This is a genomic window from Pantoea sp. RCC30.1, from assembly GCF_058148845.1.
Genome location: NZ_JBXUHX010000019.1, coordinates 1 through 56,277, shown reverse-complemented (window position 1 = coordinate 56,277; position 56,277 = coordinate 1). Strand labels below are relative to the sequence as shown.

Annotated in this window: 59 protein-coding genes and 2 tRNA genes (1 of these 61 only partly in view); 24 read left to right on the top strand and 37 right to left on the bottom strand. The window is 53.7% G+C overall.

Annotation, left to right across the window (positions count from 1 at the left end):
- The 9 genes from nusA to rlmE form a co-directional block, all read right to left on the bottom strand.
- On the bottom strand, positions 1-298 hold the start of the coding sequence (gene nusA, locus AC2LB6_RS16735) for a transcription termination factor NusA (RefSeq protein ID WP_090963915.1). Its footprint begins 1,190 nt before the window's first position; the window shows 298 of its 1,488 coding nt (coding positions 1-298); its start codon is at positions 296-298; its stop codon lies beyond the left edge, outside the window.
- A 24-nt stretch (positions 299-322) separates the two neighbouring features.
- The gene (gene rimP / locus AC2LB6_RS16730) at positions 323-775 is read right to left on the bottom strand and encodes a ribosome maturation factor RimP (protein WP_010251795.1); all 453 of its coding nucleotides are present in this window, start codon (positions 773-775) and stop codon (positions 323-325) included.
- 212 nt (positions 776-987) lie between these two features.
- A tRNA-Met gene (locus AC2LB6_RS16725) sits at positions 988-1,064 on the bottom strand.
- Positions 1,065-1,123: 59 nt separating this feature from the next.
- Positions 1,124-1,210: transfer RNA gene (locus AC2LB6_RS16720), tRNA-Leu, on the bottom strand.
- Between the two features lie 37 nt (positions 1,211-1,247).
- Positions 1,248-1,586 carry a preprotein translocase subunit SecG gene (gene secG, locus AC2LB6_RS16715; RefSeq protein ID WP_490094323.1) on the bottom strand — a complete coding sequence of 113 codons (339 nt, stop codon included), beginning with the start codon at positions 1,584-1,586 and terminating at the stop codon, positions 1,248-1,250.
- 217 nt (positions 1,587-1,803) lie between these two features.
- Entirely contained in the window at positions 1,804-3,138 is a 1,335-nt protein-coding gene (glmM, locus tag AC2LB6_RS16710; protein WP_033781660.1) for a phosphoglucosamine mutase, read from the bottom strand.
- Entirely contained in the window at positions 3,135-3,974 is an 840-nt protein-coding gene (folP, locus tag AC2LB6_RS16705; protein WP_090963908.1) for a dihydropteroate synthase, read from the bottom strand. The genes glmM and folP overlap by 4 nt, the downstream gene beginning before the upstream one ends.
- A 79-nt stretch (positions 3,975-4,053) precedes the next feature.
- Positions 4,054-5,979: an ATP-dependent zinc metalloprotease FtsH gene (ftsH, locus tag AC2LB6_RS16700; protein WP_033781657.1), complete on the bottom strand. Its 1,926-nt coding sequence runs from the start codon at positions 5,977-5,979 to the stop codon at positions 4,054-4,056.
- Positions 5,980-6,092: 113 nt separating this feature from the next.
- Positions 6,093-6,722 carry a 23S rRNA (uridine(2552)-2'-O)-methyltransferase RlmE gene (gene rlmE, locus AC2LB6_RS16695; RefSeq protein WP_090963906.1) on the bottom strand — a complete coding sequence of 210 codons (630 nt, stop codon included), beginning with the start codon at positions 6,720-6,722 and terminating at the stop codon, positions 6,093-6,095.
- A gap of 127 nt (positions 6,723-6,849) precedes the next feature.
- On the opposite strand from rlmE, the gene yhbY reads away from it, so the two are divergent.
- On the top strand, positions 6,850-7,143 hold the full coding sequence (gene yhbY, locus AC2LB6_RS16690; RefSeq protein ID WP_008925418.1) for a ribosome assembly RNA-binding protein YhbY: 294 nt from the start codon (positions 6,850-6,852) through the stop codon (positions 7,141-7,143).
- Positions 7,144-7,249: 106 nt separating this feature from the next.
- Here yhbY and greA read toward each other — a convergent pair whose 3' ends face one another.
- A complete protein-coding gene (greA, locus tag AC2LB6_RS16685) occupies positions 7,250-7,726 on the bottom strand; it encodes a transcription elongation factor GreA (RefSeq protein WP_003851087.1) in 477 nt (158 codons plus the stop codon).
- A gap of 248 nt (positions 7,727-7,974) precedes the next feature.
- On the opposite strand from greA, the gene dacB reads away from it, so the two are divergent.
- Positions 7,975-9,408, top strand: a complete 1,434-nt coding sequence (gene dacB, locus AC2LB6_RS16680) for a serine-type D-Ala-D-Ala carboxypeptidase (RefSeq protein ID WP_033743117.1) — start codon at positions 7,975-7,977, stop codon at positions 9,406-9,408.
- A 171-nt stretch (positions 9,409-9,579) separates the two neighbouring features.
- On the opposite strand, the gene cgtA is transcribed toward dacB, so the two are convergent.
- From cgtA to rplU, 3 genes are all read right to left on the bottom strand, one after another.
- The gene (gene cgtA / locus AC2LB6_RS16675; protein ID WP_191920111.1) at positions 9,580-10,752 is read right to left on the bottom strand and encodes an Obg family GTPase CgtA; all 1,173 of its coding nucleotides are present in this window, start codon (positions 10,750-10,752) and stop codon (positions 9,580-9,582) included.
- A gap of 242 nt (positions 10,753-10,994) precedes the next feature.
- The gene (gene rpmA / locus AC2LB6_RS16670) at positions 10,995-11,252 is read right to left on the bottom strand and encodes a 50S ribosomal protein L27 (RefSeq protein ID WP_003851093.1); all 258 of its coding nucleotides are present in this window, start codon (positions 11,250-11,252) and stop codon (positions 10,995-10,997) included.
- A 15-nt stretch (positions 11,253-11,267) separates the two neighbouring features.
- Complete coding sequence (rplU, locus tag AC2LB6_RS16665; protein ID WP_008925416.1) at positions 11,268-11,579, bottom strand: 50S ribosomal protein L21; 312 nt, start codon at positions 11,577-11,579, stop codon at positions 11,268-11,270.
- Positions 11,580-11,835: 256 nt separating this feature from the next.
- On the opposite strand from rplU, the gene ispB reads away from it, so the two are divergent.
- Positions 11,836-12,807, top strand: a complete 972-nt coding sequence (ispB, locus tag AC2LB6_RS16660; protein ID WP_033731290.1) for an octaprenyl diphosphate synthase — start codon at positions 11,836-11,838, stop codon at positions 12,805-12,807.
- Positions 12,808-13,045: 238 nt separating this feature from the next.
- The gene (locus tag AC2LB6_RS16655; protein WP_490094322.1) at positions 13,046-13,330 is read left to right on the top strand and encodes a helix-turn-helix domain-containing protein; all 285 of its coding nucleotides are present in this window, start codon (positions 13,046-13,048) and stop codon (positions 13,328-13,330) included.
- A 73-nt stretch (positions 13,331-13,403) separates the two neighbouring features.
- On the opposite strand, the gene murA is transcribed toward AC2LB6_RS16655, so the two are convergent.
- The 8 genes from murA to AC2LB6_RS16615 form a co-directional block, all read right to left on the bottom strand.
- Positions 13,404-14,663: a UDP-N-acetylglucosamine 1-carboxyvinyltransferase gene (gene murA, locus AC2LB6_RS16650; RefSeq protein WP_136196188.1), complete on the bottom strand. Its 1,260-nt coding sequence runs from the start codon at positions 14,661-14,663 to the stop codon at positions 13,404-13,406.
- 66 nt (positions 14,664-14,729) lie between these two features.
- Positions 14,730-14,987 carry a BolA family iron metabolism protein IbaG gene (gene ibaG / locus AC2LB6_RS16645; protein WP_003851098.1) on the bottom strand — a complete coding sequence of 86 codons (258 nt, stop codon included), beginning with the start codon at positions 14,985-14,987 and terminating at the stop codon, positions 14,730-14,732.
- Between the two features lie 113 nt (positions 14,988-15,100).
- The gene (gene mlaB / locus AC2LB6_RS16640; RefSeq protein WP_090963899.1) at positions 15,101-15,406 is read right to left on the bottom strand and encodes a lipid asymmetry maintenance protein MlaB; all 306 of its coding nucleotides are present in this window, start codon (positions 15,404-15,406) and stop codon (positions 15,101-15,103) included.
- A complete protein-coding gene (gene mlaC / locus AC2LB6_RS16635) occupies positions 15,406-16,041 on the bottom strand; it encodes a phospholipid-binding protein MlaC (RefSeq protein ID WP_490094321.1) in 636 nt (211 codons plus the stop codon). Before mlaC ends, mlaB begins: the two co-directional genes overlap by 1 nt.
- 15 nt (positions 16,042-16,056) lie before the next feature.
- Positions 16,057-16,602 (bottom strand): outer membrane lipid asymmetry maintenance protein MlaD, encoded by a 546-nt coding sequence (mlaD, locus tag AC2LB6_RS16630; RefSeq protein ID WP_490094320.1) that lies wholly within the window; start codon positions 16,600-16,602, stop codon positions 16,057-16,059.
- A gap of 4 nt (positions 16,603-16,606) precedes the next feature.
- Positions 16,607-17,389, bottom strand: a complete 783-nt coding sequence (gene mlaE, locus AC2LB6_RS16625; RefSeq protein WP_090963895.1) for a lipid asymmetry maintenance ABC transporter permease subunit MlaE — start codon at positions 17,387-17,389, stop codon at positions 16,607-16,609.
- Positions 17,390-17,393: 4 nt separating this feature from the next.
- Entirely contained in the window at positions 17,394-18,209 is an 816-nt protein-coding gene (gene mlaF / locus AC2LB6_RS16620) for a phospholipid ABC transporter ATP-binding protein MlaF (RefSeq protein ID WP_090963892.1), read from the bottom strand.
- Positions 18,181-18,438, bottom strand: coding sequence for a hypothetical protein (locus AC2LB6_RS16615; protein ID WP_490094319.1), 258 nt, complete (start codon positions 18,436-18,438; stop codon positions 18,181-18,183). The genes mlaF and AC2LB6_RS16615 overlap by 29 nt, the downstream gene beginning before the upstream one ends.
- Here AC2LB6_RS16615 and AC2LB6_RS16610 point away from each other — a divergent pair.
- The 11 genes from AC2LB6_RS16610 (at position 18,437) to npr (ending at position 26,416) form a co-directional block, all read left to right on the top strand.
- Positions 18,437-19,417, top strand: a complete 981-nt coding sequence (locus tag AC2LB6_RS16610; RefSeq protein WP_090963890.1) for a calcium/sodium antiporter — start codon at positions 18,437-18,439, stop codon at positions 19,415-19,417. The two genes, AC2LB6_RS16615 and AC2LB6_RS16610, sit on opposite strands and share 2 nt — an antisense overlap.
- 16 nt (positions 19,418-19,433) lie before the next feature.
- Positions 19,434-20,417 (top strand): arabinose-5-phosphate isomerase KdsD, encoded by a 984-nt coding sequence (gene kdsD, locus AC2LB6_RS16605; RefSeq protein WP_490094318.1) that lies wholly within the window; start codon positions 19,434-19,436, stop codon positions 20,415-20,417.
- Positions 20,418-20,430: 13 nt separating this feature from the next.
- Positions 20,431-20,997, top strand: a complete 567-nt coding sequence (gene kdsC / locus AC2LB6_RS16600) for a 3-deoxy-manno-octulosonate-8-phosphatase KdsC (RefSeq protein ID WP_090963887.1) — start codon at positions 20,431-20,433, stop codon at positions 20,995-20,997.
- Positions 20,994-21,566: an LPS export ABC transporter periplasmic protein LptC gene (gene lptC / locus AC2LB6_RS16595; RefSeq protein WP_490094317.1), complete on the top strand. Its 573-nt coding sequence runs from the start codon at positions 20,994-20,996 to the stop codon at positions 21,564-21,566. The genes kdsC and lptC overlap by 4 nt, the downstream gene beginning before the upstream one ends.
- Entirely contained in the window at positions 21,541-22,092 is a 552-nt protein-coding gene (lptA, locus tag AC2LB6_RS16590; protein ID WP_033762313.1) for a lipopolysaccharide ABC transporter substrate-binding protein LptA, read from the top strand. Before lptC ends, lptA begins: the two co-directional genes overlap by 26 nt.
- Positions 22,093-22,097: 5 nt before the next feature.
- The gene (lptB, locus tag AC2LB6_RS16585) at positions 22,098-22,823 is read left to right on the top strand and encodes an LPS export ABC transporter ATP-binding protein (protein ID WP_090963883.1); all 726 of its coding nucleotides are present in this window, start codon (positions 22,098-22,100) and stop codon (positions 22,821-22,823) included.
- 48 nt (positions 22,824-22,871) lie between these two features.
- Entirely contained in the window at positions 22,872-24,305 is a 1,434-nt protein-coding gene (gene rpoN / locus AC2LB6_RS16580; protein ID WP_090963881.1) for an RNA polymerase factor sigma-54, read from the top strand.
- A 21-nt stretch (positions 24,306-24,326) separates the two neighbouring features.
- The gene (gene hpf, locus AC2LB6_RS16575; protein WP_090963879.1) at positions 24,327-24,614 is read left to right on the top strand and encodes a ribosome hibernation promoting factor; all 288 of its coding nucleotides are present in this window, start codon (positions 24,327-24,329) and stop codon (positions 24,612-24,614) included.
- 151 nt (positions 24,615-24,765) lie between these two features.
- Positions 24,766-25,245, top strand: coding sequence for a PTS IIA-like nitrogen regulatory protein PtsN (ptsN, locus tag AC2LB6_RS16570; protein ID WP_013359876.1), 480 nt, complete (start codon positions 24,766-24,768; stop codon positions 25,243-25,245).
- A 47-nt stretch (positions 25,246-25,292) separates the two neighbouring features.
- Positions 25,293-26,147 (top strand): RNase adapter RapZ, encoded by an 855-nt coding sequence (rapZ, locus tag AC2LB6_RS16565; RefSeq protein WP_010251920.1) that lies wholly within the window; start codon positions 25,293-25,295, stop codon positions 26,145-26,147.
- Entirely contained in the window at positions 26,144-26,416 is a 273-nt protein-coding gene (gene npr / locus AC2LB6_RS16560; protein WP_003851116.1) for a PTS phosphocarrier protein NPr, read from the top strand. Before rapZ ends, npr begins: the two co-directional genes overlap by 4 nt.
- A 3-nt stretch (positions 26,417-26,419) precedes the next feature.
- Here the strand turns inward: npr and mtgA are convergent, their stop codons facing one another.
- Together mtgA and arcB are read right to left on the bottom strand one after the other, a co-directional pair.
- Entirely contained in the window at positions 26,420-27,139 is a 720-nt protein-coding gene (gene mtgA, locus AC2LB6_RS16555; RefSeq protein WP_490094316.1) for a monofunctional biosynthetic peptidoglycan transglycosylase, read from the bottom strand.
- 887 nt (positions 27,140-28,026) lie between these two features.
- Complete coding sequence (gene arcB, locus AC2LB6_RS16550; protein ID WP_490094315.1) at positions 28,027-30,360, bottom strand: aerobic respiration two-component sensor histidine kinase ArcB; 2,334 nt, start codon at positions 30,358-30,360, stop codon at positions 28,027-28,029.
- Positions 30,361-31,258: 898 nt separating this feature from the next.
- Here arcB and AC2LB6_RS16545 point away from each other — a divergent pair.
- Positions 31,259-36,790 carry a glutamate synthase-related protein gene (locus tag AC2LB6_RS16545; protein WP_490094314.1) on the top strand — a complete coding sequence of 1,844 codons (5,532 nt, stop codon included), beginning with the start codon at positions 31,259-31,261 and terminating at the stop codon, positions 36,788-36,790.
- A 185-nt stretch (positions 36,791-36,975) separates the two neighbouring features.
- Entirely contained in the window at positions 36,976-38,733 is a 1,758-nt protein-coding gene (locus tag AC2LB6_RS16540) for a sulfite reductase subunit alpha (RefSeq protein WP_150037900.1), read from the top strand.
- Between the two features lie 110 nt (positions 38,734-38,843).
- Here the strand turns inward: AC2LB6_RS16540 and sspB are convergent, their stop codons facing one another.
- The 5 genes from sspB to zapE form a co-directional block, all read right to left on the bottom strand.
- On the bottom strand, positions 38,844-39,329 hold the full coding sequence (gene sspB / locus AC2LB6_RS16535) for a ClpXP protease specificity-enhancing factor (RefSeq protein WP_013359871.1): 486 nt from the start codon (positions 39,327-39,329) through the stop codon (positions 38,844-38,846).
- 3 nt (positions 39,330-39,332) lie between these two features.
- Positions 39,333-39,974, bottom strand: coding sequence for a stringent starvation protein SspA (gene sspA, locus AC2LB6_RS16530; RefSeq protein WP_003851135.1), 642 nt, complete (start codon positions 39,972-39,974; stop codon positions 39,333-39,335).
- Between the two features lie 330 nt (positions 39,975-40,304).
- Positions 40,305-40,697 carry a 30S ribosomal protein S9 gene (gene rpsI, locus AC2LB6_RS16525; protein ID WP_090963862.1) on the bottom strand — a complete coding sequence of 131 codons (393 nt, stop codon included), beginning with the start codon at positions 40,695-40,697 and terminating at the stop codon, positions 40,305-40,307.
- 15 nt (positions 40,698-40,712) lie between these two features.
- Positions 40,713-41,141 carry a 50S ribosomal protein L13 gene (rplM, locus tag AC2LB6_RS16520; RefSeq protein WP_008925400.1) on the bottom strand — a complete coding sequence of 143 codons (429 nt, stop codon included), beginning with the start codon at positions 41,139-41,141 and terminating at the stop codon, positions 40,713-40,715.
- 227 nt (positions 41,142-41,368) lie between these two features.
- Positions 41,369-42,496, bottom strand: coding sequence for a cell division protein ZapE (gene zapE / locus AC2LB6_RS16515; protein ID WP_490094313.1), 1,128 nt, complete (start codon positions 42,494-42,496; stop codon positions 41,369-41,371).
- Positions 42,497-42,674: 178 nt separating this feature from the next.
- On the opposite strand from zapE, the gene zapG reads away from it, so the two are divergent.
- The 3 genes from zapG (at position 42,675) to degS (ending at position 45,711) form a co-directional block, all read left to right on the top strand.
- The gene (gene zapG / locus AC2LB6_RS16510) at positions 42,675-43,076 is read left to right on the top strand and encodes a Z-ring associated protein ZapG (protein ID WP_003848291.1); all 402 of its coding nucleotides are present in this window, start codon (positions 42,675-42,677) and stop codon (positions 43,074-43,076) included.
- A 110-nt stretch (positions 43,077-43,186) separates the two neighbouring features.
- Positions 43,187-44,560, top strand: a complete 1,374-nt coding sequence (gene degQ, locus AC2LB6_RS16505) for a serine endoprotease DegQ (RefSeq protein WP_490094312.1) — start codon at positions 43,187-43,189, stop codon at positions 44,558-44,560.
- Between the two features lie 89 nt (positions 44,561-44,649).
- Positions 44,650-45,711 carry an outer membrane-stress sensor serine endopeptidase DegS gene (gene degS, locus AC2LB6_RS16500; RefSeq protein ID WP_090963856.1) on the top strand — a complete coding sequence of 354 codons (1,062 nt, stop codon included), beginning with the start codon at positions 44,650-44,652 and terminating at the stop codon, positions 45,709-45,711.
- Positions 45,712-45,862: 151 nt separating this feature from the next.
- On the opposite strand, the gene epmA is transcribed toward degS, so the two are convergent.
- Positions 45,863-46,840 carry an elongation factor P--(R)-beta-lysine ligase gene (gene epmA, locus AC2LB6_RS16495; protein WP_161731772.1) on the bottom strand — a complete coding sequence of 326 codons (978 nt, stop codon included), beginning with the start codon at positions 46,838-46,840 and terminating at the stop codon, positions 45,863-45,865.
- Positions 46,841-46,975: 135 nt separating this feature from the next.
- Between epmA and AC2LB6_RS16490 the strand changes: the two genes are divergently transcribed.
- The gene (locus tag AC2LB6_RS16490; protein WP_490094311.1) at positions 46,976-47,500 is read left to right on the top strand and encodes a lipocalin family protein; all 525 of its coding nucleotides are present in this window, start codon (positions 46,976-46,978) and stop codon (positions 47,498-47,500) included.
- Between the two features lie 55 nt (positions 47,501-47,555).
- On the opposite strand, the gene AC2LB6_RS16485 is transcribed toward AC2LB6_RS16490, so the two are convergent.
- From AC2LB6_RS16485 to efp, 3 genes are all read right to left on the bottom strand, one after another.
- Positions 47,556-47,690 (bottom strand): entericidin A/B family lipoprotein, encoded by a 135-nt coding sequence (locus AC2LB6_RS16485; RefSeq protein WP_003848302.1) that lies wholly within the window; start codon positions 47,688-47,690, stop codon positions 47,556-47,558.
- A gap of 102 nt (positions 47,691-47,792) precedes the next feature.
- A complete protein-coding gene (locus AC2LB6_RS16480; protein ID WP_490094310.1) occupies positions 47,793-47,924 on the bottom strand; it encodes an entericidin A/B family lipoprotein in 132 nt (43 codons plus the stop codon).
- Between the two features lie 51 nt (positions 47,925-47,975).
- A complete protein-coding gene (gene efp / locus AC2LB6_RS16475) occupies positions 47,976-48,542 on the bottom strand; it encodes an elongation factor P (protein ID WP_010251979.1) in 567 nt (188 codons plus the stop codon).
- A gap of 43 nt (positions 48,543-48,585) precedes the next feature.
- On the opposite strand from efp, the gene epmB reads away from it, so the two are divergent.
- Positions 48,586-49,614 (top strand): EF-P beta-lysylation protein EpmB, encoded by a 1,029-nt coding sequence (gene epmB / locus AC2LB6_RS16470; protein ID WP_490094309.1) that lies wholly within the window; start codon positions 48,586-48,588, stop codon positions 49,612-49,614.
- 53 nt (positions 49,615-49,667) lie between these two features.
- On the opposite strand, the gene AC2LB6_RS16465 is transcribed toward epmB, so the two are convergent.
- From AC2LB6_RS16465 to AC2LB6_RS16445, 5 genes are all read right to left on the bottom strand, one after another.
- A complete protein-coding gene (locus tag AC2LB6_RS16465) occupies positions 49,668-50,015 on the bottom strand; it encodes a DUF4156 domain-containing protein (RefSeq protein WP_010251983.1) in 348 nt (115 codons plus the stop codon).
- Positions 50,016-50,319: 304 nt separating this feature from the next.
- Complete coding sequence (locus tag AC2LB6_RS16460; RefSeq protein ID WP_065106154.1) at positions 50,320-50,475, bottom strand: YegP family protein; 156 nt, start codon at positions 50,473-50,475, stop codon at positions 50,320-50,322.
- Positions 50,476-50,692: 217 nt separating this feature from the next.
- Entirely contained in the window at positions 50,693-52,342 is a 1,650-nt protein-coding gene (gene groL, locus AC2LB6_RS16455; RefSeq protein WP_090963845.1) for a chaperonin GroEL, read from the bottom strand.
- A 49-nt stretch (positions 52,343-52,391) separates the two neighbouring features.
- Entirely contained in the window at positions 52,392-52,685 is a 294-nt protein-coding gene (locus AC2LB6_RS16450) for a co-chaperone GroES (protein ID WP_003848316.1), read from the bottom strand.
- Between the two features lie 228 nt (positions 52,686-52,913).
- A complete protein-coding gene (locus AC2LB6_RS16445) occupies positions 52,914-53,375 on the bottom strand; it encodes an FxsA family protein (protein WP_490094336.1) in 462 nt (153 codons plus the stop codon).
- Between the two features lie 328 nt (positions 53,376-53,703).
- Between AC2LB6_RS16445 and aspA the strand changes: the two genes are divergently transcribed.
- A complete protein-coding gene (aspA, locus tag AC2LB6_RS16440) occupies positions 53,704-55,140 on the top strand; it encodes an aspartate ammonia-lyase (protein WP_419139110.1) in 1,437 nt (478 codons plus the stop codon).
- 110 nt (positions 55,141-55,250) lie between these two features.
- On the top strand, positions 55,251-56,277 hold a 1,027-nt coding region (locus AC2LB6_RS16435; RefSeq protein WP_490094308.1), incomplete at its 3' end, for an anaerobic C4-dicarboxylate transporter.

The following is a 56,277-nucleotide window of genomic DNA, read 5'->3' as shown; positions in this document are numbered from 1 at the left end:
CCGATTCAATCTGATCTTCAACATATTCGCCCAGATTGAATGCTTCATCTTCGAAGCGGGCCGCATCCAGCGTGATCTCGCGCGTCGGCTGTGTCACCTCATCTACGATTTCCCAGCGGCGGAAAGTATCGAAATCGCCACTGCGGCGATCAATGCTGACGCGTACCTCGATTTCCTGCTCGTACTTTTTCTTGGTCGCAGTCGCCAGCGCGCTCTCCAGCGCTTCGAAGATTTTCTCACGCGGCAGGGCTTTTTCGTTAGAAACGGCTTCTACAACAGCTAAGATCTCTTTGTTCATCCTGGTTAGCCTCAATCCGGACTTTTAAAAGTGGGGGACCAGGTTCGCTTTCTGAATATTACTCAGCGCGAACACTTCATCGCTACCCTCAACGTGCACCGTGATCATCTCGCCATCAACTGACTTGATGGTTCCCTGCCATTTACGGCGGTTCTGAACGGCCATACGCAACACCAGACTCACTTCTTCACCCATAAAGCGGGTGTAGTGTTCTGCGGTGAACAGAGGACGATCGAGTCCCGGTGAAGAGACTTCAAGGTTGTAAGGTACCGTAATTGGATCTTCAACATCCATTACCGCACTTACCTGGTGGCTGACATCGGCGCAATCATCGACATTGATGCCATCTTCACTATCAATATAGATGCGCAGGATAGATGTGCGACTACGAACGAATTCAATTCCAACCAGTTCGTAACCCAGCGCTTCTACGGGAGCCGATACCAACTCTGTCAATTTTTGCTCTAATGTGGACAAGCCCACCCCCAAGACATAAAAAAAGGGCCTATAGCCCAGTATTACGATTCGCTAATAACAAAAAACCCCGAATATTCGGGGCTTTTAGTCACTGGACCCTGTATGCCGCAATGCGGCCCGGACTCCATCCAAAGAATTTTCTTTCAAAAAATAGCCGTGAATGCGTCCGTCGATGCATACAGTATATTTGAAAAAGAACTCAAAGGGAAAATTGGTTGCGGGGGCCGGATTTGAACCGACGACCTTCGGGTTATGAGCCCGACGAGCTACCAGGCTGCTCCACCCCGCGTCCGAAAACGTGGCGAATAATACGCCAGACCTGCATAAAATGCAAGTGATACTGCTATTTGGTACCGAGGACGGGACTTGAACCCGTAAGCCCAATCGGGCACTACCACCTCAAGGTAGCGTGTCTACCAATTCCACCACCACGGCACTGCACTGACCACAACGATTCGTTGTGCTGACGACCTTACTGAGGAATATCGCTGCCCGGAGTTACCGGTTGAGCTGGCTTTTCAGTCTTTTGAGAAGACTGCGCCGGCGCAGAAAGATTTTCCCACTCGCTTCCTTTCGAAGCTTTATTGCTGTTCAGATTACCGAGAACCAGGCTGATGATGAAGAACAGTGCCGCTAAGATGCCAGTAGTACGTGTCAGGAAATTACCTGAACCCGAAGAACCAAACACCGTACCGGATGCGCCTGCACCGAATGAGGCTCCCATATCAGCGCCTTTGCCTTGCTGCAGCATGATCATACCCACAAGGGCGATAGCTACAATAAGGAAAACAACTAAAAGAGCTTCGTACATATTCAACCTGTTCCTTGCACGATAATCGTACAGTTAAAGCTTCAACCAGTATTGATGGGGAGTCTCGTCATCACCCATCAGAAGCGGGTGTGAATACTAACTAAAGGCGCATATCTCTGCAAGTGCAATTTTTACCAGCCAGACTGATTGCAGAAAAAAGCGCCATCCCGGTGATTTTACAGGCAGTTGCACATCCTGAGAACCGCCTGTAATGAGTTTAAACGGCCTTGACCTGATCGGCGATACGATTCGCCAGTTCCGTTACCTGCGCCTCATTTTCGCCTTCCACCATCACGCGAATGAGTGGCTCGGTGCCCGATTTACGCAGCAGAACACGTCCACGACCCGCCAGCGCTTTTTCCACTTCGGCAGTGACGGTTTTTACTGCGTCACTTTGCAGTGGATCATGCTCACCCGCAAAGCGAACGTTGACCAGAACCTGCGGCAGCATTTTCATGCCACTGCAGAGATCGTGCAGACTCATATGGTTGCGCACCATTGCAGTGAGCACTTGCAAACTTGCAACAATACCGTCGCCAGTGGTGGTTTTATCCAGCAGGATCACATGACCAGAGTTCTCTGCGCCGAGACGCCATCCTTTCTCCTGCATCTTCTCCAGCACATAGCGGTCACCCACTTTGGCACGGGTAAACGGAATACCAAGCTGTTTCAGCGCTAATTCCAGTCCCATGTTACTCATTAGCGTGCCCACTACGCCGCCGCGTAACTGTCCCTGACGCAGGGCTTCACGCGCAATAATGTAAAGGATCTGGTCGCCATCAACTTTGTCACCCAGATGGTCAATCATCATGATGCGGTCGCCGTCGCCATCGTAGGCCAGACCAATATCGGCCTTCTCCGCGAGTACGCGCTGCTGCAACAGTTTGAGATCGGTGGCACCACACTCTTTATTGATGTTCATTCCGTCTGGCTGGACACCGATAGCAATAACGGTTGCGCCCAGTTCACGCAGAACATTCGGCGCAATGTGGTAGGTGGCGCCATTGGCGCAGTCGACCACAATTTTCAGGCCGTTAAGATTTAGTTCGCTGGGGAAGGTCCCTTTGCAAAACTCAATGTAACGCCCTGCTGCATCGACGATGCGGCTGGCGCGGCCTAACTGCGCGGACTCAACGCAGGTAATCGGCTTTTCCATCTCCAGCTCAATCGCTTCTTCGACGTCATCAGGCAGTTTGGTGCCCTCGGAAGAGAAGAATTTAATGCCGTTATCGTCAAACGGATTGTGCGACGCGGAAATCACTATGCCCGCCTCAGCGCGGAAGGTGCGGGTCAGATAGGCGATGGCGGGCGTCGGCATCGGGCCGGTAAACGCTGCTGTCAGGCCTGCCGCAGCGAGGCCTGCTTCCAGTGCAGACTCCAGCATATAGCCAGATATACGCGTATCTTTACCGATAATGATCTTCTTTGAACCATGGCGCGCCAGCACTTTACCTGCGGCCCAGCCCAGCTTCAGGACGAAATCGGGGGTGATAGGTGTTTCACCGACTTTGCCGCGAATGCCGTCTGTACCGAAATATTTACGATTACTCATGATACTCCTTTTGCTCTTCGGGTCGCTTCGACCACGCGCATCGCTTCGGCCGTCTCTTTAACGTCATGCGCGCGAATAATCTGCGCGCCCTGCATGGCAGCAATCACCGCGCAGCTCAGGCTGCCGGTTAAACGCTGTGACGGGCCGACATTTAACAGCTGGCCAATCATTGACTTACGCGACATCCCTACCAACAGCGGCAGACCGAAGTGGTGAAAATCGCCCAGATGAGCCAGCAGTTCATAATTGTGGCTGAGATTTTTACCGAAACCGAAGCCCGGGTCGAGTATCAGCCGCTCTTTTTTAATTCCCGCCGCTTCGCAGCGCGCAATCTGCTGAGCGAAGTAAGTGTCCACTTCGCTTAAGATGTTTTCGTATACCGGTGCCTGCTGCATGGTGCGCGGTTCGCCCTGCATATGCATTAAACAGACAGGAAGCCCGGTAGCGGCGGCAGCTTCCAGCGCGCCTGGTTCAGAGAGTGAGCGAACGTCATTAATGATGTGAGCACCCACTCGCGCGGCTTCCCGGATGACTTCGGCTTTAGAGGTGTCCACTGAAATCCAGACTTCGAAACGCTGGGCGATGGCATCGATCACCGGTATTACGCGCTCCAGCTCCTCCTCCACACTGACCTCATCAGCGCCAGGACGGGTTGATTCGCCGCCCACATCGATGATAGTTGCGCCTGCATTGACCATCTCATTGGTATGCGTCAGCGCATCGACCAGCGCGTTATGTTTACCACCATCTGAAAAAGAGTCCGGCGTGACATTCAGAATGCCCATCACATGAGGAAAAGATAAATCGAGATGGGAATCACGGGCGAACAACTTCATAGCGGAAACTCCTTACTGATCAATATCTGGATGTAAAAAACCCCGGACCAGCCGGGGTTTTGTCTGACGATGTTGCGTCTTATTTATTGTACTGCTCTGACATGGTATTGCCTGGGTTCGGCGTACGCGGTTCATCAACCGGACGTGGCGCCTTTGGCGTACCGTTACTGTCTGAGTTGCTGCCTGGATCTTCCCAGCCGGCTGGCGGACGCACTTCGCGGCGTGCCATCAGGTCGTCGATCTGCGGTGCATCAATGGTTTCATACTTCATTAGCGCGTCTTTCATCGCGTGAAGGATGTCCATGTTCTCACCCAGAATGCGACGAGCACGCTGGTAGTTGCTGTCGATCAGGTGTTTAACTTCCTGGTCGATGATGCGGGCAGTTTCATCAGACATGTGTTTCGCTTTCGCGACAGAACGTCCAAGGAAGACTTCACCCTCTTCTTCTGCATACAGCAACGGACCCAGTTTTTCAGAGAAGCCCCACTGCGTCACCATGTTACGTGCCAGATTTGTCGCGACTTTAATGTCGTTAGACGCACCGGTAGAAACACGTTCCACACCGTAGATGATCTCTTCTGCCAGACGACCGCCGTAAAGCGTTGAGATCTGGCTTTCCAGTTTCTGACGGCTGGCGCTGATCGCGTCGCCTTCAGGCAGGAAGAAGGTCACACCCAGCGCACGGCCGCGCGGGATAATCGTGACTTTATGAACCGGGTCATGCTCTGGCACCAGGCGGCCAATAATGGCGTGGCCCGCTTCGTGGTAGGCGGTTGACTCTTTCTGCGATTCTGTCATCACCATAGAGCGACGTTCCGCACCCATCATGATTTTGTCTTTCGCTTTCTCGAATTCAACCATCGACACCACACGCTTGTTTGAACGGGCGGCGAACAGCGCTGCTTCGTTCACAAGGTTGGCCAGATCGGCACCTGAGAAGCCTGGGGTACCACGTGCAATGATCGCTGCATCAATATCGGTAGCCAGTGGCACACGACGCATATGCACTTTCAGGATCTGCTCACGACCGCGTACATCTGGCAGGCCTACAACAACCTGACGGTCAAAGCGGCCTGGACGCAGCAGCGCAGGGTCCAGTACGTCAGGACGGTTAGTCGCGGCGATAACGATAATACCTTCGTTACCTTCGAAACCATCCATCTCAACCAGCATCTGGTTCAGCGTCTGCTCACGTTCATCATGACCACCGCCTAAACCGGCGCCACGCTGACGACCGACGGCATCGATCTCATCGATGAAGATGATGCACGGTGCTGCTTTCTTGGCTTGTTCGAACATGTCACGCACACGGGATGCACCGACACCAACAAACATTTCCACGAAGTCAGAACCGGAGATGGTAAAGAATGGCACCTTCGCTTCACCGGCAATCGCTTTAGCCAGCAGGGTTTTACCGGTACCCGGTGGCCCCACCATCAGAACGCCTTTTGGAATTTTACCGCCCAGCTTCTGGAAACGGCTCGGCTCACGCAGATATTCCACCAGCTCAGCCACTTCATCTTTCGCTTCGTCACAACCGGCTACATCGGCGAAAGTGGTTTTAATCTGGTCTTCCGTCAACATGCGGGCTTTGCTTTTGCCGAAGGACATCGCGCCCTTACCGCCGCCGCCCTGCATCTGACGCATAAAGAAGATCCACACACCGATCAGCAGCAGCATCGGGAACCACGAAATGAAGATTGAAGCCAGCAGGCTTGGTTCTTCCGGCGGTTCGCCAACCACTTTGACGTTTTTGGTCAAGAGGTTATCGAGCAACTTAGGATCATTGACAGGAATGTAGGTGGTATATTTATTGCTGTCTTTTTTGACAACGTTAATTTCACGCCCGTTAATACGTGCCTCGCGGACCTGATCCTGGTTCACTTCCGACAGGAAGGTTGAATAATCAACCCGACGGCCATTCGACTCGCTGGGCCCAAAGCTCTGGAATACTGACATCAGCACGACCGCGATGACTAACCAGAGAATCAGGTTTTTCGCCATGTCACTCAAGGGATTAACCTCATATTACATCGGTGTTAACAGATAGCGTAGGGTACTATAGTTCCTGCATACATGGAATCGCAGCAAAGCTGCGGACTTCTCCAGCAATTTGGTTATAGTTTGAGCCCAGTCGCCACAATGTACACTTCACGTGAACGAGAACGTGAAGCGTCCGGCTTACGAATTTTTACTTTCGTAAACAGGGAGCGAATTTCCCGCAGGTATTCATCGAAGCCATCTCCCTGAAACACTTTCACTACAAAACTTCCGCCGGGTGCCAGAATATCCCGACACATCTCCAGCGCCAGCTCCACTAAATACATCGACCGGGGAATATCTACGGCAGGTGTACCACTCATATTCGGCGCCATATCGGACATGACAACCTGAACTTTCTGATCGCCAACGCGCTCAAGCAGCGCATTGATCACCGATTCTTCACGAAAATCGCCCTGAAGGAAATCGACACCGACTATTGGATCCATTGGCAGGATATCACAGGCAATGACGCGCCCTTTGTTCCCGATTTGCTGTACCACATATTGCGACCAGCCACCGGGTGCGGCACCCAGATCTACCACGGTCATACCGGGTTTGAACAGCTTGTCACCCTGTTGTATTTCATCAAGTTTAAACCAGGCGCGCGAGCGCAACCCTTTTTTATGCGCCTGGAGCACATATTTATCGCTAAAGTGTTCCTGAAGCCAGCGGCCGGAGCTGGCTGAACGCTTTTTACCCGTCATATTATTTCCAACTAAATCGTCATCGTAGCGATAAACCTGCACGCAATGGGTTGCGTCGATTTGGTGATATACCCGAGATGGCGGTAGAATGAACCGTTTTCAATCCCTGAGTAAGTAAAAAACTACGATGAATCTAAGTACCAAACAAAAACAGCACCTCAAGGGCCTCGCCCATCCACTCAAGCCAGTGGTTATGCTGGGTGGCAACGGCCTGACTGAAGGCGTGCTGGCCGAAATCGAGCAGGCTCTGGCGCATCACGAACTGATCAAGGTAAAAATCGCCTCGGAAGATCGTGAAACGAAACAGCTGATCGTTGAGGCTATCGTGCGTGAGACCGGTGCCAGCAACGTACAGGTGATCGGCAAAACGCTGGTGCTGTATCGCCCCTCTAAAGAGAGCAAAATTTCTCTGCCACGTTAAGTGGGCAAAGAAAGTGACATGCTCTTACCTCAGATAAAAGGCCGCGATGCGGCCTTTTTCTTTTCTTTACATTGTGCTTTAACGCTTTTTCAGGCGTTGCACCATCTTAAAGGTATTCTACCTTCAGGATCTCATACTCAACATCGCCACCCGGGGTTTTCACGATAGCCACATCATCGGCTTCTTTACCCACCAGGCCACGCGCCATTGGCGAATTGACCGAAATCAGATTTTGCTTAAAGTCCGCTTCGTCATCGCCCACGATACGATAAGTCGACTCTTCGTCGGTCTCGACATTCAGTACGGTCACCGTTGCGCCGAAAATCACGCGGCCAGTTTTAGGCATCTGGGTGACGTCGATCACCTGCGCATTGGAGAGTTTGGCTTCAATCTCCTGAATACGCCCTTCACAAAAACCCTGCTCTTCACGCGCAGCATGATATTCAGCGTTCTCTTTTAAATCGCCGTGTTCGCGTGCGTCAGCGATAGAGGCAATAATGCGCGGGCGCTTCACGGTTTTCAGCTCGTTCAGCTCTTCGCGCAGTCTTTCAGCGCCTCTTAACGTCATCGGAATCTGATTCATTTAAGCTCCTCGCCCTCTTTCCTGTTAACGATGTCATCCTGACCGGTGACTGCAGAAAAAAGCGTTCTGCGGCACATTAGCCCGTTTTTGCAAATAAAAGAATCCTGACCCGGAAATGCTTCCAGGCCAGAAAAGAGTTTTGCAATTTGATACGTATTTTACCCCAGAGTTCACTGCGGGTCATCGTTTACTTTGCACCGTCCGGCAACGTAGTATTGACGCCCTCACCTGCCAGTTACCGCGAGATTATGCGATTTTCACGACTTGTTACCGGATTAAGCTGTGCATTTATGCTGCAGGCACACGCAGCGCCAGTTGATGAATACATGCAGTATCTGCCAGACGGTGCCAATCTGGCACTGATGGTCCAGAAAGTGGGTGCATCAACACCGATCATTGATTACCACGGAAAACAGATGGCCCTGCCCGCCAGTACCATGAAAGTGGTGACGGCGCTGGCGGCATTACTGGAACTGGGTGGCGACTTCCGTTTTCAGACCACTTTTGAGACTCGCGGCGCCATTATAGATGGCACCCTGAACGGCGATTTAGTCGCACGTTTCGGCGGTGATCCGACCTTAACCCGTCAGGATCTGCGCAACATGGTCGCGGCGATTAAGAAACAGGGTATTAACCATATCAAAGGCAATCTGGTTATCGACACTTCCGTGTTTGCCAGTCACGACATGGCGCCGGGCTGGCCGTGGAACGATATGACTCAGTGCTTCAGCGCCCCGCCGGGTGCTGCGATTGTTGATAAGAACTGTTTCTCGGTGTCGCTCTACAGCGCTAATACGCCGGGTGAAAATGCCTTTGTTCGCATCGCCTCCTATTATCCGGCGCATATGTACAGCCAGGTCCGCACCATCGGCCGCAACAGCGGCGAAGGGCAATATTGTGAACTGGATGTGGTGCCGGGCGAGCTGAACCGTTACACGCTGACTGGCTGTATGCGGCAGCGTGCCGAACCGCTTCCGCTGGCCTTTGCAGTGCAGGATGGCGCGGCCTGGGCAGGCGAGATTCTCAAGGCGGAACTGCGGTCGTCAGAGATTGATTACAGCGGGCATCTGGTGCGTCAGACGCAGGTCACGGAGCCAGGCACTGTACTGGCATCGACCCAGTCCGCGCCGCTGCATACGCTGCTACACACTATGCTGAAGAAGTCAGACAACATGATTGCCGACACGGTGTTCCGCACTATTGGTCATCACTACTTCAACGTGCCAGGTACCTTCCGTGCCGGACAGGATGCGGTTCGTCGTATCCTGAAAGCGAAAGCCAATGTCGACATGGGCAATAGCATTCAGGTCGATGGTTCCGGCCTGTCGCGCCATGACCTGATTTCGCCGCAAACCATGATGCAGGTGTTGCAGTTCATTGCGAAGAATGACAACACGCTGGATTATATTTCGATGCTGCCGCTGGCTGGCTATGATGGCACGCTGCAATATCGTGGCGGACTGCATGAAGCAGGACTGGATGGCAAAGTCTCGGCGAAAACCGGTTCATTGCAGGGCGTCTATAACCTGGCGGGCTTTATCACTACCTCAAGTGGCGCGAGGGTGGCGTTCGTTCAGTTCCTTTCCGGTTATGCGGTACCGCCGGAAGATCAACGTACTCGTCGTATTCCACTGGTGCGTTTCGAGAGCCGACTCTACCGCGATATCAACCAGAACAACTGATTACGCAGTAATAAAAAACGCAGCAGGCGATCAACCTGCTGCGTTTTTTTATGGCTGAACACATCAGAAGCGGATATCAGTGTCGCGTTGAAAAGCAGGCTCCAGAAAGAACAATGCCCCCTTTCATTCCTGAAAGGGGGCATCATATATTACGCTGTAGCAGACGCGCGGTTAACGCTGATAGATGATTTCAACGCCTTCGTCGTCTTCATCATCCCAGTCGTCATCCCATTCTTCATCTTCCACTTCAACCGTGTTTTCAATGGTTTCTTTGTGGTAATCATCCCACATGAACTCCACTTTCTCCGGCTGTTTCTCTTCGAGTTCGGCTTCTTTCGGGTTGGCGTTGATGAAGCTCATCACGTCCCAGCAGAGTTCGTTGACACCGGTACGGCTTGCGGCAGAAATCAGGTAGTACTTATCTTCCCAGCCCAGTGCTTCAGCAACCGCTTTGGCACGTAACTGCGCTTCTTCTTCACTGATCAGATCAATTTTGTTGAAGACCAGCCAGCGTGGCTTGTTGAACAGCTTCTCGCTGTACTTTTCGAGCTCGCCGAGAATGATCCGGGCATTTTCAACCGGATCGCTTTCATCAATGGGATCGATGTCGATTAGGTGCAGCAACACGCGGCAGCGCTCAAGGTGCTTCAGGAAGCGAATGCCCAGACCTGCGCCATCTGCTGCGCCTTCAATCAGGCCAGGGATATCAGCCACGACGAAGCTCTGCTCGCTGTCCATACGGACGACACCCAGGCTTGGCACCAGCGTGGTAAACGGGTAGTCCGCCACTTTTGGTTTGGCAGCCGACACAGCACGGATAAAGGTCGATTTGCCGGCATTCGGTAAGCCCAGCATCCCGACGTCTGCCAGCAGCATCAGCTCCAGCTGCAGATCGCGCTTTTCGCCTGGGGTACCCATGGTTTTCTGGCGCGGACTGCGGTTCACTGATGATTTGAAGCGGGTGTTGCCCAGGCCATGCCAGCCACCTTTGCCGACCATCAGCTTCTGGCCGTGGCGCGTCATGTCGCCCAGTGTTTCGCCGGTACCCTGATCGATAACCCGGGTGCCGACTGGCACTTTAACTTCGATATCTTTACCGCGTTTGCCGGTACAGTCGCGGCTCTGGCCGTTCTGGCCACGCTCGGCGCGGAAAGATTTTTCGAAACGATAATCGATAAGGGTGTTCAGGTTTTCATCAGCGATCAGATAAACGTCACCGCCGTCACCGCCATCACCCCCATCAGGGCCGCCTCTCGGGATATATTTTTCGCGGCGGAAGCTTACGCAACCATTACCGCCATCACCGGCGACGACCAGGATTGTCGCTTCATCTACAAACTTCATTTTCTATCTCCGTCACACAATCGCCTGCAGCACTCTGCAGACGGGTCCGCCAGGGTCTTCTGCGCTGACCAGCGGCGGATAAATCAGGATTGGCTTTCGCCAGTGCGTACATAAAGTGTACAGCAAACTTTTGTGATGCGTCGCTTTTACCGCAACAGACCGCAGAATGTAAAAAGCCCCGCAGGAGCTGCGGGGCCTTCAATTCGTGCGTTCAGACGTTAAACGTCTGCGTCACGACAACCTTACTCAGCAACGATGCTGATGTATTTACGGTTGTTCGGACCTTTAACTTCGAACTGTACTTTACCGTCTGCAGTAGCAAACAGGGTGTGGTCACGACCACAACCTACATTGGTACCGGCGTGGAATTTGGTGCCACGCTGACGAACGATGATGCTACCTGCCAGAACAGATTCGCCACCGAAACGTTTTACACCCAGACGTTTTGCATTGGAGTCACGACCATTTCGAGTCGAACCACCAGCCTTTTTATGTGCCATTTGTCAGATCTCCTCTTACGCCGTGATACCAGTGATTTTCACATCAGTGAACCACTGGCGATGGCCTGCTTGCTTACGGTAGTGCTTACGACGACGAAACTTAACAATCTTAATTTTCTCGCCACGACCGTGAGCAACAACTTCTGCCTTGATCATTCCGCCTGAAACCAGTGGCGCGCCGATTTTCACGTCTTCGCCATTAGCAATCATCAGAACCTGGTCAAACTCAATCGTTTCACCGGTTGCGATGTCCAGCTTTTCCAGGCGAACGGTCTGACCTTCGCTTACTCGGTGTTGTTTACCACCACTTTGGAAAACCGCGTACATATAAAACTCCGCTTCTGCGCTTGCCTTTTAGTTCATCAGGCGGCGCGCTAAATATTCACAATAGGGCGCGAATTCTACGCAAAACTCCAGAAGAAGACAAGAGCACTTTGCACACTCTTGCAGAAAAAAAACACAGGCTGAATGCAACCGTTTCTCAGGCACAAAATTCAAGTACAATCAGTAACAGATTACCTGAACGCTGGCTGGGTAAACCACTTACCATGGCAGAGATAACGAGTCATAGCTGAAAAGACGAATGAACTTAGAACAGATTAATGAATTAACCGCACAGGATATGGCTGCCGTTAACCAGACCATCCTCGACCAGCTGAATTCAGATGTCTCGCTCATCAACCAGTTGGGCTACTACATCATCAGTGGTGGGGGCAAGCGTATCCGTCCCATGATTGCCGTGCTATCTGCACGTGCCATGGGCTACAAGGGCGACCTGCACGTGACCAATGCGGCGCTGATCGAATTTATCCACACCGCCACGTTGCTGCATGACGATGTCGTGGATGAATCCGATATGCGTCGTGGCAAAGCGACCGCGAACGCGGCGTTTGGCAATGCGGCAAGCGTGCTCGTCGGTGATTTTATTTACACCCGCGCCTTCCAGATGATGACCAGCATGGGTTCGCTGCGTATCCTGGCGCTGATGTCAGAAGCGGTAAACGTGATTGCTGAGGGCGAAGTTCTGCAGCTGATGAACGTCAACGATCCCGACATCACCGAAGAGAGCTACATGCGTGTGATTTACAGCAAGACTGCGCGCCTGTTTGAAGCGGCCTCGCAGGCCTCTGCGATTCTGGCTGAAGCCACTCCAGAAGAGGAAAAAGCGCTGCAGGATTATGGGCGCTATCTGGGTACGGCTTTCCAGTTAATTGACGATTTACTGGATTACAGTGCTGACGGTGAGACGCTGGGTAAAAATACCGGCGATGACCTGAGTGAAGGCAAACCGACGCTGCCACTGCTGCATGCGATGCAGCATGGCTCGCCTGAACAAGCGAAGATGATCCGTGAAGCCATTGAACAGGGAAATGGCCGCCATCTGCTGGAACCGGTACTGGAAGCGATGAATCAGTGTGGTTCGCTGGAATGGACGCGTAACCGCGCCGAACAGGAAGCGGACAAAGCGATTGAAGCCTTGCGGATTCTGCCCGAATCACCGTGGCGCAGCGCCCTGGAATCACTGGCGCACATGTCCGTTCAGCGCGATTTCTGATCCTATACGGAGCCTCCCCGGCTCCGTTTTTACGTTCCTGCTCTCACTTCTCTTTACTCCCTCTTAGCTGTTGCACTCCTTTTGTGTGGCATCACACAGACCAGACGCTGAATCCAAATATAACTGGAAACTAATAGAGTTTATTTGCTATAAAAGCCCTATTCTTTCCAGATAAAGGTAAAAAGGAAAGCCAACGTCTCGCGGGACGACGCAATGACAAGGAAAAGGAGAACAGGTTATGGAAAAAAGGATGGAAGACTGGCATCCGGCTGACATCATCGCTGCGCTGCATAAGCGTGGTATGACTCTGGCAGCGCTATCACGCGCAGCGGGTCTGAGTTCATCAACGCTGGCTAATGCGCTGACACGTCCCTGGCCCAAAGGCGAATGGCTAATCGCCGACGCGATCAAGATTCACCCGTGTGAAATCTGGCCCAGCCGCTATTACGATCCCGATACGCACTGCCTGCTGGATCGCAAGAGCCGTATCCGGACACAGGTGGATCATTCTGGCCGCACCTGAGATCCCATGCGATCTTGCAGGCTAAAAAAAACCAGCCCCAAAAGGGGCTGGCTCTTTCAGCGTATCAGAGGGGTTACTCTTCGCTGACGCGCTCGATGTTCGCGCCCATCGCTTTCAGTTTATCTTCGATGTGCTCATAGCCACGATCGATGTGATAAATGCGATCAACAAACGTCGTTCCTTCCGCAATACAACCCGCCAGAACCAGACTGGCTGAAGCACGCAGATCGGTCGCCATCACCTGCGCACCTGACAAGGTTTCAACCCCATGACAGATCGCCGTATTGCTCTCAATCTCAGCATGTCCGCCCATACGGATCAGTTCCGGGATATGCATGAAACGGTTTTCGAAAATGGTTTCGGTAATCAGGCCCGTGCCTTCCGCGACCATGTTTAACAGGGTGAACTGCGCCTGCATATCGGTCGGGAAACCCGGATGCGGTGCAGTACGCACGTTGACCGCTTTTGGTCGCTTGCCGTGCATATCCAGACTTATCCAGTCTTCACCCGTTTCGATGTCGGCACCTGCATCACGCAGCTTAGCCAGCACAGCGTCCAGCGTATCAGGCTGGGTTTTGTGACACATCACTTTGCCGCCTGAAATCGCAGCTGCTACCAGGAAGGTACCGGTTTCGATACGGTCCGGCAGGACGCGGTAGACACCGCCACCCAGACGCTCTACGCCTTCGATGGTGATTTTATCGCTGCCTGCGCCACTGATTTTGGCACCCAGGGTGTTCAGGAAGTTGGCGGTATCCACAATTTCCGGCTCACGGGCCGCATTCTCAATCACGGTAGTACCGGTCGCCAGCGTCGCAGCACTCATGATGGTGACGGTTGCACCGACGCTGATTTTGTCCATGACAATCAGCGCGCCCTTCAGGCGGCCATTGACTGACGCTTTAACGTAACCCTCTTCCAGCTTGATCTCGGCACCCAGCTGTTCCAGACCGGTAATGTGCAGGTCAACCGGACGCGCGCCGATAGCGCAGCCACCCGGCAGGGAAACCTGACCCTGACCAAAACGGGCCACCAGCGGGCCCAGCGCCCAGATTGAGGCACGCATGGTTTTTACCAGATCGTAAGGCGCACAAAATACATCTACCGCGCTGGCATCGACATGCACAGAACCGTTGCGTTCCACCTTCGCACCCAGCTGAGTCAGCAGCTTCATGGTGGTATCAATGTCACGCAGCTTTGGCACATTCTGGATCTCTACCGGCTCTTCAGCCAGCAGTGCAGCAAACAGAATAGGAAGTGCGGCGTTCTTCGCCCCGGAAATGGTTACTTCACCACTTAAACGGGTGGGGCCTTGCACACGAAATTTTTCCATTAACACGGCTCTCAATTAACTCGCTAAAAATTGGACTCGCCCACGGCGAGTTCACCACACTGGGGATCAGAAACCGTTGAGTTTACGGTCACGCGCCCATTCAGCGGGAGTGTAGGTTTTGATAGAGACAGCATGCATGCGGTTATCCGCGATGAATTCCATCAGCGGCGCGTAAACAGCCTGCTGCTTTTTGACGCGGCTCAGTTCGCCAAACAGTTCGCCTACGGCGATTACCTGAAAATGGCTGCCATCGTTGCTCATCACATGGACTTCGTCTAAAGGCAATGCGGCCATCAGCACGGCCTGAATTTCACTGTTTTCCATTGGGCTTAACTTCACTTAATAATAATAAGGCTGACATAGTAGAGGAAAGCGGCTGACTCTTAAATACGCAAAAGCCCCTATCGAAAACAGGGGCTTAGCATAACAACTGGAAATCAGGCGCTTTTATCCGCAGAAACAATAATCTGTTGCAGATTGTAAAGCGTAATCAGCGAGTGCAGTTTATCGCTGATGCCCGTAAAGCGTGGGGTAATACCCTGTGCCCGTGCGATTTCCCGCAGGTGTACCAGCAGGGCGAGACCGGAAGAGTCAACACGCTCCAGCGCCGCGACGTCGATGGTATCGACATCTTTAATCAGCGACTCGCGTTGCTGCCACAGGCTCATCAACGTGTCGCGATCCAGTTCGCCTTTCAGTAACAGCGTGCTGGCTTCCCGCTCCCAGCGTAACGATTCGTGCATTATTTTTGTTTATCCAGCGTGATCGGCTGTGCCGCAGAAGACTTCAGTTGTGCCGTCAGACCATCGATACCTTTGGTACGTAAAAGGTCGCTCCACTCATTTTGTTTGGTGGTGATCATGCTGACGCCTTCGGCGATCATGTCATAAGCCTGCCAGTTACCGGTCTGGCTGTTTTTACGCCACTGGAAGTCGAGACGAACCGGTGGACGGCCATTTGGGTCGATAATTGAGACACGAATGGCGACAATCTGGGCATCGCCCAACGGCTGCTCAGGCTGAATCTGGTAGCTCTGGCTGTTATAGAGTGCCAGTGCCTGACCATAAGCCTGTGCCAGGTAGTCACCAAAGGCGCTGAAGTAGGCTTCGCGCTGAGCAGGCGTAGAATCACGATAGTAGCGGCCCAGCACTAACGCGCCTGCATATTTTATCTGCACATAAGGCAGTAGCTCCTGACGCACAATTTCACGCAGGTAGTTCGGATCCTGCTTGATTTTCGGCTGCTCATTTTTAAGACGGGTGAACGTCTTTTTCGCCGCTTCGTTCATCAGTTTGTAGGGATTGCTCTGATCGGCTGCGGTCGCCGTCAGCGGTACTGCAACTATCAGCATTGCAATCATCAGTAAACGTTTAAACATGTTTTACCCTCTTCTTTAAGGTTGAGCCGGTGCCGCAGGCGCAGCACTGTCGCCTTCCTGCGCATCCTTGTTGTCACTTTTTTGTTTGCTATCGCCGCTCTTATAAAGGAACTGGCCGATTAAATCTTCAAGCACCATGGCTGACTTCGTGTCGCGCAGCGTATCGCCATCTTTCAGCATTGCCGAACCGAGCTCAGGATCGTCAAAGCCCAGGTTCAGCGCCAGGAACTGCTCGCCCAGGAGGCCCTGAGTCCGGACAGCCAGCGAGCTGGTATCTGAAATTTTATTCGCATACTGATCGCTGATCTCCATGGTGACACGCGGCAGCAGCGTTTTCGGCTCAAGTGCAATTTCTGTTACCCGGCCAATGACCACACCGCCGATTTTAACCGGTGAACTGGCTTTCAGGCCGCCGATATTGTCAAAGGTGGCGTAGAGTTTCCACGTCGGCTCCGTGCCCATCGACTTTAAATCGGCGACGCGCAGACAGAGAAACAATGCGGCGATCAACGCCATAATCATAAAAATGCCAACCCAGATTTCGCTTTTTTTGCTTTGCATTGCATCAATTCCCAAACATCAGTGCTGTCAGCACAAAATCCAACCCGAGCACCGCCAGTGAAGCATGTACTACGGTACGCGTTGTCGCGCGACTGATCCCTTCAGAAGTGGGAATCGCGTCATAGCCATTAAAGAGAGCAATCCAGGTGACCGTCACTGCAAATACGGCGCTTTTGATGATGCAGTTAACGACGTCGGTTCGGAAATCGACCGCGTTCTGCATGGCTGACCAGAAGAAGCCGGGATCGATTCCCTTCCAGCTCACGCCAACCAGTGCACCGCCAGCGATACCGACCGCGGTGAAGATCATTGTCAGTAGCGGCATACTGATAAAACCGGCCCAGAAGCGCGGCGAGACGACGCGGCGCAACGGATCCACCGCCATCATCTCCATACTGGAGAGCTGTTCAGTGGCTTTCATCAGACCAATTTCAGCCGTCAGTGCCGACCCTGCCCGTCCGGCAAACAGCAGCGCGGTAACAACCGGCCCCAGCTCACGCAGCAGCGACAGCGCCACCAGCATACCCAGACTGGTTTCGGCACCATAGGTGTTCAGCACCAGATAGCCCTGCAGTCCGAGTACCATGCCGATAAACAGACCTGAAACCACAATAATCAGTAACGACAGTACGCCAACACTATAGAGCTGTTTGATCAGTAGCGGCGAGTGCCTGCGGAACGCGGGTTTTCCCACCAGCGCGTGAAACAGCATTAATCCTGCGCGTCCAAAACTGGCGCAAGTTTCAATTCCCTGACGACCGAATGACGCCAGCGCCTTCAAGACCATCTGTTTAGTTACTCCCTGAGCCGGTTAAATCAGCGAGATAGTCGCCGGCAGGAAAACGGAATGGAACCGGACCATCCGCATGGCCATCAATAAACTGGCGCACGCGCGGGTCATTATTCTCTCGCAGTTCCGGCGTGGTGCCATGTGCGATAATTTTTTGTCCGGCCACGATATAGGCATAGTCCGCAATACTCAGTACTTCCGGTACGTCGTGCGAGACCACAATACAGGTCAGGCCCAGAGCATGGTTAAGTTCGTCGATCAATTTTACCAGCACGCCCATGGTAATGGGATCCTGTCCGACAAAGGGTTCGTCGAACATGATCAGCTCCGGCTCAAGCGCGATCGCGCGTGCCAGAGCCACACGGCGTGCCATCCCGCCCGATAGCTCAGCCGGTTTCAGCTGGGCCGCGCCGCGCAGGCCCACCGCTTCCAGCTTCATTAATACGGTGCTGTGCAGAATCGGTGCGGGCAGACGAGTGTGTTCACGCAGCGGCCAGGCGACATTTTCATAGACCGTTAAGTCAGTAAACAGGGCGCCAGACTGGAACAGCATGCTCATTTTCTTGCGCGCTTCGTACAATTTAGCGCGAGACAATGACGGAATGTTTTCGCCACGGAAAAAGATTTCACCGCTGGTTGGCTGGAGTTGCCCCCCAATCAAGCGTAGCAGAGTGGTTTTTCCTATCCCCGACGGTCCCATTATCGCCGTCACTTTGCCTTTCGGCACGGTCAGCGAAATGTCGTCGAAGATGGTGCGATCTCCGCGCGAAAAACTCACGCCACGAACCTCAACCAGATTCGTATGCTGCTGGATCATTATTACCTCTTATAAGGATCGGGCGTAAACATGGGGTACGATGGTAGCCTGTTCGGTTCTGATTCACGATAGCTTTACAGAAACTTACCGCTAAGATTTGGCGAAAATGGTCATTAAATTTACTTTTGCCGTTCAGGCGGTCAAAATCAGCGCCTGTCTCGCCAAACAGAACCTTAAACCGGTCGGAAATGGCATTGCCGGCCTGGGTTTTTACGCAAGGATTTTTCATGTTCGTAGCTTCTGCACTGCTGATCATCGGTTTGCTTTTACTGGCATATGGTGCCGATCGTCTGGTGTTTAGCGCCTCTATATTGTGCCGATCGTTTGGCATCCCGCCACTGATTATTGGCATGACCGTTGTCAGCATCGGCACCTCGCTGCCAGAGATGATCCTCTCCTTTTCCGCGGCGCAGCATGGCCAGATGGATCTTGCTGTTGGCACCGCGCTCGGCTCGAATATTACCAACATATTACTGATTCTGGGCGCCGCTGCACTCATGCATCCGCTCAGCGTCCATTCTAATCTGATACGCCGTGAATTACCGTTGATGTTGCTGGTTACCCTGCTCAGCGGATTCATGCTGTTTGACAATCAGCTTAGTCGACTGGATGGAATTGGCCTGATCGCCATTGCCGCTATTTATCTGATGGTGGTGATTCGCATTGCGCGTAAAGCCGAACAGGACAATAACGACACCCTGACCCGCGAGCAGCTGGCCGAACTGCCTCGTGAAGAGAGCGGAAATACCGTGGCCTTTCTCTGGCTGGCCGTCGCGCTGATTATTCTGCCGATGTCGACCCGGATGGTGATCGACAATGCCACCGCCTTTGCCGACTACTTTGGCGTCAGTGAACTGGTGATGGGCCTGACGCTGATCGCCGTGGGCACCAGCCTGCCCGAGCTGGCAACGGTGATTGCCGGCGCGCTGAAAGGTGAAGATGATATCGCGATCGGCAATCTGATCGGCGCCAACATTTATAATATTGCCATCGTGCTGGGCCTGCCAGCGCTGATTCACCCCGGCAGCGTCGACTATCACGCTTTCGCCCGCGATTACTGGGTGATGCTGGGTGTCAGCGTGCTGTTTGCCTTGCTCTGCCTGCTCCGTCGCCGACGTGTTGGCCGTACGGCAGGCTTATTTTTACTCTGTGGTTTCTTCGTCTGGGTGACGCTGCTCTGGATGCAGCCGGCATTCATGGACGGCTAACAAGGACAGACTCACTATGTCATATCAGCAACCAACAGCATTTGATTTCCAGCAGGCGGGAAAAACCGTCCTGCGCATCGAGCGTGAAGGACTGGAACAACTCGATCAATACATCAACGATGATTTCGCCCGCGCCTGTGCCCTGATCTACACCTGCCAGGGGAAAGTGGTGGTGATGGGCATGGGCAAGTCTGGCCATATCGGCAAAAAAATGGCGGCGACCTTTGCCAGTACCGGTACACCCGCCTTTTTTGTGCATCCGGCTGAAGCCAGCCACGGCGATCTCGGCATGGTCAGCAAAAATGATGTGGTTATTGCCATCTCCAACAGCGGTGAGTCGAACGAAATCCTCGCGTTGATTCCGGTATTGAAACGTCAGCACATTGCGTTGATCTGCATGACCGGCCGACCTGATAGTGCGATGGCCCGGGTTGCCGATGTACATCTGTGTGTCCATGTTCCGCAGGAAGCCTGCCCGCTGGGTCTGGCACCCACCACCAGCACCACAGCCACGCTGGTAATGGGCGACGCGCTGGCGGTTTCGCTGCTGGAAGCGCGCGGGTTCACGGCGGAAGACTTTGCCCTCTCCCACCCTGGCGGTGCGCTGGGCCGCAAACTACTGCTGCATGTGGCTGATATCATGCACAGCGGTGATGAGCTGCCGCACGTCACGCGTGATGCCTCACTGCGCGATGCGCTGCTGGAAATTACCCGCAAGAATCTGGGGCTGACGGTAATCGTCGACGGTCTGATGAAAATTGAAGGTATCTTTACTGATGGTGACCTGCGCCGCATCTTTGATATGGGCATCGATTTCCAGCGCGCCACCATTGGAGAAGTGATGACGCCAGGTGGCATCCGCGTCCGGCCAAACATGCTGGCGGTTGAAGCCCTTAACCTCATGCAGACCAAAAACATTACCTCAATTCTGGTGGCCGATGACGACCGTCTGCTCGGTGTGGTACATATGCATGACATGCTGCGCGCTGGCGTAGTCTGAACAGGAAGAGAAAATGCAACAGGCAACTCCCCCGATTGAAACCTGCTACGGCCCGGTCACTGCGGACTTTATGGCGCGCGCCAGCAACATTCGTCTGCTGATCTGCGACGTCGATGGCGTGATGTCCGACGGAGTGATCTACATGGGGAATAATGGCGAAGAGCTGAAGGCATTCAACGTGCGGGACGGTTACGGCGTGCGCTGTTTGCTGACCTCCGATGTGGAAGTGGCTATTATTACCGGCCGCAATGCCCGTCTGATGGAAGATCGCTGCAAAACGCTCGGCATCCGTCATCTTTATCAGGGACAATCCGATAAGCTTTTGGCCTATCGTGAACTTCTGGATAAACTGTCTCTTTCCGACGATCAGGTCGCCTACATCGGTGATGACCTGATCGACTGGCCGGTTATGGCGAAAGTGGGATTAAGCGTGGCGGTAGCGGATGCACATCCAATCCTGTTGCCACGCGCGCATTATGTCACGCGGATCGCCGGCGGACGCGGTGCGGTTCGCGAAGTATGTGACCTGATCTTAATGGCGCAGAACAAATTTGAGGATGCCAAAGGGCAATCAGTATGAGTAAAAGCAGGCGTTGGATAACGCTGATTCTGACCTTGATTGCACTGGTTTTGATCGGCTGGAATCTTACTAACCAGGATGACGATGCCACGCCAGTCGGGACGGGCAGTCAGTCGCCGACCTATACCAGTGCGGATTCACATACTGTGGTTTACAACCCGCAGGGCGCGCTGTCATATAAACTGGTCTCAGACAAAGTGACCTATTTCTCGGATGACGAGCTGAGCTGGTTCGAAAATCCGGTGATGACCACTTATGATGAGAACAAAATCCCTACCTGGACGCTACGCGCGGATAAAGCAAAGCTCACCAAAGATCGTATGCTTTATCTGTATGGCCATGTTGAGCTGAATACGCTGACGCAGGATTCTCAGCTTGAGCGTATCAAAACGGATAACGCGCAGATCAATCTTGTCACTCAGGACGTTACCTCTGATGACCAGGTGACATTGTATGGCCGCAGTTTTAACTCCACCGGCATGAAAATGCGCGGCAATTTACGGACAAAAAACGCCGAGTTAATCGAGAAGGTCAAAACCTCATATGAAATTCAAAATGAACAAAAATAGCCTGAAGCTTTTACTGGCCAGCATGTTGCTGGCAACCAGCGTTCCAGCGCTTGCCCTGACCGGTGACTCGGATAAGCCCGTCAATATTGACTCGCAGAATCAGGCGCTGGATTTGCAGGGCAATGTCGCGACCTTTACCGGCAATGTCATCGTGACGCAGGGTTCAATCAAAATCACGGCGGATAAAGTCGTGGTGACCCGTCCTGGCGGCGACAGCAAGAAAACCATCGTTGATGCCTACGGTAATCCCGCTACCTTCTATCAGATGCAGGACAGCGGCAAGCCGGTTCAGGGCCATGCCTCAAAACTGCACTACGAACTGGCTAACGATTTCGTTGAACTGACCGGCAATGCTTTCATTGAGCAGCAGGACAGCAACATCAAAGGCGATCGTATTACCTATCTGGTAAAAGAGCAGAAAATGCAGGCTTACAGCCAGGGCCAGAACAAGCGCGTCACCACCGTCCTGGTGCCGTCGCAACTTCAGGATAAAGGTTCGTCCAACAGCGGAAAGAAGAGTAACTGATAGCTATGGCCACATTAATCGCAGAAAACCTGGCGAAGGCATATAAAGGCCGTCGCGTGGTAGAAGATGTCAGTCTGCAGGTAAAGTCCGGCGAGATTGTCGGCCTGCTTGGCCCGAACGGGGCCGGTAAGACCACCACCTTTTACATGGTGGTGGGCATTGTCCCGCGTGACGCTGGCCGCATTGTTATTGATGATGAAGATATCAGTATCCTGCCGCTGCATGCGCGTGCGCGTCGTGGCATCGGCTATCTGCCGCAGGAGGCGTCGATTTTCCGTCGCCTCAGCGTCTACGATAACCTGATGGCAGTACTGCAGATTCGTGATGATCTGACCGAAGAGCAACGCCAGGATCGCGCCCGTGAGCTGATGGAAGAGTTCCACATCGAGCACCTGCGCGACAGCATGGGTCAGGCACTTTCAGGTGGTGAGCGACGTCGAGTTGAGATCGCGCGCGCACTGGCTGCTAATCCTAAATTTATCCTGCTGGATGAGCCTTTTGCCGGTGTTGACCCGATCTCCGTTATCGACATCAAGAAAATCATTGAGCATCTGCGTGACAGCGGCCTCGGCGTGCTGATCACCGACCATAACGTGCGTGAAACCTTAGCGGTCTGTGAGCGGGCTTATATCGTCAGCCAGGGACGCCTGATTGCGCACGGAACACCTAATGAAATTCTTGCGGATGAGCAGGTTAAGCGGGTTTATTTGGGTGAAGAGTTCAGACTCTGATAAGGTGTCGTTAATACCGATGTTTACCTGGGAACGATTATCCTGTCTATGAAGCAAGGTTTACAACTCAGGTTCAGCCAACAGCTGGCAATGACTCCACAATTGCAGCAGGCGATTCGTCTGCTGCAACTCTCTACGCTTGAACTCCAGCAGGAGTTACAGCTTGCTCTCGAAAGCAATCCGCTGCTTGAGCAGACTGATCTGCATGAAGAGATCGACTCCCGCGAATCGTCAGAGTCTGAGGCGCTGGATACACGCGAAGCGCTTGAGCAGAAAGAGATGCCCGATGAACTGCCGCTGGATGCCACCTGGGATGAGATCTATACCGCGGGCACGCCTTCCGGCACCGGCACCGATTATCAGGATGATGAGTTACCGGTTTATCAAGGCGAAACCACGCAGTCACTTCAGGACTATCTGATGTGGCAGGTTGGACTGACGCCTTTCAGTGACACCGATCGCGCTATTGCCACCTCTATCGTCGATGCTATTGATGACACCGGATATCTCACCGTTTCGCTTGAGGAGATCCTCGACAGTATCGGCAACGATGAGCTTGAAGCAGATGAAGTTGAAGCGGTGCTGAAACGCATCCAGCGCTTTGATCCTATTGGTGTTGGCGCGCGCGATCTGCGTGACTGTCTGCTGGTTCAGCTGTCGCAATATGCGCCTGAAACGCCAATGCTGGCTGAAGCACGCCTGATCGTCAGCGAACATCTTGACCTGCTGGCAAATCACGATTTCCGCAGCCTGATGCGGGTGACGCGTCTCAAAGAAGAGGTGCTGAAAGAGGCGATGCTGCTGATTCAGTCGCTGGACCCGCGTCCGGGTCAGTCGATTAACACCAGCGAACCGGAATATGTCATTCCCGATGTGCTGGTGCGTAAGGTTGGCAGCCGCTGGACGGTTGAACTCAATGCCGACAGCGTGCCGCGCCTCAAGATTAATCAGCACTATGCGGCAATGGGCGGCGCGACGCGCAACGACAGCGACAGCCAGTTCATTCGCAGCAACCTGCAGGAAGCCCGCTGGCTGATTAAGAGTCTGGAAAGCCGCAATGATACGCTGCTGAAAGTGACGCGCTGCATTGTTGAGCAGCAGCAGGCGTTTTTCGAGCAGGGTGAAGAATTTATGCGTCCGATGGTGCTGGCGGATATCGCCCAGGCTGTTGAGATGCATGAGTCGACCATTTCCCGTGTGACCACGCAGAAGTATTTGCACAGCCCGCGTGGCATTTTTGAACTGAAGTACTTTTTCTCCAGTCACGTCAATACTGAAGGTGGCGGCGAAGCCTCCTCGACGGCGATTCGTGCCCTGGTGAAGAAATTAATTTCGGCGGAAAATCCAGCCAAACCCTTGAGCGACAGTAAACTGACCTCCATGTTATCTGATCAGGGGATTATGGTGGCACGGCGTACCGTCGCCAAATATCGTGAGTCTTTATCCATCCCGCCATCGAACCAGCGTAAGCAACTGGTTTGAAAGAAATGAGAAGGAAGACCTATGCAGCTGAACCTGACCGGGCAACACGTTGAAATCACTGCGCCTCTGCGTGAATTCGTAAACGGTAAATTTGCCAAACTGGAACATTATTTTGAACATATCAATCAGGTCTATATTGTCCTGAAGGTTGAGAAAGTCACTCAGGTGGCGGACGCAACACTACACGTGAATGGTGGCGAGCTGCACGCCACATCAGAAGCGGAAGATATGTATGCGGCAATTGATGGGTTGATCGACAAGCTTGCCCGTCAGCTGACCAAACACAAAGATAAACTGAAAAAACACTAACCTTCACGCTAGCGACGCGCGCCTGGCGCGCAGAGCCGACAGGATGGGGCGGATAATCCGCCCCGTTTTGTCATCTGAGCAAGCGCCGTTTGTCTCGGGCGTTAAGACGCGCTGCGGTGAATGGCCTGGTGAACACGCAAGTGAAACGATAATGAACAACGATCTCACACTGGAATTGAGCACAGTGCTTTCGCCAGACTGCACCCGCAGCGGCGTACACTGCCAGAGCAAAAAACGTGCGCTGGAAATCATCAGCGAACTGGCCGCTAAGCAGCTCAACCTGCCGCACCAGACGCTTTTCGAAGCGATCCTGACCCGCGAACGCATGGGCAGTACCGGTATTGGTAACGGGATAGCCATTCCTCACGGCAAGCTGGAAGAGGATACGCTGCGCGCGGTTGGGGTGTTTATCAGCCTCGAACAGCCGATTGCGTTTGATGCCGTCGACAACCAGCCGGTCGATCTGTTGTTTGCCTTACTGGTCCCGGCTGACCAGTGCAAAACACACCTGCACACCCTGTCACTGGTGGCGAAGCGTCTGGCAGATAAAACGGTCTGCCGTCGTCTGCGTGCTGCGCAGAGTGATGAAGAGCTCTACGCCATTATTACGGAAGTCCAGACAGAGCAGTAACGCGTCTTTACCGGCCTGGAGCCGGTTTTAAAACGGGAGAGAAGGTCATGGTGCTGATGATCGTTAGCGGTCGTTCAGGCTCGGGGAAGTCAGTGGCACTCCGTGCGCTGGAAGATATGGGGTTCTACTGTGTTGATAACCTGCCAGTCGTGCTGCTGCCTGAGTTAGCTAACTCGCTGGCTGAGCGCAATATTTCGGCAGCGGTCAGTATCGACGTGCGTAACATGCCTGAATCCCCGGAAATTTTTGAAACCGCACTGAATAATCTGCCTGACACATTTTCACCTCAGCTGCTGTTCCTCGATGCCGATCGCAACACCCTGATTCGTCGCTACAGCGATACGCGCCGTCTGCATCCCCTCTCCAGCAAAAACCTGTCGCTGGAGAGCGCCATCGATGAAGAGAGCGATCTGCTGGAGCCGCTGCGTTCGCGAGCCGATCTGATCATCGACACCTCAGAGATGTCGGTGCATGAACTGGCCGAGATGCTGCGCACCCGCCTGCTGGGCAAGCGTGAACGCGAGCTGACCATGGTGTTTGAATCCTTTGGCTTCAAGCATGGCATCCCGATTGACGCTGATTATGTGTTTGACGTGCGCTTTCTGCCCAACCCCCACTGGGATCCGAAACTGCGCCCGATGACCGGCCTCGATCGTCCTGTGGCGGCCTTCCTTGATCGTCACACTGAAGTGCATAACTTTATCTACCAGACGCGCAGCTACCTTGAACTCTGGCTGCCGATGCTGGAAACCAATAACCGTAGCTATCTTACCGTGGCGATTGGCTGCACCGGCGGCAAACACCGCTCTGTCTATATCGCAGAACAACTGGCGGATTACTTCCGTTCGCGCGGTAAGAATGTTCAGTCACGCCATCGCACGCTGGAAAAGCGCAAATCATGACCGTCCGACAAACTGTAGAAATAAAAAATAAGCTGGGCATGCACGCCCGTCCGGCCATGAAGTTGTTTGAGCTGGTGCAGAGCTTTGATGCCGAAGTGTTGCTGCGCAATGAGGCGGGTACGGAAGCCGAAGCCAGCAGCGTGATTGCGCTGCTGATGCTCGACTCGGCCAAAGGCGGGCACATTGAGATCGAAGCCAGCGGCCCGGAGGAAGTTCCGGCGCTGGCTGCGGTCATTGAGCTATTTGAAGCGGGCTTCGATGAAGATTAAGGTTTAGTCGAGCTTATTACGCTGCAGGAAGCCCTCGCCGCCCAGCTGGCGCATCTGACGCAGTATCCACTGCTGCCGCTCTCTGACATAACCTGAGGGCGCAGCAGCACGATAACGAATCGGATTAGGCAGTACTGCAGCCAGCAAAGCGGCGTCGGCTGCGGTCAGCCGGCTGGCTGGCTTATGGAAGTAGCGCTGTGAAGCCGCCTCAACGCCAAAGATACCCGGCCCGAATTCTGCAATATTGAGATAGACGGTCAGTATGCGTCGCTTTGTCCAGACCGTCTCAATCCCTACCGTCAGACCCGCCTCCAGACCTTTACGGACCCAGCTGCGACCATCCCAGAGGAACAGATTCTTCGCCGTCTGTTGTGACAGCGTGGACGCCCCGCGCATCCGGTTGTCGCTCTTATCCAGTACGGACTCAATCGCCGCCACATCAAAGCCCCAGTGAGTGGGAAACTTTTGATCTTCTGAGGCGATAACCGCCAGTCCCATCCAGGGCGAAATCTCGTCATGGCCAACCCAGTCTGAATGTGCGACATAACTAAAATCACCGCGTAACCAGGCACCGATCTGTCGTTCAGCCATCACCGCCGAGAACGGTACCGGTAAGAATGAAAAGAGTAAAATCCCCGCCAGCCATACCAACAGCCATACCAACAGCACGCGACCAACAATACGTCTGATACGCTGTCCGACGCTTCCTTTATGCTTGTTCATGCAATCTTCCCATACTTGTTTCAGACGTTAATCAATCACTCATGTAATCACTGCTGTTAAAGCAGTCTTTTTACGATTATCGCTGAAAACGAGGAGGTAGTTTCCAGACTTTATTCAATCATTTTGCATCAAAATGCTGCAACAGTTCGAAATAGTTCAATGACTTCCGAAAAAAAGGAATCGGTTCCATTAATTGAACCTGCTTAGCACCTTTCCAGATAAAAAGTTAATAATCGGTAATAAGCGCCCGCATAAATCATTCGCTATACTTAACTGTTATTTTTTTCTTAATCCAATGCTGTCCAAAGCTTAATCAGAATTATCGCTATAAAGTATAAATAAACAGCGATTAACGGACTCACTTTTGGCTGTTATGGCACCGTTTTTTTCCAGCCGGAACCCTCATGTCAGGAGGAGAAAAAGACAAACTTTTAGATTCTTCTTTATCATTCCAAATCGTTTTGGTTAATTCGTATCATTTCAGGCTGCGCGCGTGCAATATCAGCGTTTTAGCCGCTCTGAAGAGGAAAATGTTAACGCTGGCTCACTTTACTGCTACCCGACCACCGTTTCGCTGTACAGCAGCCTTAAAACTACACGAAAAAAGGCAAAAATGATTAAAATAACAGCAATGCAGCACAGAAATTGATTCCTTACTTGACTGTGTTGCCAAATTAATGTTTTCTGTATTTAAACGCTGCTCAATATCACAAATTTTAATGAATCTTGTCGCATGAGAAGATGAATTTGCTAAGGTGATGACAGTGTTAACCAATACCCTGCGGCTGCATTAATTATTCATATCATAGCGGCCGCAATGATTTCCCTGGTGTTGGCGCAGTATTCGCGCACCCCGGCCTCGGCTGGGGTCATTTTTTTCTGGGGTATCACTTATCCTGCTCTGACACCCAGTCGCGTAATACCTGCACATCGTGTCGCCACTCATGCTTCAGCTCATCAATCCATTCAACGACATTGTCCCACCATGCCGGTAACTCCGGACTCTGAATCTGTTTTGCCAGCATCTGTAAACGCTGCAGCCCGACCGAACCCGCCGCCCCTTTGATTTTATGCCCCTCTTCGGCAATGCCTTTCTGATCGCGCGCCATCAGGTTAGATTCCAGCACCGCAAGATAGTCCGGCATCATCTTTTCAAACATCGTCAGGCTTTGGGTAATCAGGCTCGGGCCAACCAGCTCGATGTACTGTTCCAGCATTGCGACATCCAGCAGCATTCGGGTTTTGTCATCACTGACATCCAGGGTTTCTTCTTCCGGTTCTGCCTGATAATCCCAGTACTTTTTGATCATTGCAGTCAAGGCTGGCACCGCCAGCGGTTTGCTCAGGACGTCATCCATTCCCGCATCGAAATACTCTTTTTTGTCTTTAAGGACATTCGCTGTAAGCGCAACCAGCGGTGGCAGATGCGTTCCCTGATATTGCTGGCGAATCGCCCGTGAGACATCCAGGCCGGTCATATCAGGCAGCTGGATATCCAGCAGCACCAGATCAAATTCCAGCGGGTCAAACATCGCCAGCGCCTCGCTGCCGGTCATAGCGACCTCGACGCTGCAGCCCAGCTTCTCAAGCACCGAGCGCGCCACAATCACGTTAAGCTCAATATCTTCCACCAGCAGCACGTGCAGCGCAGGCAGTGGCAGACTGTCGTCCAGGCCTTCGTCTTCCACCTCTTCAGCAATGCGCGGCGCTTTAATCTCTACGGTAAAGCATGAGCCCTGTCCTGGTGCACTGTGAACGCGGATATCGCCGCCCATCGCCTGCGCCAGACGGCGTGATACCGCCAGTCCGATGCCGGTTCCGGTTGCCGGTTTACCGCCATGCTGGTCTTTCACCTGATAGTACATCGCAAAGATCTTGTCCTGCTCGTCCTGGCGGATCCCCATGCCAGAATCCTGCACCTCAAAGCGCAGCGTCTCATCCTGCTCATACGTCACCCGTACCACGATTTCTCCCTGCTGGGTGAACTTCACGGCGTTACCAATCAGGTTCCACAGAATCTGGCGCAGACGCGTCCCGTCAGTGGAAATCATATGCGGCAGCGGCAGTTGCGGCGCGAGCACAAACTTCAGTCCTTTTGGCTGGGCCAGCAGGCCGGAAAGATTCTCTAAATCGGCGAGGAAGCCAGTGAAGTCGAGCGGCTGATTATCCAGCTGCACTTTACGGCGTTCGATTTTGTCCACCTCAATCACATCATTGAAGATGTTGCCCAGCGTGATGGCGGAGACGTGGATGGTTTTCAGATACTTCAGCTGTTCCTGATTAAGGTCGGTATCCAGTAGAATGCGGCTCAGGCCGACAATGCCATTAAGCGGCGTACGAAGCTCGTGGCTGATCGTAGAGATAAAGGTGGTCTTTTCCCGGCTGGCGTTCTCTAACGCGTCCTGATAGCGCTTACGCTCCGTTATATCGCGGCCAAAGCCCATCAGCCCGCTGCGCTTACCGACACGGTCGTAATAAGGCACCTTCCGGATTTCGAAACAGGCTTTGCGCCCGTCGGGGTATTGCAGCCACTGTTCATAGGTCAGGGAGACATTGTGACGGAACACTTTCTCGTCCGTTTCCAGCACCTTGGTCGCCGCTTCATCATCATAGATATCACGCGGCGTCAGGCCAATCAGCTGCTTTTCGCTTTTGCCGGTCAGCAGTTCCATCGCGCGGTTACAGCCGGAGAACTGTTTATCGATGTTGCGATAGAAGACCAGGTCAGGCGAAGCATCCAGGAATGAACGCAGGAAAGAGGATTGCTGCTCCAGCTCAATCTGTGCCTGTTCACGACGGGTCACCTCTTCACGCAGCTTGTCCATCACCTGTTCGCGTGCCAGCTCCGCCTTTTTACGATCGCTGATCTCCTGATTCAGCTGCGTAATGGTCTCTTTCATCTGCTGATTGAGTTCCAAATCGCGGGTACGCATCTCTTCCAGCTTATCCACCAGCCGTGCCAGCCGTTGCCGGGACTCCTCCAGCTGATCGACCACCACCGACAGAAAATAGACCGCCCAGGGCGTAATCAGCAGCCCGAAGAAGACAGAACGCACCACGTCAATACTCTCGACATGGCCCCGCAGTACCATCGTGACGGCCATCTGGACGATCATCGCCAGCACGACCAGCGCAGACGCCAGCAGCAACGAGAACCTCACCAGTCCAAGCTTGACCATTAAATCAACGTAGTACTGCGCCAACAGACGAATTTGTTTCATAACAACTCCCTGGAAGAGAAACAGCCTCATAATAGCGCAGTTACCCTGCTGACGTCGCAGCACGTCGCAGCACGTCGCAGGGAGATGCGGGATCAAATGCCCTTTTATGGTGCATCCGCAGAGCCGATCGGCGACGTTAAGGACAAAGCGGTTAAAACCCTTGACTGACTGTGCCAAATGAATAATCTGTAAGGCCGCCAGCAAATCACCGATTTCTCTGTACGGCCTTTTTTCAATATCCTGGCAACATTCTGTTGCACAGGCACATCCTTTCTTATGCATACCCATTCATCTTTAGTGATGTTTTAAGCACGCGTGTGCTGATTAATTTTTCTTATAACCAACCACTGTTTCATTCAAATAGCCGGACATAAGAAAAACAGATACATGCTATGCAGCAACGGTGCTGAACAGCATTTAATGCTGTATAACACCCCGTCACCAGCATGGTGCAGAGATCTGGCGCCTGCACTACAGTGAGTCAGTTCACATTTATCGGCCGATCTCCAGGCATCAGAGTGATACATTTTAAACCATAAAATCCATTAAATTCATTATGTTAAGCAGATAAAACAGCTAATTACCCTGTCTGACCACCCTATTTGACCTGATTACGCTTTCCCGATAAGTTGGAAATCCGCTGAAAGCTTTCCAGACGGGCCATTGTCTCGGCATATCTATGCAACAAGAAGACTCCCGCGTGGTTTAAGTCATCTCCTTTAAGAGACCGGAAATCAGAGAGCAGCTCAATTAAGGACGTTTTACCGATGTCTGGAGAGAAATGCTCAGGGCTATGACGCGCGCTCGACAGAGCATGGCGATGAAAATGATAGCGCCCCAGTGCGCCCAGACCCTGAATCAGTGCAGGCAATGTCAAAGCAGTTTAAGGAGACCCTCAATGTCCACTAAAAAACCTCAATCCTATGGCTTGTATGATCCGACAGCAGGCAGTGACAGCTGTGGTGTAGGTTTCATTACGCGTAAGGACGGCGAGCAGACCCACGAAATTCTGCAGATGGCGCATAGCGCCCTGTGTACGGTGCCTCACCGCGGCGGTATGTCGGCGGAAGGCGTCGGCGATGGCGCGGGGGTCAACGTTGACCTTTCGCTGCACTTTTTCCGCAAAATTACCAACAAGCCGCTGGAAGCGGGCCGCTTTGGCGTCGGCAACTTCTTTGTACCGAAAGATGCTGAGCTACGCGCAAATGCCGAACGTCTGGTAGATGAGGCACTCAGCAGCTTTGGCCTGCCGGTGATCATGAAACGTGACATGCCACTCGACAGCAGCGTGACGCGCCCGGCAGCCATACAGTTCCAGTTACCGATTCTGCAGTGGGTTTTCACTGCGCCACAGGACGTGGTCGATCAGAACGACTTCGAACAGCGCATCTACCGCGCCCTGTTAACGATTGAAGCGCGTGCCTTCACCGAAAGCGAATTTGGCGGTCTCTATCCGCTGTCGCTGTCATCACGCACACAGGTGTTCAAAGCCCGTCTGAACTCCAATGAAGTGATCCCATACTTCAAAGATTTGACCGATCCCGATCATCAGGTGCGCGGGCTGTTCTTCCATACCCGCTTCTCCACCAACACCGATCCGCATACCACCATGGCGCAGCCGTTCCGCCTGATGGCGCATAACGGTGAGCTGAATACGGACCGTAAAAACCGCATCGCCGAGTCCGCGCTGGCTCTGGCCCGTGGTAAGAAAATCGTGCGGCCGAAAGGCCAGTCCGATAGCTCGCGTCTGGATCAGAGCATCCATAGCCGTCTGATGGAAGATAACCTCGACCTGATCACCGCCGTCGTCTCAATGATGCCGCCAGCCTGGGAAAACGACAGTTCACTGCCGTCAGAAGTGCGCGACATGCTGGAGTATTTCTCACTGTATGAAGAGAAGAACGACGGCCCGGCGGCATTAATCTTCGGCAATGGCGAAGTGATTGGTGCACGCCTTGACCGGCTTGGCCTGCGCCCACTGCGTTCAGTCGAAACGGCTGAATATATCGGTGCGATGTCGGAAGCCGGCCAAATCGCCTTCCCACCGGAAAGCGTGTTGCGTCGTGGCCGTATCGAAGCGGGCGGTATGCTCTATTTCGATCATCGTGAAAAACGCAGCTACACCACGCTGCAGGCGCTGGAAAAACTGGCTGCAGAGAAAGATTATTCTGCGCTGCTGCGTGAAGCGCGCGTCGGTCTTGACGATCTGCCTGAGATTCCGGCTGAACAGCAGGGTTCACCGCTGCGTTATCGCGGCGATCTGAAAACCTATCAGCGTTTTGTTGCCTACTACTACAACCAGGAAAGCTTCAAGTTCATGATGGACCCGATGTTGAACACCGGTGCAGAGAAGATCTCTGCGATGGGTTACGGCAACGCCATCAACGGCTTATCCGATCATGAAGGCGGCATGGCGCACTACTTCTCTCAGCGCTTTGCTCAGGTGACCAACCCGCCGCTGGACTCTATCCGCGAAGTGGATGGCATGACGCTGCGTGTCGCACTCGGCGCGAAACCGCATCTGGGCCGCAGCAAAGGCCGTCAGATTGTGGTGCCGACGCCGATCCTCAGTCATCTTGATATGCTGCGTTTACGCGAGCAGACCATCGCGCCTTATGCCCGCTTTGAGATGCTCTATGAGCCGGTGATCGGCAAAGATCTGCTGAGCACCACCGCGAACGCGAATGCGCTGGAAAAAGCGATTGATGACCTGACGCAGCAGGTGGTGGATTTTGCCCGTACTCAGGGCGGCATCGCCGTGCTTACCGATCGCCACATCTCTTCAAAGCACGCTGCGATCCCGATGCTGCTGGTGGTTTCCGCCATCAACCAGCGTCTGGTACAGGAAGGCCTGCGTCTGGATGTGTCTCTGGTAGTAGAAAGCGGCCAGAGCATCTCCTCGCACCACATTGCAGCCACACTCGGCTTTGGTGCTTCCGCTATCTATCCACTGGGCGTACAGATGCGCGCAGAGGAGAAATTTGGCGAAGGTGAAGAAGGTAACAAAGCCTTTAGGCGCTATGCCAAAGCGGCTGAAAAAGCCCTGATGAAAACCATGGGCAAAGTGGGGCTCTGTACCGTTGAGAGCTACAGCAGCGGCGAATTCTTTGAGCCGAACTTCCTGAACACCGATGACCCGGTGCTGAAAAAGTATTTCCCGAATATCAGAACGCCGGTTGGCGGTGCAGGCTTCGCGACGATCGCGCAAATGGCCGTTGACTGGCACCAGAGCGCACTGAAGATTCAGGGCGAGTCTGAAGTGCCATTGCTGGGCCTGTTCAAAGAGCGCGCAGAAGGCGCGGGTCACTCCTACGGCACCATCGCCGTACGCACCTTCATCGACATGACCGAAGAGCCGATTCGCTTTGCCGACAAGGCGCGCGAAGAGGATAACTTCATCCGTCTGATGACGCTGGCAAAACTGGATAATGCGTTTGGCATCAAGCCAGAGACGTTTAAAGACAGCAGCTTCGAGCGCATCCCGGATGAGGTGATCAACAATTTTGCGATTACTGCCGACTACCGTCAGTTCTCAAGCCTGATGTATGAAGAGCGTAAGCGTCGCCCGGCGGCCCTGCGCGATATCCTGACCTTTCCGGCTGACCTGACCCACATCGACAGTGAAGCAGAGTTTCGCCGCAAGCTGGGACGCTACTCGCTGACCAACAACGGCTTTGCTATTCGCGGCATGGAGTGTGAAGCAGTGGATGGCAGCCTGAATCACTTTATGCTGCGTCTGACCGATGCGATTGAAGGTCTGAAGCCAGAGAGCGAGCGACTGGAAAACCTGTCTCGTGCTCTGAGATTCCGCTTCGGTGACGATATTGAGAGCAGCGAAGTGGTCACTGGCGGTCTTAAAGTGACGGCTTACGGTAAAGCGGCAAATTATCTGTCACGTATTTTCACCACCCTGCCTTCACTGCCGCTGAGTGAAGTGCAGCCAGCCTGTGAAATTACCCGTACCTTTGCCTCCGGGGCGATGAGCCACGGCGCGCTGGTCGCGCCTGCTCATGAAGCGGTCGCACACGGCACCAACATGGTCGGCGGCATGAGTAACTGTGGTGAAGGCGGCGAGCATTACTCCCGTCACGGCACCATCCGTGCCTCCCGTATCAAACAGCTGGCTTCGGGTCGTTTCGGCGTCTGGGCTGCCTATCTGGCAGACCCGATGCTGGAAGAGCTGGAGATCAAAATTGGTCAGGGCGCGAAGCCTGGCGAAGGCGGTCAGTTACCGGCAGCCAAAGTCACCGTTGAGATTGCTGCGGCCCGTGGCGGTACACCTGGCGTTGAGCTGGTCTCTCCGCCGCCGCATCACGACACCTATTCCATCGAAGATCTGGCGCAGCTGATCCACGACTGTAAAGCTGCGCGGGTGCGCGTTATCGTCAAACTGGTCTCGTCTGAAGGGATCGGCACCATCGCGGTTGGCGTGGCTAAAGCCGGTGCAGACGTGATTAACGTGGCCGGTAACACAGGCGGTACAGGCGCTGCGTCTGTGACCAGCCTGAAATATACCGGACGCGTGGCCGAAATCGGCATCGCTGAAGTCCACCAGGCACTGTGCGCCAATGGCTTGCGCGAGAAAGTATTGCTGCGCTGCTCTGGCGCACAGCAGACCGGAAGCGACGTGGTGAAGTCTGCCCTGCTGGGCGGTGATAGCTTCGAGTTCGGCACCACTGCGCTGATGATGCTGAAATGCGTGATGGCGAAGAACTGTAACGTGAAGTGCCCGGCTGGCTTAACCACTAACGCCGAAGCCTTTGATGGCGATCCACGTCAGCTGGCGCAGTATTTCCTCAACGTGGCGCATGAAGTGCGTGAGATTCTGGCACGTATGGGTCTGCGTTCTCTGCGTGAGGCGCGCGGTCGCTCTGACCTGCTGCACCTGATGGATCACCCGCTGGAAGTGGGCAAACTCGACTTACGCGCCATGCTCACCGTGGTGCCTGAACTGAAAATCGATAAGCCGGTTTATCTGGAAAAAGACTTTGAACTGGATGATGGCTGGATTGAGCAACTGAAGCTATCGCTGGTGGAGCAGGGAAATCCTGACGTCGCCCTGGGCAACAGCATCGTTCTGAACAACCGCAACAAAAGTGTCGGCGGCCAGCTGGCCATCGATATTGAGCGCATGCTGAATCATCAGCTGAGCCAGGAGCAGTTGAAGGCAATGCCTGCGGTAATGACCGACGATCGCGGCCGCAGTTATCTGGCCCCTGAGAGCGTCAAAATTTCCACTACCGGTTCTGCCGGTCAGTCATTTGGCGCATTCTGCAACGATGGCATGCAGCTGACCCATTACGGCACCTGTAACGACGGTGTCGGCAAAGGACAGTGTGGCGGCGAACTGATTGTGATGTCACCTGGCGGTGGCGCGCAGGATGCCGATGGCAACGTGTTGATTGGTAACTTTGCGCTGTTCGGCGCAACCGGCGGACGTCTGTTCGTGCAGGGCCAGGCGGGTGACCGTTTCGCGGTGCGTAACTCAGGCGCAACTGCCGTTGTTGAAGGCGTCGGTGACTTCTGCTGCGAATATATGACTAACGGCGCCATCCTTAACCTGGGCACCTTTGGTAAAGGATTTGGCAACGGCATGAGCGGCGGCTTTGCCTACCAGTACGACCCCTATGGATCGCTGGCCAGCCACGCTGCCGGTGATTCGGTGCGGTTCGGCTCGATTGCCGATCAGGATGAGATGGCGCAGGTGCATAAGCAGGCAGTGCTGACCATGCTGAACTGGCATCTGGAAGCGACTAAATCGCCACGTGCCGCCTGGCTGCTGGAGAACTGGGAAACAGAGTGTCACCACTTTGTTTACGTGATGCCGCGTTCGCTGCTGCTGTATCAGGATGGCGGTGAGATTCTGAAAGCCAAGAGCCGTAAAGATCTGCTCGAAGAGCTATCAACGGCGCTGGCAGGCCATCAGGTTGCCAAGTTTAAAGCAGCGTGGCGTCAGGGTAAAACCATCGCCAATGGTGCCGTCCCGGCCTATGGCGCGACCGATACGCAGGAGATGTTTGTCCTGCTGAACAACTACACCGTACTGAGCTTTGCCCAGCAACTGGCACTGGCTAAGTTGCCGAAAGGCACGCCGGTTGAAGATGCGGCGGTAGAAAAAGCGGTGCGTAATCTGCTGATGACTGAAGACTTTTCACTGGTCAGCAAGCTGCAACGTCATGCCCGTTCCGCCATTGAAAGTTACAGCGATGATGAACTGGCGAGTCTGATTGGTACCAAACGCATGTCAGATTACAAAGCGGCGCTGACGCAACGTAACATCCGCTCTATGGACAGCCTGGCCACCTACGGCTGGATCATGTATCAGGATGCCTGTAACCGGGAAGTGCTGGGCCACCTGCCTGACTTTGAAGAGCTGTTTGCACGTGCGGCATTGCCGGAAATCGCCGCTGCGGTGGGTAAACTCTCCTGACAGTGATACTGATCAGGCTGAACTGAATATTATTAATTGATCATTGCCCGGATTAATCGTTGTACCGGACAGATGCAGAACCGCTCTCCCCTGCAGCAGAACCTGCCGCGCGGGAAAGCGGAACCGCTTTCAGACAGGACAACGCCACTGATATCGGGCGAGAACGGGATTGAGTAAAAGTACCCATGAAAATTCCTTATATTCCAGAAGATGCACCTTTTAATGGCGATCAGAAGTACTGGCTGGCTGGCTTTCTCGCGGGGCTTCACTCCCGTTTGCTGGTGTTAGAAGACAAACAGCAACCTGCCGCAGGTACGGGCGCAGCCGCGACCACGCAACTGCATATTCTTTACGGCTCACAGACCGGCAATGCCGAAGCACTGGCGCAGACCGCAGCGAAATCTGCCCGCGCCAAAGGGCTGGTACCCGTGGTTCAGGCGCTGGGCGATGTCGATCTCGACGTGTTTGCCACTATGCGCCATGTGCTGATCGTCACCTCGACCTATGGCGAAGGTGAAATGCCGGACAACGCGCAGCTATTCTGGGATGCGATCTCTGCCAGTACCGCACCACGTCTGGAGCAGATGCATTTCGCCGTGCTGGCCATTGGCGATACCGGCTACGATGGCTTCTGTCAGGCGGGCAAGTTCATTGATATGCGCCTTGAGCAGTTGGGTGCGAAACGCGTGGTTGATCGTATCGATTGTGATATCGACTACGAAGAGCCTTCCAGTGAGTGGCTGAACAGCTCAATGCCACAGTTTGCGGCCAGCGCGGGCAGCAGCGGCACCGTGCTGGAGAGCGCACCTGAAGCGCCGGTCATTCCGGGCAGCAACAAATCGAATCCGTATGCCGCTGCGCTGATCACCAACAAGCGTTTGTCAGGCGAGCAGTCAGCCAAAGATATTCGTCATTTCGAATTCGACCTGTCGGACAGCGGCCTGAAATATGAAGCGGGCGATGCGCTGGGCGTGATTCCGGTCAACGAGCCGTCACTGGTGAGCCTGCTACTGACCCAGCTTAATGCTGATTACCAGACGCCGGTGCCTGGCTTTGACCGTAGCCTCGGCGACCTGCTGACCTATCAGTTTGAGATTTCAGAGCCGTCACGCAAGTTGATCGAGTGGGTCGGACAGAACACCACCAACCAGGAACTGCGTCATGTCTTACAGCATGATGATAAAGATGCGCTGGGCGTGTGGCTGTGGGGCAAAGATACCCTCGACCTGCTGCAGCTTGAGCTGACGCGTACGCTGGCGGTTCCTGAGTTTGTTGCCCTGCTGCGCCCACTGCAGCATCGTGCTTACTCAATTTCATCCAGTTCTAAGGCCCATCCTAACCAGGTGCATCTGACCGTTGCGTCGGTGCGTTATCACAGTGGTGGCCGTAATCGCGGTGGCGTCTGCTCGACCTATCTGGCCGAGCGTGTGCGTCGCGGCGAGAAGCCCGCCATCTTTATCTCGCCCAATAAATCGTTCCGCGTGCCTGCCAATAACAGCGCACCGCTGATCATGGTGGGACCGGGTACCGGTATTGCGCCATTCCGTGCCTTCCTGCAGGAGCGCCAGGCAACCGGCGCGCAGGGCAAGAACTGGCTGTTCTTCGGCGATCAGCATCAGGAGCATGACTTCATCTATCAGGATGAGTTACTTGCCTGGCGGGATAATGGCTTGCTGACGCGCCTGGATCTGGCGTTCTCACGCGATCAGGAGAAGAAGATCTACGTGCAGAGCCGGATGCTGGAACAGGGCGCAGAACTCTATGCCTGGCTGCAGGAAGGGGCTTACTTCTACGTCTGTGGCGATGCCTCACGTATGGCGAAAGATGTGGATAACGCGCTGTATGAAGTAGTTCGCCAGTTTGGTGGCCTCTCCACCGAGCGTGCGGCAGACTACGTCGATCAGTTGAAGAAAGAGAAACGCTACCTGCGCGACGTCTATTAATCGTGAAGGTCTGCTGAAAAAATCCGGCTTGCGCAGGCAGCCGGATTTTTTATGGGTGGCAGGCAAAAAAATACCCGTCACATGGACGGGTATTCACTGTTATGTCACGGCTATTTCACTACGCGCAGTGAAGGTCGTCCACCACGAGGCGGTGGATCGTCATCAGGCGGCGTCTCGTCATCGCTGGCGTCGTCAGGACGATCACCATCAATCACGGACATCATGGTCTCTTCCTGACCTTCTGACGCCTCCTGCATACCCAGCTCGTAAGCGGGTTCCGGTTCAAACATCGTCCCGGCACCGTTTTCACGCGCATAGATTGCCAGAATCGCCGCCATCGGCACGTTAACCTGGCGAGGCACGCCACCAAAGCGGGCGTTAAACGACACCTGATCATTTGCCAGATCGAGGTTGCCGACAGCGCGTGGCGCGATGTTCAGGACAATCTGACCATCACGCGCATACTCCAGCGGCACCTGCACACCTGGCAGATTAATATCGACCACCAGATGCGGCGTCAGCTGATTGTCGAGCAACCAGTCATAGAAGGCGCGCAGCAGATAGGGACGACGTGCAGTAAGTTGCGACATTTCCATACGTTAAGCCCGGGCTTGCAGGCGCATTTCACGTTCAGCTTCAGTTAATGAAGCGAGGAATGAGTCACGCTCAAATACGCGATTCATGTAGCCTTTCAGCTCTTTTGAACCTGAGCCGATCAAATCGATGCCCATTGATGGCAGACGCCATAACAGCGGAGCCAGGTAGCAATCAACCAGACTGAACTCTTCGCTCATGAAGTAAGGCGTACGACCAAACAGTGGCGCGATAGCCAGCAGCTCTTCACGCAGTTGCTTGCGTGCCGCTTCGGCTTCCTGTCCCGTGCTGTTCTCGACTTTCCGCATCAGGCTATACCAGTCCTGCTCGATGCGATGCATCATCAGGCGGCTATCACCACGGGCAACCGGATAAACCGGCATCAGTGGCGGATGCGGGAAACGCTCATCTAAATATTCCATGATGATGCGTGATTCATACAACGTCAGCTCACGATCTACCAGCGTCGGTACCGTGCGATACGGATTGAGGTCAATCAGATCCTGCGGCAGGTTATCCATTTCGACCTGCTCGATCTCTACGCTGACACCCTTCTCCGCCAGGACAATACGTACCTGATGGCTGAAAATGTCAGTAGGACCAGAAAACAGCGTCATTACCGAACGTTTGTTGGCAGCGACAGCCATGAAAACCTCCAAGTTTGTTCACAAAAAGATACTGCGAATAGCCAACCACACGGCGATTCACCAGCTTATCGAACTCGCACGCAACCTGGTTAGCCGCGCCGTAGATACTGACGCCCCGACAGTGGGGAGGCGCATAACGCACCGGCCTGCGGGCGCAAAGTGACACAGAGTTTACCAGATTTTAGGCTGCTTGTGGGCGTGGAATGAATCTTTGCAGGTAAAATGAGCGCGACGTTACGGTTTTCGCGGGGAGTCGTGGGAAGGCCGAAAATAAAAAACCCGCCGAAGCGGGTTTTTTGAGCCAATTGTCGCAGCCGGAGCTGCAAACAATTAACGCTTGGAGAACTGAGGACGACGACGTGCTTTACGCAGGCCGACTTTCTTACGTTCAACCTGACGCGCATCACGCGTTACGAAGCCAGCTTTACGCAGCTCGCCACGCAGTGATTCGTCGTATTCCATCAGAGCGCGGGTGATACCGTGACGGATCGCACCAGCCTGACCAGAAATACCGCCACCAGAAACAGTGACGTAGAGATCGAATTTACCAACCATATCCAGCAGCTCAAGCGGCTGACGAACTACCATGCGGGCAGTTTCGCGACCGAAGTACTGTTCCAGAGAACGTTGGTTAATAACGATATTACCGCTACCCGGCTTCATGAATACGCGAGCGGTAGAGCTTTTGCGGCGACCAGTGCCGTAGTTTTGAGTTTCAGCCATTGCCTTTAATCCCGATTAAATGTCAAGAACTTGCGGTTGCTGTGCCGCATGGGTGTGCTCGTTGCCTGCGTAAACTTTCAGTTTACGATACATAGCACGACCCAGCGGGCCCTTCGGCAGCATGCCTTTAACCGCGATCTCAATCACACGCTCAGGACGGCGAGCAATCATCTCTTCAAAGGTCGCCTGTTTGATACCACCGATGTGACCAGTGTGGTGATAGTAGATCTTGTCAGTACGCTTGTTGCCGGTTACAGCAACTTTTTCTGCGTTCAGAACGATGATGTAATCACCAGTATCAACGTGCGGAGTGTATTCCGCTTTATGCTTACCACGCAGACGGCGCGCCAGTTCAGTCGCCAGGCGACCCAAAGTTTTGCCCGTTGCGTCAACTACAAACCAGTCACGTTGGACGGTTTCTGGTTTAGCTGTAAAAGTTTTCATCGAAAAGCTTACCCAAATTAAGTTACACGTTGGTGAAATCCCAAACGCTTAAGTAAACGAATGAGGCTCACACGACCATTTTGACCAGCAAGCCACCCCTTCGGATAGAGTTACTGGAACACAGAGGATTTGGGAAAAAAATCCTTTGCTGTAACGTGGGGTCGCAAGATTATAGAGAAGTCGGTTACAAAAATCGAACCCTATTTCGGTATTTATCCTGATTATTCTCACGGCAGGTGCGGTAAGCGAAGATACTCTTCGCTCTGCATCTCCTGAAGTCGGGATAAACAGCGCTGATATTCGAACTTCAGCCGCGTGCCCTGATAAATCTCGGTCAGTGACGTCTCCGCCGCGACCACCAGCTTCACATGACGTTCATAGAACTCATCGACCAGAGCCAAAAAACGGCGCGCCTGATCTTCGGTTTTATAGATCATCACCGGCACGTCATACAGCAGCACGCTGTGAAAACGGCGCGACAGCGCAATATAGTCATGCTGGCTGCGCCCTTCGCCGCACAGCGTCGTGAAATTAATCGCCAGCACGCCCTCGCTGACGCCCAACGTCGGCATCTGGCGGTGATTAATCTCCAGAACCGGCGCCTCTTCAGGCTGGCTACCCGACAGCGCTTTAAACATCCGCGTCATTTCAGCGTGCGTTTCCGGGTTCAGCGGATAGTTCCACAAGTGTGCGGAGGTCAGCGTGCGTAACCGGTAGTCAATTCCGGCATCCACGTTCATCACATCGCAGTGGCGTTTTATCTGCTCAATGGCAGGCAGGAAACGCGCACGCTGCAGACCATTACGATAGAGGTCGTCAGGCGGAATGTTCGAGGTGGCCACCAGCGCGATACCGCGTTCAAACAGCGCTTCCATCAACGTGCCGAGCAGCATCGCATCCGTGATATCGGAGACAAAAAACTCATCAAAACAGAGGATGTCGGTTTCGGCTTTGAATTTGTCCGCGATAATCAGTAACGGATCGCTCTGGCCCTGAAGCTGCGTCAGCTCTTCGTGCACCCGCAGCATAAAGCGGTGGAAGTGCAGACGCAGTTTGCGATCGCCAGGAATAGACTGAAAAAAGAGATCCATGACCCAGGTCTTACCGCGACCGACACCGCCCCACATATAGAGGCCACGTACCGGTTGTGGCGCCTCATTTTTCTCTTTGCCGATCAATTTTGACAGACGACCCAGCAGGCCGGATGTGGCCGGCGCGGCAGATTGTTGCCGGGCAACCAGCGCCTGCTGCAGCGCGTCTAAACGGGTTATCGCTTCACGTTGTACGTCATCGGGCCTGAATTCGCCCTGCGACAGCGCCTGCTCATAGCGTGCAAGCGGAGTTGAGGTTTGCATTATTGTTTCAAAGTCCCTGAATGGTGTCTGATTCATACCACGGTTGCTGAAAAAAAGGCCGTTCTACACTAAGCCATGCTGCACCGGAGTTCCACATCCATAAGATTAACGGGTATAGTAACTATTATTGAAATGGTGCAACGCCCTACGGAACAATGGAAATAACACGGGAGTCATTATGACCTGGGAATACGGGCTAATTGGTTTAGTGGTAGGTATTATTGTCGGCGCAGTAGCCATGCGTTTTGGCAACAAAAAGCTGCGTGAGCAGCGCAGCATGCAGTACGAGCTGGAAAAATCGAAAGCGGAGCTGGCTGATTATCGCGAAGAGCTGACCAACCACTTCGCGCAGAGCGCGGAGCTGCTGGACAACATGGCGCGTGATTATCGTCAGCTCTATCAGCACATGGCAAAAGGATCCAATGATCTGCTGCCAAATCTGCCTGGACAGAAAAATCCGTTTGCCTATCAGCTGACTGAAGCTGAAGCGGATAACGATCAGGTGCCGGTGCAGATGCCGCGCGACTACTCTGAAGGCGCATCCGGTTTACTGCGTGGCGAGCGCCCTGCCCGCGACTGATCTTTTTGGGGCGCAGCCTGTCTGCGCCCACTGAATTTGCGAACCCTGACCGCAAACGACTGTCACACTTATTAATTCCTCCCACCTTTTGCAGCGAGAGCGTTGTAGCAATGAAAAAACAAGCACGCCTGTTTAGCGCATTAGCCCTGAGTATTGGGATGAGTCTTGCCGCCGCGCCAGACGCGATGGCAACGCTGCCAGCACAAATTGCGGGCCAGCCGCTGCCGAGTCTGGCACCGATGCTGGAAAAAGTGTTGCCCGCCGTGGTCAGTGTTCACGTTGAAGGCACCGATTCCGGTGCGCAGGCTCAGGATATTCCTGAACCGCTGAAACGCTTTTTCGGCCAGATGCCTGGCGGAAACAGTCAGCCTCAGCCGTTTGAAGGCCTGGGTTCTGGCGTCATCATTGATGCCGCTAAGGGCTACGTGCTGACCAACAACCATGTGGTCAACGGTGCGGATAAAATCAACGTACAGCTCGGTGACGGCAGCGAATATGAAGCCAAACTGATCGGCCATGATGAGCAGACCGATATCGCGCTGATTCAGATTCAGGGCGCAAAAAACCTTACGCAGGTGAAAGTCGCGGATTCTGATCAGCTGAAAGTGGGTGATTTCGCGGTGGCGATCGGCAACCCGTTTGGTCTGGGACAGACCGCCACCTCCGGGATCATCTCTGCGCTGGGCCGCAGCGGCCTGAATCTGGAAGGGCTGGAAAACTTTATTCAGACCGATGCTGCGATCAACCGCGGTAACTCAGGCGGCGCGCTGGTCAACCTTAACGGCGAGCTGATCGGTATCAATACCGCCATCCTCGCCTCAAGCGGCGGTAACATCGGCATCGGCTTTGCTATCCCAAGTGATATGGCGATGAACCTCGCGCAGCAGTTGATCAAATATGGTGAAGTGAAGCGCGGTCAGCTCGGCATCAAAGGCACTGAAATGACGGCCGACATGGCTAAAGCGTTCAATGTCGATGCACAGCGCGGTGCTTTTGTTTCTGAAGTCTTACCGCAATCTGCCGCGCAGAAAGCGGGCGTGAAGTCAGGCGATATCATTACATCGATCAACGACAAGCCGATTACCAGTTTCGCTGAGCTACGCGTAAAAGTGGGCACCACGCCGCCAGGTGAGCAGGTTAAGCTTGGCCTTCTACGCGAAGGTAAGCCATTAACAGTTACCGTTACGCTGGAGCAGAGTTCGCAGACCACCGCCAGCGCACAGTTGATGTCACCCGCTCTTCAGGGCGCAACGCTGAGTGATGGACAGACGAAGACCGGTGATAAAGGCGTCAAAGTCGATACCATCGAAAAAGGCACACCGGCTGAACAGGTTGGCCTGCAGAAAGATGATGTGATTATCGGCGTTAACCGCAGCCGGGTTCAGAACATTGCTGAACTGCGTAAAATCCTGGAAGGGAAACCGCCGGTACTGGCACTGAATGTGGTGCGCGGCGATGAAACTATCTATCTGTTGTTGAGATAAACCTCGCATTACGGCGGACACAAGCGCGTGTGTGTCCGCCGCTCTCATGCTATTCTCCCCTGCGATCTCCCCTGGCGTGATTTAACACCATGTTTCTTAAACTTTTGCGTGCCGTGGTGCTGGGCCTGATTGTGGCGGGTATTTTGCTCGCAGCACTGCCTGCACTTCGTATGGGCAGCGACGCCCTCTATAACCACGAAAATATTACCGACGAAACGCCCTTTAGCTTCAATCAAGGGGTGCGACGCGCCGTGCCTGCCGTTGTGAATGTTTACAATCGTAGCGCCCACGGCAACAACAATCGTGGCATCACGACCCTGGGTTCCGGGGTGATCATGAATGTAAAAGGCTACATCCTTACCAATAAGCATGTGATCAACAATGCCGACCAGATTATCGTGGCGCTGCAGGATGGCCGCTTCTTTGAAGCGACGCTGGTAGGTTCCGATGGAATGACCGACCTGGCGGTTCTCAAGATTACGGCCTCCGGCCTGCCCGTTATCCCGATTAATCCAAACCGTCAGCCGCACATCGGTGATGTGGTGATGGCGATCGGCAACCCCTACAATCTCGGTCAAACGGTAACGCAGGGCATTATCAGCGCCACGGGCCGCGTAGGTCTGAGTTCGTCAGGCCGACAGAATTTCCTGCAGACCGATGCCTCAATCAACCAGGGTAACTCCGGCGGTGCGCTGATTAACTCGCTCGGTGAGCTGATGGGCATTAACACCCTGACGTTTGATAAGAGCAATGATGGTGAAACGCCGGAAGGGATTGGTTTCGCCATTCCAACCGTCTTAGCCTCGAAAATCATGGATAAGCTGATTCGTGATGGTCGGGTAATCCGCGGCTATATCGGCATTACCGGGCGTGAGTTGCCGCCGCTACATGGACAGGGCAGCAATCTGGATCGGGTTCAGGGCATTATTGTCAGCGTGGTCACACCAGATGGCCCTGCAGATAAAGCGGGGATTCAGGCCAACGATGTGCTACTCAGTGTGAACGGCAAGCCAGCCATCTCCGCGCAGGAGACCATGGATCAGGTGGCAGAAATTCGCCCGGGTTCTGTGATTGATGTGCAGGTGCTGCGAAACGATCAGAAGCTGACGCTACCGGTGACCATTCAGGAATTCCCGGACAATAGTAACTAGCTAAAATCCGTGTCTGGTCAGGGATGGCCCGACTGATCGCAAAGAAGGCCGCCATCCATGGCGGTCGGCCTCGCCATCCTGCCTCGGACGCTTTGCTCTTCATCCGGGCCTACCCTTCCTTACTATTCCGTCATCGTTTGTTAATAACCAATTAGCAACGATCTACCGGAAACGCGATCACTTCACTCAGTGACTCCGCTTTCAACGCCAGCATGATCAGGCGATCAATACCCAACGCGACGCCGGAGCAGGCTGGCATACCATGCGCCAGCGCATCCAGCAGATAGGTATCGATAGGATGCACAGGCAGGCCGCGCGCCGCACGGCGACGGTTATCCTGCTCGAAGCGCTGACGCTGCTCACGGCTATCGGTCAGCTCACGGAAACCGTTCGCCAGCTCAATGCCCTTGTAATAAACCTCGAAGCGTTCAGCCACACGGTGATCTTCAGTACTGATCTCCGCCAGTGCTGCCTGGCTGGCCGGGAAATGATAAACGAAGCAGGGTTTATCCTGACCAATCTTCGGTTCCACGCCCAGCATAAACAGCAGCATCAGCAGGGTATCGCGATCCTCTTCTGCACGCGCCAGCTCGCCTTCACCCAGCTTCTCGGCCGCTTCACGCAACTGCGCTTTATCTGCTGATAACGGGTCCAGCTCCAGATGACGGATAAACGCCTGCTGATAAGAGAGCGACTCTGCACTGTCACACTCCAGCACCTGCTGCATCAGATCGTCGACTTCATTCATCAGACGATACATGTCGTAATGCGGCCGGTACCACTCCAGCATGGTAAATTCCGGGTTGTGGTGACGTCCCGCCTCTTCATTGCGGAAGCTGCGCGCCATCTGGTAGATCGGGCCACTGCCTGCTGCCAGCAGGCGTTTCATATGATATTCCGGGCTGGTCATCAGCCAGAGATCGCGCCCCTGCGCAGCGCCAGGGCCGACAAAACGCGTCTGGAAAGGCACCAGATGGATATCGGTAATGGTGGCCTGGCTCATCGCCGGTGTATCCACTTCCAGCACGCCGCGATCGGCAAAGAAACGACGCACTTCTGCTAAAATAGCGGCGCGTTTTAACAAATTGGCGATGGGTGCGCTTGGTTGCCAGCTTGCCGTTTCGCTCATGGTGATGACTCCTGATACAAATTAGGGGGGGAAGTCTACCTGCAATGCCTGCGGCAAACAATCTCGTGCCCGTGCTGCCAAAAACAGCGTTTCGGCTTCTATACTTAAGCGGTTAAATCACAAAGGAATCCCACTATGTCTCCATGGAAAACAGTTGTTGCCAGTCTGAGTGCTTTTCTCTCAGTTGCCTGTAGCACCACGCCGCCAAAGAACGTCACGGTCATTGATAACTTTGACAGTCAGCGCTATCTCGGTCAGTGGTATGAGATTGCCCGCCTTAACCACCCTTTTGAGCGCGGCCTTGAACAGGTGACGGCAAACTACAGCCCGCGTGAAGATGGCGGCCTGAAAGTGATCAACCGTGGCTATAACGTCAAAAAGGAACGCTGGCAGGAGAGCGTCGGTAAAGCCTACTTTACTGGTGAACCACAGCGAGCTTCTCTGAAGGTCTCTTTCTTTGGCCCCTTCTACGGTGGCTACAACGTTATCGCCCTGGACCCCGACTATCGCTATGCGATGGTATGCGGCCCGAATCGCCACTATCTCTGGATACTGTCACGGACACCTCAGCTGGAGCCGGGCGTAAAAGAGAAACTGGTTGAGCAGGCGCGTCGGGACGGGTTCCCGGTTGAAGAGTTAATCTGGGTAAAACAGAAATAGTGCAGAAGCTGACAAGCCGGTACGAAAAGCATTTCGTACCGGTTGGAATCACAGGTTACTTCGTGCTGTTCTGAATCGCCTGGCCACCCGCTTCGACATCTTCGCCTACGCCACGCGTTGTATTACACGCCGTCAGCAGAGAAGAGAGCACCAGTACAGAGAAGATTGCGGCAATACTTTTCTTTAACATAACAATGTCCTTTTTGATGGATGTAAAGTACAGCGCTTTAAGCATAGCCGGATTTCAGGCAGTTGCTGTTGGCGGGACTCTAAAAAGGACAATCAGTTACGGTCATTTTGCCGCACGTGAAATGGCACCACCTAAGTGGGAAACATCTTCGCCAAAACCGTGGAATGTGTTGCAGGCGCTTAGCGCAGAAGAGACCAGCAACGCGAACGCGAGTAATTTTGCCAGTGTGATCATTTTTTTCTCTCAGACAAGAAAAAGGCGCACCAGAAGATGCGCCTGCGAATCTTATTTAACGCGTGACACGTATTCGCCAGAGCGGGTGTCAACTTTGACCACTTCACCCTCCTGCACGAACAATGGCACTTTCACCACGGCACCGGTAGAGAGTTTAGCTGGCTTGCCGCCAGTCCCTGCGGTATCACCTTTCAGGCCTGGATCAGTTTCGATAACTTCAGCTTCGATAAAGTTCGGCGGCTGAACGGCGATCGGGCGACCGTTCCACAGCGTAACGATACATTCAGCGTTATCCTGCAGCCATTTCGCTGCATCGCTTACCGTCTTCTCTTCAACCTGGAACTGCTCAAAGCTTTCCGGGTGCATGAAGTGGTAGAACTCGCCGTCGTTGTACAGGTAGTTCAGGTTGGTATCTACAACGTCTGCGCCTTCGGCGGAGTCGGTAGATTTAAAAGTTTTCTCAACGCGAGAACCCGTCAGCAGGCGACGCATTTTAACGCGTGCGAATGCCTGACCTTTACCCGGTTTAACGAACTCACTGGATTCGATGGCATATGGCTCGCCTTCGAACATGATTTTAAGACCGGGACGGAAATCGTTGCTAGAATAAGTCGCCATGAAGGCCCTCTACGAAAATTGACACTGGTACTAAGCCAAAAAAATGGCACACATTGTAACCCTAAAAACACCTTCCAGAGAAGATTGGTTGCAGCAACTTGCGGATGTTGTCACTGAACCTGATGAATTACTGCGGATTTTAGCCCTTGATCAGCACACCGAGCTGACAGAAGGTGCGGATGCGCGGCGTCTTTTCGCCTTACGTGTACCGCATGCGTTCATCCGCCGGATGAAAAAAGGCGATGCGCACGACCCTCTGCTGCTTCAGGTACTGACCCGCCGCCAGGAATTCACTGATGCGCCAGGTTATAGCACCGATCCGCTCGATGAACAAAGCAACGTTGTGCCTGGATTGCTGCATAAATACCGAAACCGGGCTTTATTGCTGGTAAAAGGCGGCTGTGCGGTCAACTGCCGCTACTGCTTCCGTCGCCATTTCCCCTATCAGGATAATCCTGGCAACAAGCGTAGCTGGCAGGCTGCTCTGGACTATATCGCCGATCATCCCGAGCTGGATGAGATCATTTTTTCCGGCGGCGATCCTCTGATGGCGAAAGATCATGAACTCGCCTGGCTGATCGCCGCGCTGGAACAGATTCCGCATCTGAAACGCCTGCGCATTCACAGCCGTTTGCCGGTGGTGATTCCGGCGCGCATTACCGATCAGCTCTGTCAGATGTTAAGCGAGACACGTCTGCAGGTGGTGATGGTGACGCATATCAACCATGCGCAGGAGATTGATGATGAGCTGCGTGAGGCGATGATTAGCCTGAAGCGTGCCGGTGTGACCCTGCTGAACCAGAGCGTGCTGCTGCGTGGCATCAACGATAATGCGCAGACACTGGCCACCCTGAGCAATGCGCTGTTTGATGCCGGCATTCTGCCCTACTATCTGCATGTGCTGGATAAGGTGCAGGGCGCAGCACATTTCTTTGTGTCAGATGATGAGGCACGCCAGCTGGTGCGCGCATTATTGTCACAGGTCTCCGGCTATCTGGTACCAAAGCTGGCACGTGAAATTGGCGGAGAGCCGAGTAAAACACCGTTAGATTTACAGTTACGTCAGGAATAAAAACGGCCAGCGCAAAGCTGGCCGATTGAATACGGTAGAGTACCCGATTCACATTATGGGCACTTATAGACCTGGCCGGTCATTTTGCTGTCGAGTGGCGCGAACGCGGACAACAGATTCTGCGTCGGGCTGGTCGCACCGTAAATCACGTTGCCGCCCATCTCCGCTGCGCGATTGCGCAGGTCATTGGCCGCGCCGCGCAGTGCGCTGGTTTCGCCGCCTGCACCGCTCAGCCAGTTGCTCTGTGAGCCGGTGATATTGCCCAGAAGCTGACAGGTATTGCCAGGCTGCTGATCGGTAAACGTCACGCGCTGTCCTGCTGAAGAGAGTTGCGTAGAGCTGCTGCAGCCCGCCAGCAATAACGCGCCAGCCGTCAGTCCGAGCAAGAGGTTAATCCGCATTGTAATCCCCATTTATTATCATCAGAGTCGGGTGGCAGCGTAGCAGAAAAAGATCTTTTTTTTCTGAACATTCATTGCCCTTATCCCGTTATATCGTCTCAATATTTCACGCCGCTTGCAGGCTGGCAAGCGTGCCGATGCTGGTGAATAAAATGAAGCCAGTCGATCAGTCGATCGCGGCCGCAGACAGCGTGACATATCAAGAGGAAAGACGAACGATTGCGCCTTACTTATACTATTTTCCCACCCAAAAGAAAAACCCCCGACCGTTTCCGATCGGGGGTGATGTCGGAGCGTGATGCCCTTAATCGGTGTAGCCATTACGTCGTGCATTTTCGATGCAATCGGCTTTGTTAACGTAGCCCTGACTGGCGGCGCCGGTAATATTGCCGTTGGGCGCCGTTCTTCTCCAGCGCCACTTGTGTGCTTCGTCCTTATAAAATTCCCATTTATCGTGCATTTTTATTTTCCTTAATCTGATGTTTATCCCTTTCAGAGCGCACTATTTCGCTCCGGGATCCACGTTAGAGCATCCCGCCCTGACTAAACCATGATGCAGAACATAAAAAAAGTTAATGGGTTTTTCCTGCCGCTGCCACCATTCAGACGCTGAAAAAGAAAAACCCCCGACCGTTTCCGGTCGGGGGTTCTGTGATGACTTAAGCAGTCAACGGCAATTACATCATGCCGCCCATACCGCCCATGCCACCCATACCACCAGCGCCGCCGCCTAAATCAGGTGCGTCGCCTTTTGGCATGTCAGTAACCATACATTCGGTGGTGATCATCAGACCCGCAACAGAGGCCGCGTACTGCAGAGCAGAACGGGTCACTTTGGTTGGGTCCAGGATACCGAAGTCGATCATGTTGCCGTACTCTTCAGTCTGCGCGTTGTAACCGTAGTTACCGTCGCCCGCTTTCACGTTGTTAGCAACAACAGATGGCTCTTCACCGGCGTTAGAAACGATCTGACGCAGTGGAGATTCCATCGCGCGCAGCGCGACTTTGATACCGACGTTCTGATCTTCGTTCTGACCACGCAGATCAACCAGCTGTGCTGCCACGCGAACCAGCGCCACACCACCACCAGCAACCACACCTTCTTCTACCGCAGCACGGGTTGCGTGCAGCGCATCTTCAACGCGGGCTTTCTTCTCTTTCATTTCAACTTCAGTGGCTGCGCCGACTTTCAGAACGGCTACGCCGCCTGCCAGTTTCGCTACGCGCTCCTGCAGTTTTTCTTTGTCGTAGTCAGAGGTTGCTTCTTCGATCTGCTGACGAATCTGGGTTACACGACCCTGGATTGTCGCTTCTTCACCCACACCGTCAATGATGGTGGTGGTGTCTTTGTTGATCACAACACGTTTAGCCTGGCCCAGATCTTCCAGAGCCGCTTTTTCCAGTTCCATACCGATCTCTTCAGAGATCACGGTACCACCGGTCAGGATAGCGATATCCTGCAGCATGGCTTTACGACGGTCGCCGAAGCCTGGTGCTTTAACCGCAGCCACTTTCACGATGCCACGCATGGTGTTAACCACCAGCGTTGCCAGCGCTTCGCCTTCAACGTCTTCCGCGATGATCAGCAGTGGTTTGCCGGCTTTCGCAACGGCTTCCAGCACTGGCAGCATTTCACGGATGTTAGAGATTTTCTTGTCAGCCAGCAGGATGAACGGAGATTCCAGTTCAATCGCGCCCGTTTCTGGCTTGTTGATGAAGTAAGGAGAGAGGTAGCCGCGATCAAACTGCATACCTTCAACCACATCCAGCTCGTCCTGCAGGCCGGTGCCTTCTTCAACGGTGATCACACCTTCTTTACCCACTTTCTCCATCGCCTGAGCAATCAGCTGGCCCACGGTTTCATCGGAGTTAGCAGAGATAGTACCGACCTGTGCAATCGCTTTAGAGTCAGAGCAAGGTACAGACAGCGCTTTCAGTTTCTCAACCGCAGCGATAACAGCCTGGTCGATACCGCGTTTCAGGTCCATTGGGTTCATACCCGCTGCGACCGCTTTCAGGCCTTCGGTGATGATAGACTGTGCCAGTACGGTTGCAGTGGTGGTACCGTCGCCCGCAGCGTCGTTCGCTTTAGAGGCCACTTCTTTCACCATCTGCGCGCCCATGTTCTCGAACTTGTCTTCCAGCTCGATTTCACGTGCTACAGAAACACCATCTTTAGTGATGGTCGGTGCACCAAAAGATTTATCCAGAACCACGTTACGGCCTTTCGGGCCCAGAGTAACTTTTACTGCATCTGCCAGTACGTTCACGCCACGCAGCATTTTTACGCGTGCGTCATTACCGAATTTTACGTCTTTAGCTGCCATCTTTAAATATCCCTTAAATTCGTTTCGTTCAGTGAATTACGCGTAAAAATTACGCTTCAACAACGGCCAGAATGTCGCTCTCAGAGATGATAAGCACCTCTTCGTTGTCGATTTTCTCGGTTTTAGCGCCGTAACCTTCATTGAAGATCACTACGTCACCAACCTTCACGTCCAGCGGCTTAACGTCGCCACTCTCAAGGATGCGACCATTGCCGACAGCCAGAACTTCACCACGGGTGGATTTACCGGCTGCAGAGCCGGTCAGCACGATGCCGCCAGCTGATTTAGCTTCAACTTCTTTACGCTTGACGATGACGCGATCGTGCAATGGACGAATTTTCATTTGATAGCTCTCCTTTGAGAAGTCCAATCATTCAGTTTTGGGGTTGATCACCGGTCTGCATGGCTTCCGGCCTCGTGACCAGAGAGATAGGGCCGCTGACACCCGCTTTCAAGGGGGCGAACAACAAATTTTTTACCCTGATGTGATAACTGGTGACTTTTTAAGCAGATGAAGCGCCAAATAAAAAACGCAACCCGGAGGTTGCGCTTTCAGAGGCTATAGCTGCGGTTAACGATCCTTGTGATCGTCATGGTTTTCAAGACGATCTGTGTTTTTACGCTCGAACTCGCCATCCATGGTATAGCCGCTGTCAGGGCCGGCACCCGGTCCGCGCCAGACGCGCAGATGGGGCATCAGTTTAAGCGTCAGATGCTTCTGCACCGGAGGCAGCAACAGCAACAGACCCAGCAGATCAGTGAAGAAGCCAGGCAGCAGCAGCAGGAAGCCCGCGATGATCAGCGAAACACTTTTGATCATCTCATTGGCCGGGCTTTCGTTACGCGCCAGCTTTTCCTGCATCAGCATAAAATTCTTCATGCCCTGATTTTTGACCAGCGACACCCCAATGCACGAGGTGAAGATCACCAGCAGCATGGTAAGCAGCACGCCCATGACGTGTGCCACCTGAATGAAGAGTGAAATCTCGATCCAGGCCAGAACAAAAAAGACTAATAACGGTATCCAGCGCACCGTACTCTCCTGTAAGTAGGGGCTGAACGGCAGCGTGCCGGTCAGCAGAAAGCGTTCATCCTGAGGATGATAAGAAAAGAGATGGGCGCCCGCGCCGCCATTTTCAACCGATCGTGTCAAATTTATCCTGCGGGGTTAATTTTGTAACCAACTTCACATATCGTTAACCAGAGTGCAGCATTAAGTGCTCTGCATGCGTGCTTTTCTTATGCATCAGAATATGATCGCACACGGCCCTTTGAAGACGGATAATATGTCGGCACGGGTACACCACGACAAAATAAACACATCCTTTGTGATGGTTAGCGGCAATAACAAGAAGGTTATCATGGCGAACAACATTCGTATCGAAGAAGACCTGTTAGGTATGCGCGAAGTTCCGGCGGATGCCTATTATGGCGTTCATACTCTGCGTGCGATTGAGAATTTTTATATCAGTAACAGCAAAATCAGCGACATACCTGAATTTGTCCGCGGTATGGTGATGGTAAAAAAAGCGGCGGCGATGGCCAACAAAGAGCTGCAGACCATTCCGCGCAACATTGCCGATACCATCATCAAGGCCTGCGACGAAGTGCTCAACAATGGTCGCTGTATGGACCAGTTCCCCGTGGATGTCTATCAGGGCGGTGCCGGAACCTCGGTCAACATGAACACCAATGAGGTGCTGGCAAACATCGGTCTGGAGCTGATGGGCCACCAGAAAGGGGAATATCAGTACCTCAACCCCAACGATCATGTGAACAAATGCCAGTCCACCAATGACGCCTACCCAACCGGCTTCCGCATCGCGGTTTACAGTTCGCTGCTGAAGCTGCTTGATGGCATCAGCCAGCTGGCCGAAGGCTTCCAGCACAAAGCTGATGAATTCCAGACCATCCTGAAAATGGGCCGTACCCAGCTGCAGGATGCCGTGCCAATGACCCTCGGTCAGGAGTTTCACGCCTTCAGCGTGCTGCTGAACGAAGAGACCAAAAGCATTCTGCGCACCGCTGAACTGCTGCTGGAAGTGAACCTGGGCGCGACCGCCATCGGCACCCGCCTCAATACGCCGGAAGGCTATCAGCATCTGGCGGTTCAGCGCCTGGCGGAAGTCAGCAACCTGCCGGTGGTGCCAGCGGAAGACCTGATTGAAGCGACCTCCGACTGTGGTGCCTATGTGATGGTCCATTCCTCGCTGAAACGCCTGGCGGTGAAACTCTCTAAAATCTGCAACGACCTGCGCCTGCTCTCCTCCGGTCCACGCTCCGGCCTGAATGAAATCAACCTGCCAGAGCTGCAGGCGGGTTCCTCTATCATGCCAGCCAAGGTTAACCCGGTGGTGCCGGAAGTGGTTAATCAGGTCTGCTTCAAAGTGATTGGCAACGACATCACCGTAACGATGGCCTCTGAAGCGGGTCAGTTACAGCTCAACGTTATGGAGCCAGTGATTGGCCAGGCGCTGTTTGAATCGATCAGCATCCTGACTAACGCCTGCTACAACCTGCTGGAGAAGTGCGTCAACGGCATTACCGCCAATCGCGCGGTGTGCGAAGCCTACGTCTTCAACTCGATTGGTATCGTGACTTACCTCAACCCTTATATCGGCCACCACAACGGCGACATCGTCGGCAAAATCTGTGCGGAAACCGGTAAAAGCGTGCGTGAGGTTGTGCTGGAGCGCGGCCTGCTGACGGAAAGTGAGCTGGACGATATCTTCTCGGTGCAGAACCTGATGTACCCGGTTTATAAAGCAAAACGTTATACTGATGAAAACGAACAATAAGGCTTAACCGACGCTGGTTAACCAAAGGCACACCACGATCAACATGGTGTGCCTTTTTTTTTGTTAAACAGCACACCCAGGTTTACCGGTTTAATTTTCAGGAGTGATTCATGTTTGTGGTTGAGCTGCTTATCGTCTTGATGGCGATCTGGTTGGGCGCACGTCTTGGCGGTATTGGTATCGGGTTCGCAGGCGGAATGGGCGTTCTGGTGCTGACGCTGGGATTTGGCATGGCGCCTGGCGCAATCCCGTTCGATGTGATTGAAATCATCATGGCGGTAATCGCCGCGATAGCCGCCATGCAGGTTGCGGGCGGCATGGATTATCTGGTGAGTCTGGCGGAACGTCTGCTGCGCCGTCATCCGCGCCATGTCACGCTGCTGGCCCCGCTGGTCACCTACCTGATGACGCTGCTGGCCGGCACCGGACACACTGCCTTCTCAACGCTGCCGGTGATTGCAGAAGTGGCGAAGGAGCAAGGCGTTCGTCCTTCCCGGCCGCTGTCGATTGCGGTGGTGGCTTCACAGATTGCGATTACCGCTTCACCGATTTCAGCAGCGGTGGTCTTCTTCGCCACCCTGCTTGAACCGCGCGGCGTCAGCTATATCACGCTGCTGGCGATTGCTATCCCCTCAACCATGGTGGGTCTCTTCCTGGCGGCACTGGTGACCAACTTCTTAGGCCGAGAGCTGAAAGATGATGAGGTCTATCAGGCTCGCCTCGCCAAAGGTGAAGTCACGCTGCGCGGCGCCAGCGTCTTCCAGGCAAAACCGGGCGCGAAAAAGTCGGTGCTGCTGTTTCTGACAGGTATTGTGGCTGTAGTGCTCTATGCCACAGCGACCAGCGCCAGCGTCGGGTTAATCGCCAATCCGCCGCTGCCACGCAATGAAGCGATTGTGGTGTTTATGCTGACCATCGCCACGCTGATCAGCCTGACCTGTAAACTCGACACCAGCGAAATCCTCAGTGCCAGCACTTTTAAATCCGGTATGAGCGCCTGTATCTGCGTGATGGGCGTCGCCTGGCTGGGCGATACCTTTGTGAAAGCGCATCTGGCGGATATTCAGATGCTGGCGGGCGATACGCTGAAAACCTACCCGTGGATGCTGGCGCTGGTGCTGTTCTTCGCCTCAATGC

Coding starts and splice junctions, on each gene's coding strand:
- rapZ (WP_010251920.1), top strand. CDS start 25,293: ATGGTGCTGATGATCGTTAGCGGTCGTTCAGGCTCGGGGAAGTCAGTG.
- mlaD (WP_490094320.1), bottom strand. CDS start 16,602: ATGCAAAGCAAAAAAAGCGAAATCTGGGTTGGCATTTTTATGATTATG.
- hpf (WP_090963879.1), top strand. CDS start 24,327: ATGCAGCTGAACCTGACCGGGCAACACGTTGAAATCACTGCGCCTCTG.
- AC2LB6_RS16545 (WP_490094314.1), top strand. CDS start 31,259: ATGTCCACTAAAAAACCTCAATCCTATGGCTTGTATGATCCGACAGCA.
- degS (WP_090963856.1), top strand. CDS start 44,650: ATGTTTCTTAAACTTTTGCGTGCCGTGGTGCTGGGCCTGATTGTGGCG.
- mlaB (WP_090963899.1), bottom strand. CDS start 15,406: ATGCACGAATCGTTACGCTGGGAGCGGGAAGCCAGCACGCTGTTACTG.
- lptC (WP_490094317.1), top strand. CDS start 20,994: ATGAGTAAAAGCAGGCGTTGGATAACGCTGATTCTGACCTTGATTGCA.
- sspB (WP_013359871.1), bottom strand. CDS start 39,329: ATGGAAATGTCGCAACTTACTGCACGTCGTCCCTATCTGCTGCGCGCC.
- aspA (WP_419139110.1), top strand. CDS start 53,704: ATGGCGAACAACATTCGTATCGAAGAAGACCTGTTAGGTATGCGCGAA.
- mlaC (WP_490094321.1), bottom strand. CDS start 16,041: ATGTTTAAACGTTTACTGATGATTGCAATGCTGATAGTTGCAGTACCG.
- AC2LB6_RS16655 (WP_490094322.1), top strand. CDS start 13,046: ATGGAAAAAAGGATGGAAGACTGGCATCCGGCTGACATCATCGCTGCG.
- secG (WP_490094323.1), bottom strand. CDS start 1,586: ATGTACGAAGCTCTTTTAGTTGTTTTCCTTATTGTAGCTATCGCCCTT.
- AC2LB6_RS16485 (WP_003848302.1), bottom strand. CDS start 47,690: ATGTTAAAGAAAAGTATTGCCGCAATCTTCTCTGTACTGGTGCTCTCT.
- rpmA (WP_003851093.1), bottom strand. CDS start 11,252: ATGGCACATAAAAAGGCTGGTGGTTCGACTCGAAATGGTCGTGACTCC.
- kdsC (WP_090963887.1), top strand. CDS start 20,431: ATGCAACAGGCAACTCCCCCGATTGAAACCTGCTACGGCCCGGTCACT.
- mlaF (WP_090963892.1), bottom strand. CDS start 18,209: ATGATCCAGCAGCATACGAATCTGGTTGAGGTTCGTGGCGTGAGTTTT.
- ispB (WP_033731290.1), top strand. CDS start 11,836: ATGAACTTAGAACAGATTAATGAATTAACCGCACAGGATATGGCTGCC.
- murA (WP_136196188.1), bottom strand. CDS start 14,663: ATGGAAAAATTTCGTGTGCAAGGCCCCACCCGTTTAAGTGGTGAAGTA.
- rplM (WP_008925400.1), bottom strand. CDS start 41,141: ATGAAAACTTTTACAGCTAAACCAGAAACCGTCCAACGTGACTGGTTT.
- dacB (WP_033743117.1), top strand. CDS start 7,975: ATGCGATTTTCACGACTTGTTACCGGATTAAGCTGTGCATTTATGCTG.
- rpoN (WP_090963881.1), top strand. CDS start 22,872: ATGAAGCAAGGTTTACAACTCAGGTTCAGCCAACAGCTGGCAATGACT.
- lptB (WP_090963883.1), top strand. CDS start 22,098: ATGGCCACATTAATCGCAGAAAACCTGGCGAAGGCATATAAAGGCCGT.
- AC2LB6_RS16615 (WP_490094319.1), bottom strand. CDS start 18,438: ATGAAAAATCCTTGCGTAAAAACCCAGGCCGGCAATGCCATTTCCGAC.
- mlaE (WP_090963895.1), bottom strand. CDS start 17,389: ATGGTCTTGAAGGCGCTGGCGTCATTCGGTCGTCAGGGAATTGAAACT.
- yhbY (WP_008925418.1), top strand. CDS start 6,850: ATGAATCTAAGTACCAAACAAAAACAGCACCTCAAGGGCCTCGCCCAT.
- efp (WP_010251979.1), bottom strand. CDS start 48,542: ATGGCGACTTATTCTAGCAACGATTTCCGTCCCGGTCTTAAAATCATG.
- cgtA (WP_191920111.1), bottom strand. CDS start 10,752: ATGAAGTTTGTAGATGAAGCGACAATCCTGGTCGTCGCCGGTGATGGC.
- sspA (WP_003851135.1), bottom strand. CDS start 39,974: ATGGCTGTCGCTGCCAACAAACGTTCGGTAATGACGCTGTTTTCTGGT.
- lptA (WP_033762313.1), top strand. CDS start 21,541: ATGAAATTCAAAATGAACAAAAATAGCCTGAAGCTTTTACTGGCCAGC.
- degQ (WP_490094312.1), top strand. CDS start 43,187: ATGAAAAAACAAGCACGCCTGTTTAGCGCATTAGCCCTGAGTATTGGG.
- glmM (WP_033781660.1), bottom strand. CDS start 3,138: ATGAGTAATCGTAAATATTTCGGTACAGACGGCATTCGCGGCAAAGTC.
- zapE (WP_490094313.1), bottom strand. CDS start 42,496: ATGCAAACCTCAACTCCGCTTGCACGCTATGAGCAGGCGCTGTCGCAG.
- rplU (WP_008925416.1), bottom strand. CDS start 11,579: ATGTACGCGGTTTTCCAAAGTGGTGGTAAACAACACCGAGTAAGCGAA.
- AC2LB6_RS16460 (WP_065106154.1), bottom strand. CDS start 50,475: ATGCACGATAAATGGGAATTTTATAAGGACGAAGCACACAAGTGGCGC.
- rpsI (WP_090963862.1), bottom strand. CDS start 40,697: ATGGCTGAAACTCAAAACTACGGCACTGGTCGCCGCAAAAGCTCTACC.
- npr (WP_003851116.1), top strand. CDS start 26,144: ATGACCGTCCGACAAACTGTAGAAATAAAAAATAAGCTGGGCATGCAC.
- groL (WP_090963845.1), bottom strand. CDS start 52,342: ATGGCAGCTAAAGACGTAAAATTCGGTAATGACGCACGCGTAAAAATG.
- rlmE (WP_090963906.1), bottom strand. CDS start 6,722: ATGACGGGTAAAAAGCGTTCAGCCAGCTCCGGCCGCTGGCTTCAGGAA.
- kdsD (WP_490094318.1), top strand. CDS start 19,434: ATGTCATATCAGCAACCAACAGCATTTGATTTCCAGCAGGCGGGAAAA.
- AC2LB6_RS16490 (WP_490094311.1), top strand. CDS start 46,976: ATGTCTCCATGGAAAACAGTTGTTGCCAGTCTGAGTGCTTTTCTCTCA.
- AC2LB6_RS16610 (WP_090963890.1), top strand. CDS start 18,437: ATGTTCGTAGCTTCTGCACTGCTGATCATCGGTTTGCTTTTACTGGCA.
- epmA (WP_161731772.1), bottom strand. CDS start 46,840: ATGAGCGAAACGGCAAGCTGGCAACCAAGCGCACCCATCGCCAATTTG.
- mtgA (WP_490094316.1), bottom strand. CDS start 27,139: ATGAACAAGCATAAAGGAAGCGTCGGACAGCGTATCAGACGTATTGTT.
- zapG (WP_003848291.1), top strand. CDS start 42,675: ATGACCTGGGAATACGGGCTAATTGGTTTAGTGGTAGGTATTATTGTC.
- greA (WP_003851087.1), bottom strand. CDS start 7,726: ATGAATCAGATTCCGATGACGTTAAGAGGCGCTGAAAGACTGCGCGAA.
- ftsH (WP_033781657.1), bottom strand. CDS start 5,979: ATGGCGAAAAACCTGATTCTCTGGTTAGTCATCGCGGTCGTGCTGATG.
- AC2LB6_RS16465 (WP_010251983.1), bottom strand. CDS start 50,015: ATGCGGATTAACCTCTTGCTCGGACTGACGGCTGGCGCGTTATTGCTG.
- epmB (WP_490094309.1), top strand. CDS start 48,586: ATGGCACACATTGTAACCCTAAAAACACCTTCCAGAGAAGATTGGTTG.
- folP (WP_090963908.1), bottom strand. CDS start 3,974: ATGAAGTTGTTCGCCCGTGATTCCCATCTCGATTTATCTTTTCCTCAT.
- ibaG (WP_003851098.1), bottom strand. CDS start 14,987: ATGGAAAACAGTGAAATTCAGGCCGTGCTGATGGCCGCATTGCCTTTA.
- AC2LB6_RS16450 (WP_003848316.1), bottom strand. CDS start 52,685: ATGAAAATTCGTCCATTGCACGATCGCGTCATCGTCAAGCGTAAAGAA.
- AC2LB6_RS16480 (WP_490094310.1), bottom strand. CDS start 47,924: ATGATCACACTGGCAAAATTACTCGCGTTCGCGTTGCTGGTCTCTTCT.
- arcB (WP_490094315.1), bottom strand. CDS start 30,360: ATGAAACAAATTCGTCTGTTGGCGCAGTACTACGTTGATTTAATGGTC.
- AC2LB6_RS16540 (WP_150037900.1), top strand. CDS start 36,976: ATGAAAATTCCTTATATTCCAGAAGATGCACCTTTTAATGGCGATCAG.
- ptsN (WP_013359876.1), top strand. CDS start 24,766: ATGAACAACGATCTCACACTGGAATTGAGCACAGTGCTTTCGCCAGAC.